Genomic DNA, 55,858 nt, shown 5'->3' on the forward strand with positions numbered 1-55,858 from the left:
TCGACGAGCTCTCGATGGGCCTCGCCCCGGTGATCGTCGCCGAGCTGTACGAGGTCGTGGGGGAGCTGGCGCGGTCCGGCGTCACGATGCTGATCGTCGAGCAGTTCGCCGAGACCGCCTCCGCCGTCGCCGACCAGGTCGTCGTGATGACGCACGGCGAGATCTCCGCGGACGACGACCTGGCCACCGTCTACTTCGGAGGGACGTCATGAGGTACGCGCTCGTCCTGCTGCTCCTCCTGCTGTCCCCGGCACCCGCGAAGGCGGACATCGGCGGGTTCACGCTGACCGCCCACGCCGCGCCGGTGTCCGTGCTGCTGCACACCGACCTGATCCCGGTGCCGGCCGAACCGCAGGGTGAAGTGCACCTGTCCTACACCCAGACGGAACTGGGCTCCGGCCCGATCGGCCGGTCGGTCGCCAGTTCGCTGTGGCCGGGCGCGGCCGTCGGCACCGGCCTGCCGCAGCTGCTCGGTTTCGCCTACCCGGTGCAGGCCAACGCGGCACACCCCGGTGGTCCGGCGGACGAGTCGAAGCCGGGCATGAAAGCCGCCGCCGGAGCCGCGAAGGCCGAGTCCTACGCGGGGGCGAAGCAGGAGGTGCCGTTCCTGCTCACCGCGGACGGGCTGTCGTCGAGCAGCGTCAGTTCGGCGGGCGCGTCCGAGGCCCGCTCGACCGCCGTCACGTCCGCGCAGACGATCTCACTGCTGGCGGGCCTGGTCGTGCTGTCGGGCGTGAAGTTCGAGTCCGTCGCCGTGAGCGACGGCAGCAAGGGGAGCGGCACGAGCACGTTCTCGATCGCCGAGTTCACCGTGCTGGGCCAGAAGTTCCCGGTCAAGGCCCCGGACGCGCCACCGGACGGGCTACTGAAGGCGTTGGAACCGCTGGGGGTCACCCTCACCTGGCCCACCGCCGCGACGAAGCTCGAAGGCACGGCGGCCACGTCCTCCAGCCGCGGCCTCACCCTGACCGTCGACGTGCTGGCGTTGCGCACCAGGCTCGGCCTCGGCGGCATCCTGGACGGCGTCCTGGCCCCGTTGCTGCCCAAGGAACTCGTGCCGCTGCTCAACCCGCTGCGCAAAATGGTGGTGGTCGTCGGCGACACCGAGGCCGTCGCAAACGCTTCCGCATCAACGTCGTCGACACCGCCGGACGCACCGGCGCCGGTCGTGCCAGTGCTGCCACCCGCCACCGACACCCCGCCACCGGCGCTGGGTTCGCCTCCGGCCGCGGGCGTGACCCCACCGTCGAAGCCGGTCACGCCGGTCGCCTCCGCCCGCACCGGGCCCCGTTCGCTGCTCGACTTCCCCGGAGTGCCGGCACTGCTGGTGCTCACCGGTCTCGGGGTCGCGGCGGCCGGAGCGTTCGGCATGAAGTCGTTCGGCACCTTCCTGCTGGGCGGCGCCCCCTGTCCCTCCGGGCACCCGACCGGTGTCCCCGACCTCCGCAACGGGTGAGCGATGACGATCCAGGACCGGCGCCGCGCACGGATGCGCAGCGGACTCGGGCTCGTGGGCACGATGCTGATGACCGCGGGCATCGCGGCGATCCTGTTCGCCTGGTGGGGCGTCGCGCACACCGGCTACACGTTCGAGCAGATCCCGTACGTCGTGTCGGGCGGGATCCTCGGCGTCGGGCTGATCGGGGTCGGCGGGTTCCTCTACTTCGGGTCGTGGCTGACGAAGCTCGTGGAGGAACAGCGGCAGACGACCTACGCGCTGTTGCAACTGCTGGAGGAGCGCGACCGCTCTAGCGTGCCGTGAGGGCGTAGGCGGGCAGCGGCACGTTGCCGCTCTTGCGCGAGGTCTGCCGCAGCAGTTCCTTGGCCAAGCCCTCCGGTGCTTCCCGCAACGCGATGGCGATCTCCCAGTCGGCGTCCTGCAACGCGCTGGTGTCCACGTCGGACACCCGCTCGACCACCCAGCCGGCCCGGCCGAGGGCGGCGAGCACCGTCGCACGGGTGAGCGGCGCGCGGATGTTGCCGTCGGTCTCACCCATGCGGTCCTGGGCGAGCACGGCCAGCAGGTGCGGAACCTGCCGGGGGTCTGCCGGTTCCGGGTCCCACTCGGCGAAGCAGAGCCGGGAGCCGAGCTCGCGAGCCTTCCCCAACGTCCGTTCGAGACGGTCGGCCGAGGCGAAGTACCAGGAGCAGTGGGCGAGCACGACGAGGTCGTAACCGGTTCCGACGTCGTCGGTGAGCACGTCCGTCTCGTAGCGCATGTCGATGCGCGAACCGAGCGGTCCGTCGAGCAGATGTCGCGCGGACTGGCCCACGGTGACCGGTGCGCCGTAGTCTCTTGGCGCGACATCGGTACCGACCACTGTCCCGTCCGGACCTGCGCGGTCCGCGAGCACAGCGGTCATGTCGCCTTGCCCGCACCCGATCTCCAGCACCCTGGCGCCCTCGGGGACCTGCCAGGTTTCGGCCAGTTCGAGACGGTATCCGGTCTGCGTGACCTGGATGTCCGAATCGTGTGCCGAAGCGGCCATGAGCGAGGCGATCTCTCGAGCGTTCATCGCGTCGCAGCGTAAGAGAGCGTTCTCATCACCGCATCTGATTAGCGGTGTTCACACCCTTGAACCATTGGTTTAGACCAGTTAACGTGCCCTCCATCACGTACCCCTGCACGTGAACGGAGCACCATGAAGAAATTTCGCTGGCAGATCCTGACCCTAGGTCTGGCGCTGGCCACCGTGGTCGGAGGCGTTGTCGCCGCGCCCGCGAGTGGCGCGTCGGGCGTGACGGCGGCGTTCACCAAGACCTCGGACTGGGGCAGCGGCTACGAGGCCAAGTACACGGTCTCCAACAGCGGCGGGTCCGCGCTCACGTCGTGGACCGTCGAGTTCACGCTGCCGGGCGGGCAGTCGATCGCGTCGCTGTGGGACGGCAGCTACGGGGCGAACGGTCAGAACATCACCGTCCGCAACACCTGGAACGGCAGCGTGCCCGTCGGCGGCTCGGTGAGCTTCGGCTTCACCGTCAAGGGCTCCGGCGGAACCCCGTCCGGTTGCAAGGTCAACGGCGGTTCGTGCGACGGCACCGGCAACCCGCCGACCACGACCACCACCACCACGACGTCGAACCCGCCGTTGCCCGGCACCGGCCGCGGCGCGCCCTACCTGTACCTGGGCTGGGGCAACCCGCAGAGCGCCACGCAGGTCATGAGCCAGACCGGCGTCAAGTGGTTCACCCTGGCGTTCGTCCTGTCCAGCGGTGGCTGCACCCCGTCGTGGGACGGCCAGCGCCCGCTGACCGGTGGCGCCGACCAGCAGGCGATCAACGCCATCCGCGCGGCCGGCGGTGACATCGTGCCGTCGTTCGGTGGCTGGAGCGGCAACAAGCTGGGCCCGAACTGCTCGACCCCCGAGGCACTGGCCGGCGCGTACCAGCAGGTCATCAACGCCTACGGGCTCAAGGCCATCGACATCGACATCGAGAACACCGACGAGTTCGAGAACACCGTCGTGGCCGACCGGATCATCACCGCCCTGCGGATCGTCAAGCAGAACAACCCGGGCATCCAGACGATCGTCACCTTCGGCACCTCGACCACCGGCCCGAACTTCTACGGCGCCCGGCTGATCGACCAGGCCAAGGCGCTGAACGCGAACATCGACGTGTTCACGATCATGCCGTTCGACTTCAACAGCTCCAACATCCGCCAGGACACGATCAACGCGGCCACGGGGCTGAAGAACAAGCTCAAGTCGACCTTCGGCTGGAGCGACGCCGAGGCGTTCAAGCACGTCGGCATCTCGGGCATGAACGGCCTGTCGGACCATCGCGAGCTGACCACGGCCGACGACTGGACCGCGATCCGCGACTGGTCGAAGTCCAACGGCCTCGGGCGACTGGCCTTCTGGTCGGTCAACCGCGACCGCGGTGGCTGCGACGGCCAGGTGTCCGCGAGCTGCTCCGGCATCCCGCAGTCCGAGCTGGAGTTCACGAAGATCACCGCCGGCTTCTAGCCGACTACGGGCCGTCAGCGCCATTTAATCGGTGGCGCTGGCGGCCTAGTCTTGTCCTATGCGACGACGACATTGATCTTCAACTGATCTGACCCGAACCGCGACGGCGTGGGCGTGGTGTTCGCACCTCATCCCGATCTACGCGCTGTACGCGTTGCTCTTCGCCGACAGCGGGCTGTCGGACGCCTCCATCTCGGTGCTGCTCGCGATCTGGTCGCTGACCTCGGTCGTGTTCGAGGTGCCGTCGGGCGCGCTCGCGGACCGCTTCTCGCGGCGGGGCTGCCTGGTCGCCTCCGGTGTGCTGCAGGCCTTCGGGTACGCGGCCTGGGTGCTGTTCCCGTCGTTCTGGGGATTCGCGGCCGGCTTCGTGCTGTGGGGCCTGGGCGGCACGCTGCAGTCCGGTGCCTTCGAGGCCCTGCTCTACGACGGGCTGGCGGCCAACGGCGACGAGAACCGGTACGGACGGCTCAACGCCCGCGTCGACACCATCGAGCTGATCGCCCAGGTTCCTGTCGCGGTCGTCGCCACGGCGTTGTTCTCGTTCGGTGGCTACGAGCTGGCCGGTTGGGCATCGGTCGCGATGTGCCTCGCGTCGTCGGTGATCGCGCTGCGGTTCCCGGAACCGGAACGCGACGACGAGGACGACGACGAACTCGGATACCTCGCGACGCTGAAGACCGGCCTGCGCGCGTCCGTGCCGATCAAACGCGCCGTGCTCGCGGTGGCTCTGGTGTACTCGATCGACGCGTTCGAGGAGTACTTCACGCTGCTGGCGCAGGACTGGAGCGTGCCGACGGTGTGGGTCCCGATGGCGACGATAGGCGTGCCGTTGACGGGTGCCGCCGGTGCCTCGCTCGCCGGCCGGTTGCCGTTCCGCGGCTGGGTGCTGTTCGCCTCGGGTGCGACGCTGATCGCGGCGGCACTGCTGGCCGTGCCGCTCGCGATCATCCTCTTGGGACTGTTCTACGGCCTGTACCGGTTCGTGCTGGTGCACGTGGAGACCGAGCTGCAGCACCGGATCGAGTCCGACGCCCGTGCCACGGTTACCTCCGTGGCCGCGATCGGTTCGGAGTTCGTGGCGTTCGCGGTCTACGGACTGTGGGTGCTGGGCTCGGCCTTCGCCATCGGCGTGATGGTCCTGGTGGTGGCGCTGGTGATCTGGCGCCGATAAGACGATTTCAGTGAGGAAGCGCGCGCATCGGGCGGCGTTCGTCGTTGGTCTCGCGGTAGTCCTCGATCGCGAGCGCCACGTCGAACGCCGTCCGCGTCTTCTCCAGCGCGGGCAGGTAGTGCACGCCGCGGGCCAGCGCGTCGAGGTCGACGCTGAAGTACACGCCCATCAACGGGTTCACGAACAGCTCGCTGCCCTCGGTGCGCCTGGTGAACTGCACGTTCCCGAACTCGCCCCTGAGCGAGGCCGCGATCTGGCCGTTCACGATGCTCGGCGACAACGGTGTCGCGTCCTGCGCCTGCTGGACGGCGGTCGTGTAGGCGCGGGCCTCAAAGCTGTCCGACGGGATCGACAGCGCGCCGAGGTACGCCCCCTGCCTGTCCAGCGCCGCCAGGTTCTCCAGCACGTGCGCGTGGCACACGCCGTGGTGCGCGTCGATGCCGAACCCCAGGCTGGTCACGACCTTCACCACGCCGTCGATGCCCGCGGCCGCGGCGAGGCTCGTCATGTCCTCGGTCGGCGTGCCGAGGTGCTGTTCGTCGCCGCGCAGCAGGATGTCCGTGCCGCCGTCGACGAGCACGACCGCGTCGACGGAGTGCTTCTCGATGATCGTGCGGTACGCCCGGCGCAACGGCCGCACGCCCGTGCGCGGGAACGCGTAGACGGTGTCGCCGAGGAACCGCGCGAGCTCGCGTTCGGGGAAGTACACGTCCTCGCCGGAGGTCTCCGGTGCGACGGCGGCGAGCCCGGGCTCGAGCCACGCGTCGAGGTCGAGGCGCTCCAGGTCGCTGAAGCTGAGGCTGGCGTAGTGCACCCGCTTGCCCTGCTCGCGCAGCGCGACGCCGAGCGGGATGCCCGCGAACACGTCGAAGCCGCCGCCCGCCCCGGCGATCAGGACGTTCCGTGCTTCGTGGAGCCTGGCGAAGAGCGGCGGTGTGGCAAGGCTGAACACACCGCCGACCATAGCTCTTCGACGTCCGCGGGACCGCTGACTTTCACCAGCAGGCGGTCGGGTGCGCAGGCCAGGCCCTCGTCCAGGTCCTCGGCGAGCACGCCGATCCTGGGGTGCGCCGCCTGGTCGCGGTACCGGCCGACGTGCTCGGTCCGGCCGGCGAACACGAACAGTCCGTCGTCGTGCTCCGCCGCCAGATCGGCGATCTCGGGCGAACGCGTGCAGGCGTGCCAGACGTAGGGCCTGCCCGGCCACGAGGATCTGAACGCGGCGTAGTGCTCGATCGTCAGCGGCACGCTGTACTCGATCTCCCGGCCGAACCAGCCGAACACCTTCGCGGTGTTGCCCCGCCCGAGCACCAGATCGGTCCTGCCGGGGGCGAGGAGGGCGAGCGTCGCGTACTCGGCGGCGAGCCGGGCGGGGTCGTTCGTGGTGATCAGCGTGGTGGCGGTGGAGAGCCGCAGGGTCGTCCTCGCCGCGATGTGCGCCAGGAGCGTGGCGGGAGAGGACGAGTTGTAGGGCGGGTTGTGGTGCTCGCCGACCGCGAAGACGTCGAAACCCGCTTCGTCGGCCGCGACCGCCAGCGCGACCATCCCGGCCGGTTCGAGGTCACCCGCCGTGAACACGCCGATCTGCACGGCGTCCAGTGTCCTCCAGGAACTCCGCGAAGGTGCGCAGGCCGGGGTGCAGAGCGCGCAGGGCCTCGATGTCGACGTCCGGTTCGGCGCCGCTGGTGAACACCTTCCGCAGCTCCGGATCGTCCACCTGGAACTGTTCGTACTCCAGGCCCATCAGCCCGGCGATCTCCACGGGCGTCAGCAGGTCCCCGGCGAGCGTCAGCGACGAGCCGATGAACCGGGCGGGATCGGCGAGGACCCGCGCGGCGATCGCGCCGATGTCGTCCACCGCGACCAGGTGGTAGCGGACCGACGGGTGCAGCAGGTGGGTGAGCTTGGGCAGGCCGGGCGCGTACAGGCCGTCCATGAACGTCGTCGGCCGCAGCACGGTCGCGGGCAGGCCGATGTCCGCGATGTGCCGCTCGACCTCCCACTTGCTGTCGAACGACGCGACGCCGGTCTCCTCGACGGCCTGCACCAGCGACGCGTACACGAGGTGCGCGACGCCGGCGGCCAGCGCGGCGTCGGCGACGTTGCGACCCCACCGGGTCTCCACGGCGGGGGAGTAGCCCCGCGGCGCTCGGGGGTCGTGCGGCGCGGGCTGCACGCTGAACACCGCGTCGGCACCGGAGAAGGCCCGCGCGAGCGACTCCGGCGAGTCCTGGTCGGCCACCGTGCCGCCGGGGACCCCGGGGTCGCGGGTCACCGCGCGGACGTCCCAGCCCGCCGCGACGAGGTGCCGGGCGACGGCACCGCCCTGCTTGCCGGTCGCTCCGAGCACCGCCGCGATCATTCTGCCCCCAGAAGGTTTTCTACAGGACTATCACGAATCCGGGGCGCGGTGCCGCCACCTGGCCGATTCCATCAGCCCGGGCGTAACGCCAGGATCTTCCGAACAGATCACACTGCACAAGCTGGACACCTGCGGAGGCCACCGTGCTAGTCGTACAGATCTTCCTGCCGCTGGCACTGGGCCTGGTGATGTTCGGACTCGGACTCACGCTCACCACCGACGACTTCGCCAGGGTCGCCAAGTACCCCAAGGCCGCGGTCATCGCGCTGGTCTGCCAGGTGATCATCCTGCCCGCGATCTGCCTCGGGCTCGTGCTCGCGTTCGGGCTCAAGGGCGTGCTCGCGGTCGGCATGATGCTGCTCGTCGCGTCGCCGGGCGGCACGTCGGCGAACCTCTTCAGCCACCTCGCCGGCGGGGACGTGGCCCTCAACATCACGCTCACCGCGATCAACTCGGTGCTCGCGGTGTTCACGCTGCCGTTGGTCGTCGGCCTGAGCATGGCGCACTTCATGGCGGACAACGCCGAGGTCGGGCTGCAGCCGGCGAAGTTCGTGCAGGTGTTCGCGATCGTCCTGGTGCCGGTGGTGATCGGCATGCTGGTGCGCCGCAGGTTCGAGGCCTGGGCGCTGCGCATGAACGACCCGGTGCGCATCGCGTCCGTCGTGGTGCTGGTGCTCGTCATCATCGCCGCGATCGCGCAGGCCTACCAGCAGCTGATCGACAACATCGCGACGCTCGGCCCGGTGGCGTTGCTGCTGAGCATCTTCAGCCTGCTGATCGGCTACTACGTGCCCAAGGCGTTCCACGTCGAACGCAAGCAGGCGATCGCCAGCGCGATGGAGATCGGCATCCACAACGCCACGATCGCGATCACGCTGGCGCTGACCGTGCTCAACGACGAGACGATGGCGATCCCGCCCGCCGTGTACGGCGTGCTGATGTACCTGCCGGCCGCGGTGGCGGCACGGTTGTTGGCGCGGAACAAAGCCGTGGTCTAAAGCGGTTGCGGCGCGGGCTAGGTTGATCGTGACATGCGTTCAACCACAACCCTTTTGATGGCGGCCGTACTCGTTGCCGCAACCGCCGTTCCCGCCCACGCCGCGGGAACCGTCCGCACTGACACCGGATTCGTGTCAGGAACCACCGCCGAGGCCCTGCGCACGTTCCAGGGCATCCCGTTCGCCGCCCCGCCGACCGGGGAGAACCGCTGGCGCGATCCGCAGCCCGCGAAGCCCTGGCAGGGCGTTCGGAAAGCAGACAGGCCCGGTCCTCGCTGCGAGTCCGGCGAAGACTGCCTGTACCTCAACGTCACAACGCCGGTGAAAGCAGCGAACCGCCCGGTCCTGGTGTGGATCCACGGCGGCAGCTTCACCAGCGGCGCCGGGTCCGACTACGGCGCAGACCAGTTGGCGCGCAACGGTTCCGTCGTCGTCACGATCAACTACCGCCTCGGCGCGTTCGGGTACTTCGGCTTCCCGGGACTCGCCGGATCGGGCGCGTTCGGCCTGCGCGACCAGCAGGCCGCGCTCGAATGGGTCCAGCGCAACATCCGGCAGTTCGGCGGCGACCCGCACAACGTCACGCTGTTCGGAGCGTCGGCGGGCGGCCTGTCGACGTGCGCGCAGCTGACCACGCCGAGGACGCGCGGCCTGTTCCACCGGGCGATCATCCAAAGTGGACCCTGCCAGTTCGCTCTCCCGGCCGGGGAGGACAACGTCCAGCACACCTGGGTCAAGCGCGAAGACGTCGAACGAGCCGGTGCCCAAACGTCGGGCTGCGCTGACGTCGCGTGCCTGCGCCGGCTCACGGTCGAGCAGGTCACCGCGTTGACACCGCAGTTCTCGTCGCCGGCCTACGGCACGGAAGCGTTGCCGGAGAACCCGATCACGGCGCTGCGGGAAGGCCGCTTCCACAAGATCCCGGTGCTCGCGGGCACCACACGCGACGAGTTCTCGGTGTTCGCCGCGATGTTCTACCCACCGCTCGACGCCGCCGGGTACGAACAGGCGTTGGCCGACGGCTTCGGCGCGGCCAAGGCGCAGCGGATCCTGGCCGCCTACCCGCCGCGCGGTGGTGATGAACGAGTGCCGCTCTCCGCGGCGCTCTCGGCGATGACCTCGGCCTGCCCCACCGCCGAGCTGCGTGCGCAGACGCGCGCGTTCGGCTACGAGTTCGCCGAACCCGAGCCGCCGATGATCTTCCCGGGCATGCCGGACTTCCCGTACGGCGCGTACCACGGCTCGGAGCTGCCGTTCCTGATGCGGTACGCCGGTGTCGAGCTCGCCGGGAAGCAGCAGCAGCTCTCCGACGAGATGGTGGGGGCGTGGACCCGGTTCGCGAGGACCGGACATCCCGGCTGGTCACGCCGGGACGTCCGGACCTTCGCGACCGAACAGGTCGCACCGGCGGACCACCGGTGCGACCTCTGGGCTAGTGTCCTGCGCCGGAAATTCGTCATCAAAGTATGAAGGTTGATGAGGGGAGCTTTCATCAACCTCAGGTTTGGGAAAGCTCCCCTCATCAACGTCGCGGGGCCTCAGCCACGCCGTCATCAACTGCACGCGGGGCGCTTTCGTGCGCTCCACGCGCACGAAAGCGCCCCGCGTGCGGCACAAACGGCAGGGACTTCAGCGGCGGACTTCCGGCGTAGGGCACTAGCTGACGGAACCCCGCGGCGCGCGTCCGTGCGACTTGCCGGGCGCGCGCACGCCGTTCACCGTCGAGGTGTCGAACGCGAACGTGATCACCGCGGTGGCGATCGCGTCGGCGTTGACGTCCAGGGCGGTCAGGTTCAGGTTCGACCTGGTGTCGCACGGCTGGTGGTAGCACGGGTCGAACGCGATGCCCGCGGTGCCGCCGTACTTCGCCGCCTGCTCGGCCGACTTCACGTCCTCGGCACCGGTGAACAGACCACCCGCCGGGATGTCGACCGCGATGAACGGCCCGTAGTCCGACCGTCCGGAGAAGTCCGTGTCCTCCGACGGCAGACCCCGGTCGGCGTAGAACTTCTCGAAGACGTCCTCGATCTGCGCCGACCCCGGCGGGATCGGCACGGGCGCCGTACCGCTCGAGTCGTCACCGTCGTAGACGCCGAAGAAGTGGTTCGGCGAGCCGACCATGTCGAAGTTCAGGTACAGCGCGATCTCGTCCTGCCCGGCCTGCGGCAGCGCGGCGACGTAGTGCTCGGACCCGAGCAGGCCCTCCTCCTCGGCACCCCACCAGGCGAAGCGGACCTTCGCGTTGGTCTTGACGCCCTTCAGGTGGATCGCGGTCTCCAGCAACGCCGCCGTGCCGCTGCCGTTGTCGTTGATGCCGGGCCCGTCCTGCACGCTGTCGAGGTGCGCGCCGGCCATGACGACGTTGTTCGCGTCGCCGTCACGGGACTCGGCGAACACGTTCCACGTCTTGCGCGTCTCCTCGGTGAAGTCGACCTTCACCCGGACCGTTGTGTTCGGCGAGAGCAGGACGAGCTCCGCGCCGACGGCGTAGGTCGCGAACACCACGGGGATCGCGAGGCCCGGGGTGGGGCCGACCGGTGTGGTCAGGCCGGTGCGGCCGGGCTGTCCCTCGTTGAACAGGACGACCGCGGCCGCACCCGCGGCCTGCGCGTTCAACGCCTTGACGTTGAACCCGCACGAGCCGCGCTGCAGCAGGGCGATGCGGCCGGGGGTGAACCCGGCGAAGTCGGCGGCCTCGCAGCCGCTGGTGCTCGTGTTCTCCACAGGGGCGGGCGGGACGACCACGTCGACGGGCTGGACGACGCCGGTGACGTCCCCCTCGAACGTCGGCGTGAACCCGTTGCGGGTGAACTCGCTGTCCCGCTGGAAGATCCGCGGGACCGGCGCGACGCGGTCGAGCCGTGAGTCGTCCTCCACGTACGGGAAGTCGAACTCCTGCACGCTCGGCAGGTAGCCGGCCGCGGTCAGCTGGGAGACCACGTAGTTCACCGACGCCTGGTATCCAGGACGTCCGGCCGCGCGGTCGCCGTGGGTGTCCGCGATGGACTGGAACGCGTCGAGATGCCGCAGGACGCCGTTCAGCGTGACGGCCTTGGTGAGCTTCGCAGGGGAGTTGTTGGTGGGATCGGCGAGTGCCCGTCCGGTCACGGCCAGTGGTAGAACCAGGGCCAGGACCGCGAACAGCGCCAAGCGCCGAGGACGTTGGACCATCGGTATGCCTCCATGCGTCTTCGCCGCCGAATGCACCCCCGACGATCCTTATCTGTCCGATGTGTCCCGTGTTACACCGATGGCTACTGGAGGTGGGTGTTTGTTCCGGTTGCTGGAGACCGCCGTCCGCGTCGAGCCGCTGGAGGGGGAGGGGCTCACCAACGTCCTGCACCTCGTCACGCTGGCCGACGGGCGCAAAGCCGTGCTGCGCCAACCCAAGGTGGCGCGCGACCTGCCGAAGTTCGTCATCCCCGGCGCACCGGAGGTCCTCGCGCACAACGGCCGCGGTGACGTGCTGGTCGAGTACGTCGAGGGCCGGACGCTGGCGGACGCGCTGCCGGTGTCCGAAGAGGTCTGGCGGCGCATCGGCGAGGCGTTCGCGAAGGTCCACGCGGTCGGGTTGCTGCACAACGACGTGAACCTGCACAACATCATCGTCAGCGAGGGAGCCGCCACGCTGATCGACTGGGACAACCCCGGCCTGGGCAACCCGCTCGACGAGCTGGCGGCGTTCGAGGAACACCTCTTCCTGCACGGAACCGTGCTGCCCCAGGCGTTCTGGATCGGCTACGGCTCCCGGCCCGGCCCGAACCTGCTGCGCGTGCACCGGATCGCCGGGTGCATCGGCTGGCTCGCGAGCGGGGACTGGCGGCAGTGGGAGGCCGACAGGACGCTGAAGCCGGAGAACCTGGCCAGGGTCCGGAACTGGCGGCGACTGCTCGCGAGCTGGCTCGCCGACCAGTTCCGGACCGACTTCCTAGCGGCTGAGGTTGCGGTACTTCAGCACCGAGAGCGGCCAGAAGATCGCCACGAACACCGCGGGCCACAGCACCGCCAGTAACAACGAGTTCTGCGCGGCCCACGAGTCACCGCCGACCCCGGGATTGCCGAACAGCTCACGCGCCGCCGCCACGGTCGACGACAGCGGGTTCCACTCCGCGACCACGCGCAGCCAGCCCGGCATCAGCTCCGGCGAGACGAACGTGTTCGCGAACATCGTCAGCGGGAACAGGAACATCCACGACGCCTGCGCCGCCTCCGGCTTGACCAGCAGGCCGATGTAGATGCCGACCCAGACCAGTGCGAACCGCAGCCACAGGAACAGCGCGAACGCCAGCAGGGCGTTGAGCGGCCCGTCGTGGAACGACCAGCCGATCGCCAGCCCGCACAGCGCGAGCACCAGCAGTTCGAGCGACGAGTTCACCAGGTCCGCGATGCTGCGTCCGGCCACCACGCCGGTCTGCGACATCGGGGAGGCGCGGAACCGGTCCGTGACGCCCCGGTCGGCGTCCATCGACACCATCATCAGCGTGGAGCCGACACCGAACGCGATGGTCTGGCCGAACATGCCCGGCAGCAGGAACTCGATGTAGTCACCGCCGCCGAAGACGTTCATCGCGCTGCCGAACACCAGCCCGAAGATCAGCACCGAGATGACCGGGTAGGCGAGGTTCGCGAACACCCTGACCGGTTCGCGCACCCAGTGGATCAGGTCCCGCTTGGCGACGATCCACGAGTCGACGACCGCGTACCTCATGCCTGCACCTCCGAGACGGCCTTGTGCCCGGTGATCGCGAGGAAGACGTCGTCCAGGGTCGGCCGCCGCAGCGCGATGTCCTCGGCCTCGACACCGCGTGCCGCCAGTGCCGACGTCACCCGCGTCAGCGCCGCCACCCGGTCGGCCACGGCCGCGCTCACCCGGAACGTGTCGGGGTCCACCTCGGCGTCGGGGCCGAGCACGTCCGCCACGAGCGGCAGTTCGTCGGCGTTGCGGACCACGACCTCGATCCGGTCGCCGCCGAGCTTGGACTTGAGCTGGTCCGGTGTGCCCTGGGCGGCGACGCGGCCGGTGTCCATCACGACGATCTGGTCGGCGAGCTGGTCGGCCTCGTCCAGGTACTGCGTGGTCAGCAGCACCGTCGTCCCCTCGCCGACGACCCGCTTCACCTCCCGCCAGACCTCGCCGCGGTTGCGCGGGTCGAGTCCGGTCGTCGGTTCGTCCAGGAACAGCACCGACGGCCTCATGACGAAGCTCGACGCCAGGTCCAAGCGCCGCCGCATGCCGCCCGAGTACTGCTTGGCCCGCTTGTCCGCCGCGTCGGTCAGCCCGAACTGCTCCAGCAGCTCGTCCGCCCGGACCTCGGCCCGGCGCTTGGAGAGGTGGTAGAGCCGCCCCCACATGACCAGGTTCTCCTTGCCGGTCAGCACGTCGTCGACCGTGGACTGCTGGCCGTTCAACGCCACCTGACGGCGCACCGCCGGCGCCTCGCGCACCACGTCGTGGCCCGCTACCTCGGCGCGGCCGCCGTCCAGGCGCAGCAACGTGGCCAGGATGCGCACCGCCGTGGTCTTGCCGGCGCCGTTCGGGCCGAGCAGCCCGCACACCGTTCCGGTGGGCACCGCCAGGTCGAACCCGTCGAGCGCCCAGTTCCTGTCGAACCTCTTGCGCAGGCCTTCCGCGAGCACCGCGTGTCCCACGACTCCACCCCCGTGACTTAACTGCTTACGTTGTACGCAGGGTGTACGTTGTACACGGTTCTAGGATTCACAGCAAGCAGGTTTGTGAAGGGGGCTGGGTGAAGAGCGATCGGGACCGGAGCGTGCGCCTGTTGTGGGAGCCGCCCGCCGAGCCGACCAGGGGACCGAAGGCCGCGCTGAGCCAGTCGCGGGTCGTCGAGGCCGCCATCAAGGTGGCCGACGCCGACGGCATCGACGCGCTCACGATGCGCCGGGTCGCCGAGACGCTGGGCAACACCGCGATGTCGCTCTACCGGCACGTGCCCGGCAAGTCCGAGCTGCTGGACCTGATGGTCGACGCGGTGTGGGGGGAGACCGAACCCACGCCCGAGGGCCCCTGGCGCGCCGGTCTGGAGTTCTTCGCCCGGCAGGTGTGGGCGATGTACCGCGCGCACCCGTGGATGCTGCAGCTGACGACCTCGCGCCGGATGCCCGGCCCGCACGCCATGACGCGCCAGGACGCGGCCTACGCCGCCGTCTCGGAGCTGGGGCTGGCGACCGAGGAGATGGTGGCCGTGGTGACGACGGTGGCCCACTTCGTCGACGGCGTCGGCCGCACGATGGCGGACCGCGTCCAGGCCGAGCGGGAGACCGGCGTGTCCGAGGAGGACTGGTGGGACGGCCGTGACGCGCTCTGGGAGCACTTCACGCCGGACCGGCTGCCGATGACGACCCGGATCTGGAACTCGGGCGGCTTCGACCGCCTCCTCGACGAGTTCGAGTTCGGCCTCGCGCGGGTCCTCGACGGCCTCGCGGTGTTCATCGAGTCCGACGAGCGACCGCTGTTTCGTACACAGACGTGCTTGTAGTCAATCATCCCACCTTGAGTCGTCCGATCGAGTGAAAAGGGCAGCTCAGCGCGGGGCAGAAGGGTAGTTGGGCGGTTACGTAATGCCATTGTTATGCGCAATCAGAATGAACTCGTTCGAACGCTGAACCGACCACTCCTATCTGCCCGTTTTCCTTCGTGACACCGTTTCGCCGCGGGGGTCGAATCGGGACGACGAGGAGGTCGTATGACAGCTGGCGCGCACGACGCGGTCACCCTTGGCTGCTACGCGCTCGGCGTTCTGGACGCGCACGAGAGTCTTGGCGTTGAGCAGCACCTTCGGGGCTGTCCGTCCTGCCGTGCGCAGGTCGCCGACTTCCATCGGATCCGAACAGCACTTGACGACGTGCCTCGTGAGGCATTTCTGCACGAGCTCGAGGACGACCTGCCCATGCCTTCGGACCTGCTGCTGCAGCGCACGCTGCGGCAGATCAGGCAGGAGTCGGTCATCCCGCAGCAGCGGGAGGCCGCTCCACGCCCGAGAGCCAGTCCGCAGCCGGTGGAGGACCTCCCCGAACCGCTGCACGCCAAGCCCCGGCGCTGGCCGGGTTACCTCGCCGCCGCGGCAGTAGCCGCGGTGGTCGCGTTCGGGGGTGCCGCGGCGCTCATGCAGAACCAGGCGCCGCAGACGTCGATCGCCGGACCTCGCACGGGCGAGGGCAAGGCGAGCGGCATCGAGCTGAAGGCGAACATCGAGCCTTCGTCGCAGGACCGGTACGAGGTCACGGCCAAGATCAACGGCCTGCCCGCCTTGCAGAAGTGCAAGCTGGTCGTGATCGCCAAGGACGGCACGAAGTCCGTGGCGACCACGTGGACCTCGTCCGAGAAGGGCAAGGCCGAGGGCGCGACGGTACGCGGCATGGTGAGCGTCCCGTCGGACCAGGTGCAGTCGATCGCGGTCGAGAACACCGAGGGCAAGCAGTTCGTGGTGGCGAACCTGTAGGGACGGAAACAGGCGAAGGGCCCGGATTCAGATGAATCCGGGCCCTTCGTCTTGTATTGGTGTAATTACACGGCTTGCAATGTCAGCCAGGCGCCGACGACGATGACCGTCGCGGCCGTGCCGACAGGTGCGTAATGCGACAGCAGGCGAGTGGCACGGCCGTCCAGGATTCTTTCGACGCGATCCCGCGCCTTCACGAGCAGCAGCCCCACCGCGGTGAGCGTGCCGGCCATGCCGATGCCGTAACCGAGGACCAGCAGGACGCCGAACCACGTGCGGCCCAGCGCCATCGCGCCGAGCAGGACCACCAGGGCGGACGGGGAGGGGACCAGGCCGTTGGCCGCGCCCATGCCGACGAGGCTCGCGCGGCTGTAGCCGTGGCCGTGCCCATGTCCGTGGCCATGACCGTGCCCGTGACCATGTCCGTGGCCATGCCCCGTCGAAACCCCGGCGAGTGCGGGTTCGCGGGTCGTCGACAGGGCCGAGCGCAGCAGCATCACGCCGATCATCGCGATCAGCACGCCGCTGACCAGCCCGAGCCAGCGCAGCACCTGTTCACCGGCCAGCGCGCTGGAGGCGCTGATGACCAAGCCGAGGACCAGCACACCACCGGTGTGCGTGGCCGTGACCGACGCGCCGACGATGAACGCGTCCTTCGGTGTGCCCTGTCGTCCGGCCAGGTAGGCGGCGATGAGCGTCTTGCCGTGACCGGGCAACGCGGCGTGCGAGGCGCCGAGCACCAACGACAGCAACAACGCCAGAAACCCGAGCCACGGCGTGAGGTCGTCGCTGCCCAGAATGTCGTTGAGCTTGGCCGCCGTGACGCTGAACGACTGGACGGGGGAGCCGGTGGCGATCTTCGGCTCGGACCCGCTGCCCGGTTCCGCGCTGAACGCGACGCCGCGGACGTCCATCGGGCTGCTGAGCAGGTCCTCCGGGTACGTCCGCAGCTCGTCGCTGACGCTCTCGGTCGGCACCTTCGAGTCGGTGAGCCGGATGCCGCTGCCGGCGGCGGTGATCTCACGCCAGCCGACCCGGTCGGTGTTCGACTCGTCGCGGAACTCGAGCCTGGCCGGCCGGTCCAGGTCCACCTTGGCGGTGAACTCGCAGACCAGCCGCGTGGTCAGGAGGTCGGCCTGGCCGACCGGGTGCTCCTTGGTGGAGCTGGAGAGCGTCCAGGTGATCCGGCGCCCGTCCACGGTGGAGCGGTCGGTGCGGGAGACCTCGCCGCACCACTGCTGCGCGTCGCGGGTCTTCAGGTTCTCCTGCAGCGTCGGGATCTCCGCCACGTCGACCACGGACCGCAGGTCGATCCGGTCCGGGTGCAGGTGCAGCCCGTGGTAGTGGTTGACGCTGAAGTTGCCCAGCGGGTGGGCGGACGCCTCGCCGTTGATGAAGAAGATGCCGGCGAGCAGCAACGCCGTCACCAGGACGGGCCGCACCACCCAGCTGGACAGGCTCACCGGCCGCCTCGAAGCTCCGCGAGCTTGCGACCCGCCTTCAGGGCCTGCAGCGGGGAGAAGTTCGCGTTCAGCCTGAGCGCCTGCACCAGTGCCTCCTGGGCTTCGGCGACGCGGCCGAGCGCGGCCAGGATCATGCCGCGGTGGTAGGAGAACGTGGCGTTCTGCCAGCCCAGCGCCACCGCGCGGTCGGAGTAGCTCAACGCCTCCGCGTCCCTTCCGTTGACGTGCAGTGCCCACGCCATGGCGTCGGCCACGAAGACGCTCTGCCGGCGGCCCCACTCGCTTTCCGCACGGCGCAGCGCCTGCATGCCATCACCCCGGTCTGCGGCGACGAGAGCCGCGGCCAGATCGTCGGAAGCACCCTGCGACTCCATCAGTCGTTGCTGTTCGGTGAGCACGGCCCACTGCTGGGCGGCCTCTTCGGTCCTCCCACCGGCTTCCAGCAGTTCCGCGTACTCCTGCAGGTACTGGGGCAGGGGAGCGCGCGCCACGAGCCTGCGGTACGACTCCAGCGCCACTGGGATCTCGCCCCGTGCCGCCGCGACCTTGGCCATGCCTTGAGTGAGAGTCATGTCGTCTCCTCTCGCCGCCAGTCCCTGCTCGTAGTGCTCAGCGGCTTCATCGAGCCGGTTGTGGTCGAACGCGAGTTCACCCAGCCGGTAACGGCAGAACGCGATCTCCTCGGGCGTCGTGGAGGCCTTCAGCGCACGCTGCATCGCGTCGCGGGCACCGTCGACGTCGCCGTGGAGTTCGAAGTGGAAGGAAGCACGGGCGAAGGACGCCGTGTTCGGTTTGAGGTCCAGCATCTTCTGCACCGCGTCCTGCGCGCCCGCGTCGTCGCCGAGCTGCGTCAACGCGTCCGCCAGCACGCCGTGCGCCTCCGCGGAGGCGGGCAGTGCGGCAACGGCTTTCAAAGCCCAGTCGCGGGCTGTGTGGAAGTCGTGGCGGGCGTTGGCCAGGGTGCCCATGCCGATGGCGGCAAGACCCGTGTCACCCGCGTTCTTCAGCGCGCCTTCGGCCTTCGCGTAGTAGGCCGGGTCGGCCGTCACCCTCGCCAGTTCCACATAGGACGAACCGAGCCGCGCCCAGGCGTCCTTGTCCTGCGGCAGCTCGTGCAGCCGCTGCTGCAGCTGGTGCACCACCTTGTGCATCTGGTTCTGCTGCGCCACGGCGGGGACCACGGGCTCAAGGGGCGCGCCCCCGGCCCTGCTGTCGGCAGGACCGGAGGCGGCGAGGTAGGCAAGCGCCGCGGTGACCAGGAGAACCACCGCGACGGCCTGCCGCTGCTGGTACTTCACTTCGAGTGCGACCCGTACTTGCGGATGTGCTGCTGACGCTTGCGCCACAGGAGGAAACCGGCGCCGAACACGGCCGCCGAGCCGACCGCGGTGGTCATGGCCATCGGGTCGATGTTCCCGATCTTGCCGACCGGGTTGACCGCGACCTCGGCCGTGGTGCCGGAGGCGTTGACGGCGGTGCCGTTGCGGGGCAGGCCCACGTACGGGAAGCTCGCCTCGAAAGGCTGGTCGTTCGCGTCGACCTTGTCACCCGTGGCCAGTGCGTCGACGAGCTTGCCGGACGCCGCGGCACCCTCCATCGCCTGGACGGCGATGTCCACCACGTCGTCGGTCAGGCGACGGCCGTTGGGGAAGCCCTGCGTGTCACCCGCGAGCAGGCCCAGGCGGTTCGGGTTGGCGTTCGGCTCGATCATCATGTTCAGCCGCAGCATCTCCGAGGGGCGGAACCGCCTCGCGTCCACGTCCTGGTTGTTGACCTGCGAGTTCAGGTCCGCGTTGATCTGCGCGCCGAGCTTCTTCGTGATGCCGGTCAGGAAGATCTCGGCCAGGTCGTCGCGCTGTCCCTGCGGCGCCGGGATCTTGTAGATCGCCTCGATCAGCTTGGGCAGCTCCGGGTTCACGACCCGGTCGACGAGCTCCTTCACGCCGGCGTCCTGGTCGGGGCGCAGGCCGTTGAACGCGTCCTTGAGGCCCGCGGGGGCCACGACCTCGTTCACCAGCGGGTTGCCCAGACGGGAGACCTGCACGAAGTCGCCGACCGCCTCCGCCTTGCCGGGCGAGAGCTTCATGGTGCGGCGCTGCGTGGTGCTCCAGATGCCGATGTTCGGGTTGCGGTGGGCGTCGTTGCGCAACGCCAGCGCCTGCTTGGGCAGCTGGATCGCGATGGTGTTGACGTTGTAGCCGCGCAGCGTGTCCTGGCCGACCTCGCTCAGGTTGCCGCCGTAGAGCAGGTCGAACACGCGCAGGTCGGCGAAGAACGCGTCCTCGGACGGGCCCACGTAGACCTTGCCGCCACCGGCGATCTGCGTGACCGCCTGGTCGCGCAGCTTCTTGAAGTCCGGCATCGACGCCGGGCCGTTCGGGGACGGCGCGACCGGGGCGTTGCTGACCAGCTTGACCTTCTGGCCGTTCTGGTAGATCGCCTCGAGGTTGTAACGCTGCCGGAACAGCAGGTTCTCGTCGTCGAGGGAGTCCACGACACCGTTGGCGTACAGGAACGTGTTGTTCTTGCGCCGGTCGTCGTCCTGGAAGGTGAACCGCAGGGTGACGTCGGGCTTGGCGTCGCCGTCGCTGTCGACGTTGAAGTCGTACTGCGCGTCCTCGGCCCACGGGAAGAAGTTGGGGCCACCGTTGGGTTCCTGGAACCCGGACCAGTTGCCGACCAGCGTCACGGTGTCCTTGTGGTCGGGACTCACGAACGCGTACAGGTCCGTGTTGTCCACGGCCGGGTCACCCGCGATGAGCGGAGCCTCGCGGTGGGACGACGCCGTGGCGTTGGTACCGCCGAACATGGCCGCGTTCAGCAGTGTGGCGGCCACCAGCGCGGCCGCAGCCACCTGGCCGCGCCGACCGCTGAGGGCGTGCGGTGATGACATTCGTGGGCAACCTTTCGGAGATGGTTCAGGCTTGTGCGTTCAGGCGCTGTGCATGAGCAGCGACGGTTCGCTGGAGTGGCTTGCGTGCACGGCGTGGCTCGTCCACCGCGCCTGGGTGAAGTCGCGAATGCCCTCGACGAGACGTTCCACGTCCTGTTCGGGCCGCACGACGAGCCGGGCGAACTTGCTGGTCATGCCGAGCTTGTTGCCGCATTCGCGGATGAAGACCTGGTGCTTGGCCAGCAGGTGGTCGCGCAGTTCGCGGCCGTCCATGCCTCCGCCGAGCTTCACGAACAGGAAGTTCGCCTGGGACGAGTACACGGTCAGGTCGGGGATGCGCGACAGCTCCATGCCCATGCGGTAGCGGTCGCGGCTGAGCAGCCGCAGGCTCTCGGCGTACTCGGCCTCGTGGTCGGCCAGCATGAACACGACGGTCTCCGCGAGGGAGTTGAGGTTCCACTTCGGCAGCGTCTTGCGCATCTTCCCGGCGAGTCCCGGGTTCGCGATCAGGTAGCCGAACCGGATGCCGTGCAGGCCGAAGTTCTTGCCGAGGCTCTTCAGCACGACCACGTTGGGCCGGATGGACGCCTCAGCGGCGACCGACGGGTTGCGCTCGACCTCCACGAAGTCGATGAACGACTCGTCGATCACGATCAGGTCGAGGTCGGACAGCTCGTCCATGAACCGGATGATCTCCCGGCGCGGCAGGTAGCCGCCGTCGGGATTGTTCGGGTTGCAGATGACCGCGACCTTGCTGCCCCGAGTGCGGATGAACTTGATGTACTCGTCGATGTCCAGTTCGAAGTTGTCGCTCTCCTGGAGCAGGAACATGTCGACGCGCTTGTTGCTCTCCATCGGCTGGTCGGTCCAGCGTCCGAAGGTCGGGATCGGGATCGCGACGCTCTCGTGGATCCACAGGTGGTCCATCCACGTGATCAGCTCGGTCGAGCCGTTCGACATCGCGAGCGTCGCCGGGTTCAGCCCCAGCACCTTGGAGAGCTGGTCCGCGATCTTGCTGGAGTCGCTCGGGTAGAACTTGAGCACCGACTCCAGGTTCTTCGACAGCTCCTCGAACATCTCCGGCGTCGGAAAGTACGGATTGCACGGGATGCAGAAGTCGACGAGCTCACCCGCACCCGTCCGCGACAGCTCGAAGTAGGACGGGCTGTGCGCGGTCTGCTGGAAGAGACCCGAGTCCACACCATGCCGCACGCGATCACTCCGTCCTTCGATCCGTTTCCGACACCGGGGCATACGTGCCGATGTTCATCCCGGTTCACGGGTCCGTTTCGGGAAGGTCTCGGAACGGTCTCGTACGCAACCTCGCGTACTCCGGATCCTCACGCCGGCGGACGCCGGTTCGCCCGGTGCCCGGGAGGGTGGGAACCACGTGATCGCCGGAGGGGTCGGGATGCTGGGGAAGCTGCTGCTCGCGGTGTCGTTGCTGATGCCGGTGGTGTCCGGTTCGTTGACTGTCCACACCGGTCAGATCGACGGCGCCGAATACCGGGTCGAGGTGCCATCTCCTTGGAACGGAACGCTTCTGCTCTACAGCCACGGCACCTATCCCGCCGGGTACACGCCGCCGATCGAGATGGCCTCACGGCCTGCCGCGCGTGCTGACCTCCTGAAGCGTGGCTACGCTCTCGCAGCCTCCCGGTACAGCGTTCCGCACGGCCACTCGGTGCCCGACGCGTTGCGCGACCAACCCGCGCTCGTGTCGTGGTTCTCGGGTGCCGTGGGACGTCCCCGGCGCGTGATCGCCTGGGGATCGTCACTGGGCGGGCTCACCTCCGTGGTGCTGGGGGAGCGCGGCCGGTTCGACGGCGTGCTGGCCCTGTGCGGGGCGCTCGGAGGGGCCGTCGAGCGGTCCAACCAGCTGCTCGACCTCGGGTTCGTCATCCGGACCCTGCTGCAACCGTCCCTGGAGGTCGTGCGGATCTCCGATGTGGCTTCGAACGAGACGCGGGCGGTCGCGGCCGTCGACGCGGCGCTGGGATCGGGCGACCGGACGCGCCCGGCTGGCGTTGGCCAACGCCGTAGCGGGTATCCCTGCCTGGTCACGGGTGCACGAACCCCGTCCGGTGGAAGTGGTGGAGGCGGTGACGCAGGCAGCCGTTCACGACCGAACGCTCGCCAGGTCGCTCGCGTGGGGCAGCGGCCGCGCCGACATCGAGGCGCGCGCCGGTGGCAACCCGAGCTGGAACACGGGTGTGGACTACCGCCGGCTGCTCGATCGGTCGTCCCAGAGGCAGCTGGTGCCGGCGGCCCACCGTGAAGCCGGAGTGGTCCTCGAAGACGACCTCGTCTCCCTGGCGGCCGCTCCACGGGTCTCCGCGGACGCCTCCGCCGTCCGCTGGCTCCGATCCTCCGGCGACCCCTCCGGCCGGCCCCGCTCACCCGTCGTGACGCTGCAGGCGCTCGGCGACTCCACCCCGGCCGAGCACTCCGGCGCCTACCGCGGACGTGACGTACGACAACTCTTCGTCAACCGCGCCGGGCACCGCATGCACACGGCGGCAGAGGAACTCGTCGCTCCGCGTGTCCTCGAAGACCGCATCTCGACCGGCTGCTGGCAGCACGCCGACCTGAACTCCCTGGCCGGTCAGCACGGCCCTGAGATGCGGGTACTCCAGGACTGGACCACGACTCCACCCCGTGAGGAGACCGTGGCGCCGGGCTTTGTGACGCACCACCCAGGGCGGTTTCCGCGACCGTGACGGGCGTCTTGCGAAATATTGTCGGTGGGTGCGGATACCCTGCTGGCAGTCCGCACACAATCAGGGAGCAATACCCGTGACCGCAGAGACCCTGTACGGGGCCGACGACCTCACCCACCTGGAAGGTCTGGAGGCCGTACGCAAACGGCCAGGCATGTACATCGGGTCCACCGACAGCCGGGGCATCAACCACCTCTTCAGCGAGATCGTCGACAACTCCACCGACGAGGGCGTCGCCGGGCACGCGACGAAGATCGTGGTGACCCTGCACGCCGACGGCAGCGTCCAGGTCGACGACGACGGCCGCGGCATCCCGACCGACGTGCACGCGAAGTCCGGTCTGTCCGGTGTGGAACTGGTGCTCACCAAGCTGCACGCCGGCGGCAAGTTCGGCGGCTCCGGCTACAAGACCTCCGGCGGCCTGCACGGCGTCGGCGCCTCCGCCGTCAACGCCCTCTCCCACCGCTACGACGTCACCGTGCGGCGCGGCGGCAAGGTCCACGAGATGTCGTTCGCCCACGGCGTTCCCGGCGTCTTCGACGGCCCCGGCCCCAAGGCCAAGTTCACCCGCCAGAACGGGCTGAACGTCGTCGGCAAGATGAAGCGCAACGAGTCGACCGGCACCTCGACCCGCTACTGGTACGACGCCCGTTACTTCGAGAACGGCGCCGCGCTCGACGTGGAGACCGTCCGCCAGAAGCTGCGCAACACGGCGTTCCTCGTCCCCGGCGTCACCTACGTCCTGCGGGCCGCCCTGGAAGACTCGATCTCCGAAGAGGTCTTCCAGTACCCCAACGGCCTCACCGACATGGTCGACTTCCTCGCCCCCTCGGGCGACCGAGCGGTCTCCGGCACGCTGGTGATCACCGGCACCGGCACCTACTTCGAGAACGCCGCCGACGAGAACGGCGTGATGCGGTCCAAAGTGGAGCGTCAGGCCGAGATCGAGGTGGCGCTGCGCTGGGGCACCGGCTACGAACGCATCGTCGAATGCTTCACCAACACGATCCGCAACGTGCACGGCGGCACACACCGCCGCGGCTTCGACCGCGCCGTCGTGAAGTCGGTGCAGGACGCCATCTCCAAGACCCGCGGCCTGCTCAAGCCGAAGGAGGAGATGCCGACCCTGGACGACGTGCTCGAAGGCATGACCGCCGTCATCCACGTCCGCATCCCCGAACCGCAGTTCACCTCGCAGACCAAGGACGAGCTCTCCACCGCCGGCATCACCAAGGTGCTGCAGGGCATCGTCGACCAGCAGATCCGCGCGTGGACCGAGGACCGCAAGACCAAGCTCGAAGCCAAGACCGTGCTGCAGAAGGTCGTCGACGCCTCGCGCGTCCGGCTCACGCAGAAGCAGCAGAAGGACGCGGCACGCCGCAAGACCGCGCTCGAGGGCGCGGCCATGCCGGCCAAGCTGGTCGACTGCCGCACCACGGGGGTGTCCCGTTCTGAGCTTTTCCTCGTGGAAGGCGACAGCGCCCTCGGCTCGGCCAGAATGGCGCGCGTCTCCGAGTACCAGGCGCTGCTCCCCTTGCGCGGCAAGATTCTCAACGTGCAGAAGGCCTCGCTGGCCGACACGCTGCGCAACGCCGAGATCGCGTCCATCGTCCAGGTCCTCGGCGCCGGCACCGGCCGCACCTTCGACCTCCCGCAGATGCGGTACGGCCGAGTGATCCTGATGGCGGACGCGGACGTCGACGGCAGCCACATCCGCACGTTGCTGATCACGTTGTTCGCCAAGTACATGCGCCCGGTGATCGAGGACGGCCGCCTCTACGCGGCCATGCCCCCGTTGCACAAGGTCATGACGCGGGGCCGCAACCCCGAAACGCACTTCACCTTCACCCAGCGCCAGATGGAGCAGAAGGTCGCGTCGCTGGAGAGGGCCGGCAAGCAGGTCGTCACGCCGGTGCCGCGGTTCAAGGGCCTGGGCGAGATGGACGCGGACGAGTTGTGGGACACCACGATGAATCCCTCCACCCGTTCGGTCCGCCGCATCACCATGGTCGACGTCGACGCCGCCGAGCAAGCCCTCGAACTGCTGATGGGCGAGAAGGTCGAACCGCGCCGGAACTGGCTCGTCGAGTCCGCCGCACGGGTCGACCAGTCGGCCATCGACCTCTAAGCCTTCAAGAGACAGACGGAGTCACGAAGTCATGGCACGCCGCAAGGGACCCACGACCAAGGTCGACCCAGCCGCGTTCGACCGGGCCGGCGCCAAGGTGCTCGACAACCCGCTGAAGACGGAGATCGAGGACTCGTACCTGGAGTACGCGTACTCGGTCATCCACTCGCGGGCACTTCCGGACGCGCGGGACGGCCTCAAGCCGGTGCACCGCCGCATCCTCTACTCGATGCACGACAACGGACAGCGGCCAACATCGCCGTACGTGAAGTCGTCTCGCGTGGTCGGCGACACGATGGGCCGCTACCACCCGCACGGAGACACAGCGATCTACGACGCGCTGGTCCGTCTCGCACAGGACTTCAGCCTGAACGAGCCGTTGATCGACGGGCATGGAAACTTCGGGTCACCAGACGATGGACCGGCCGCGAGCCGATACTGTCTCGTCGGCGACACCAGGATTCGGCTCGCCGATGGTTCGAGCGCGCGAATCGCTGACCTGGTCAATCTTCCTGCTGATTCCGAGGCCGATGCCGACTTCGAGGTGCTCGACAAGGACGGCAAGGCCGTCCAGGTCGACAAGGTCTTCAACTCCGGTGTGCACCCGACGCTTCGGATGACCACGAAGTCCGGATTTTCGGTCCGTGGCAGCGAAAACCACCTAGTCCTCTGCCTTGAGGCGCCAATGGGTGTGCCACTGTTCCAGTGGCGGCGCCTGGATGAGCTCAAGCCCGGCGCGGTCGTGGCCGTAGCCCGGAACGCCTGGTCTCAGATCACCCCCACCGCGCAGGAGTACGTCCTCGGAGTTCTCGCCGGGGCATGGGTGTCGGAGGGCTTTGCGTCCGAGACGCGGGCTGGGTTCAACAACACCGACGAGCACTTCTTCGGTGAGGTCCTGCACGCTTACGACCAGGTGGTCGGCGGCCAGCGCCACCTCAACGAGCGGGAGACGCGCCGGGACCGGAAGAAGATCTGGGAGCTCGACGTTCAGGAGTGTTCGGGTGGCATGGACGCCTTCCGGGCGAGTCCGTTGGCAGAACTCATCGGCCACCAGGCACGAGACAAGTTCGTGCCGGAGTGCGTCTGGCGCGGTGGCTGGGGCGTCAAGCGCGCCTTCCTGATGGCGGCGTTCGAAGGTGACGGCGGCTGCCGCGTCGCGAAGGACGGCTTCACGGTTCAGTACTCGTCTTACAGCGAGCGACTCACCGCTGAGATGCAGGAGCTGCTTGCGGAGTTCGGCGTCATCGCCGCGCATCGCCGCTACGTCCGTGTCAGCGGCGCGGTGGAACACCGACTGGTCGTCTCCGGGCTGCGCAACGTCACGGCCTTCGCCGAGCGCGTCGGCTTCCTCAAGACCAAGCAGGCGAAGCTGAAGGACCTGCTGAAGCATTCGCCGCTGCGACCGCACCGGCTCAGCCAGGACTCCGTGCCGTTCGTCGCTGACTACGTTCGGAGCGCGCTCGACTTCGACCGCCGGGGCAGCGGTCGCAAGTGGCTGACCCAGCACAACTTCGACAGGGTCGAGCGCTGGGAGACCGAGCGGCTGAGGATCATCGACCGGATCAAGGACCCGGAGATCCTCGCGACGATCCTGCCGATCATGGATTCCGGCTATCGATTCGAGCCGGTGACCACGGTCGAGGCTGCGGAACCGGCCGAGGTCTACTCGGTCCGGGTCGTTTCGGAGGACCACTCGTTCCTCGCGGGCGGGTTCGTCAACCACAACACCGAAGCGCGCATGTCCCACGCGGCGATGCAGCTGGTCGGTGAGCTGAACGAGGACACGGTCGACTTCCGGCCGAACTACGACGGTTCGCTGGAAGAGCCGACGGTGTTGCCGGCGGCGTTCCCGAACTTGCTGGTCAACGGCACGTCGGGCATCGCGGTCGGCATGGCCACGAACATGATTCCGCACAACCTCCGCGAGGTCGTGGGCGCGGCGCGGTGGCTGATCAACCACCCTGAAGCCGACCTCGACAAGCTGATGGAGTTCATTCCAGGCCCTGACCTGCCGACCGGAGGCATCCTGCTCGGCCTGGACGAGGTCCGGAAGGCCTACGAGACCGGGCGAGGCGTCGTGCGCATGCGCGCGAAGGTCGAGACCGGTCCGCTCGAAGGCTCCCGCGGGCGTCAGGCCATCACGGTCACCGAGCTCCCGTACGGCGTGGGGTCGGAGCGGATCGTCGAGAAGATCACCGACGAGGTCAACAAGTCCAAGCGCCTCACGGGCATCGCGGACGTCAAGGACCTGACCGACCGCGAGAACGGCATCCGGCTCGTCATCGAGTGCAAGGTCGGCGTCAACCCGCAGGCCCTGCTCGCGGACCTCTACCGGCTGACGCCGATGGAGCAGTCGTTCGGCATCAACAACCTGGTGCTGGTCGACGGCCAGCCTCAGACGCTGGGGCTCAAGCAGCTGCTGGAGGTGTTCCTCCAGCACCGCTACGAGGTCGTCACGCGGCGCACGAAGTTCCGCCGCCGCAAGCGCGAGGAACGCCTGCACCTGGTCGAGGGCCTGTTGCTGGCCCTGCTCGACATCGACAAGGTCATCAAGCTGATCCGGGGCAGTGAGAACGCGACTGCCGCCAAGGACGGCCTGATGAAGCAGTTCAAGCTGTCGGAGATCCAGGCCTCGTACATCCTCGACACGCCGCTGCGGCGCCTGACCAAGTTCGACAAGCTCGAGCTCGAGAACGAGCAGGACAAGCTGCGCAAGGAGATCGCGGAGCTCACCGCGATCCTGGACGACGAGGGCGTGCTCAGGAAGCTCGTCTCGACCGAGCTCGCGGCCGTGGCGAAGGACCTGGGCGGCGAGCGCCGCACGAGCCTCATCGACGGTGACCTCAAGGAGGTGCTGGCGGCGTCCAAGCCCGCCGGTCCGCTGGAGGTCGCGGACGATCCGTGCCAGGTGATCCTGAGCGCCGCCGGTCTCGTCGCGCGCACGGCGGCCGAGTCGGAGGAGGCGTCCGAGGGCAAGCGCCGGGCGGGCCGCGTGAAGCACGACGCTGTGCTGGCCGTGGTGCACTCCACGGCGCGAGGCCAGGTCGTCCTCATCACGAACCTGGGCCGCGCGTTCAAGACGGACGTGCTCCCACTACCCGTGCTGCCGGATCAAAGCGGCACGGTCTCGATGCGCGGCGGCATGGCGGCCTCCGAGCTGGTGCCGCTGAACAAGGGCGAGAAGGTCGTCGGCATCGCGCCGCTCGACCCGAAGGACTCACCGGGCATCGCGCTGGGCACGAAGCTGGGCACCGTGAAGATCTGCGTGCCGGAGTGGCCGGTCCGCTCGGACGAGTTCGAGGTCATCTCGCTCAAGGACGGCGACGAGATCGTCGGCTGCACCTGGCTCACCGACGGCAGCGAGACCCTCGCGTTCGTCAGCTCCGACTCGTCGCTCCTGCGCTACGACGCGAAGCTCGTGCGGCCGCAGGGCCTCAAGGGCGGCGGTATGGCGGGCATCAACCTGAGCGGTGACGCGTACGTGGTGTTCTTCGGCGCGATCCGCACGGACGACGACGAACACGGCGAGCCGATGGTCGTCACCTCGTCCGGCCAGAGCGTGAAGGTCACGCCGTTCAGCGAGTACCCGGCCAAGGGGCGTGCGACGGGCGGCGTGCGGTCGCAGCGCTTCCTCAAGGGCGAGACGCACCTGGTGCTCGCGTGGATCGGCGCGCGCCCGGCCGGTGCGGACGACAAGGGCACGCCGGTGGAGTTGCCTGCCATCGACCCGCGCCGCGACGGCTCAGGCCACGCGCACCCCGGTCCGAACATCATCGGGCACCTGATCGAACGGGACTAGCCGAGTCCGACGCCGGCGAGGAGGAGCTGCTCCTCGCCGGCGAGTCCACAGTTCAGTGTCTTCTGGACGAGCCTGGCAGGCCTCCGGACACCACGGAGGTGATCCGGAGTGGCTGGGCCCGGCCGGTACTGAGTCCTGGCTGCGCTGTTGCACCAACGGCATCTGCACGGCAGGTTCTGCAGGCGCTTCTTCTTCGCTGCCTTGGGTCGCTTCTTCTTGATGAACGCCAGCCGCAGGGCGAGTGTCGGTGACGACATGACGTCGAGGTCGTGCTGGATGGCGTCGTGCGTCGCAAGTAGTCGGGCGGCTCTGGCAATGTCGATGGACTCGGCCTCCCCGCCGGTCAGGCGCGGCTAGCATTCCGCCATGCCCCGCACCACTCCGCCGCGTCCGGTCGATCTGGCGCAGCACCTTCCCCGCATGGCATCCCTGGCCCGCACCGCTGTGCGGCTGCACCCGAGGCCAGGTGAACCGAGCGCGGCGGACAGCTCGTTCGGCGGTCCGTTGTGGTGGCCGGCGGGGGAACCGTGGCCTGCCTGCGCCGTGCACGCCGACTCCACAGTGGACGGTGCGAGCATCGTCGATGTGATGGCGCGGCGGCGGATTCTGGCGGAAGCGTGGGCCCGTCCGCGTGAGCGAGGGGTGAACCTGCTGACCGCGGAGGAGAAGGTGGTCGTCGACCGCGTGGACGACGGCACGCCGATCGTCCAGGACGGGCCGTTGCCGATGGTGCCGGTGGCCCAGTTGTACGCGCGGGACGTTCCTTGCCTGCCCCGCCCGGACGGCGCAGATCTGCTGCAGGTGCTGTGGTGCCCGTTCGACCACGAGGACGACGGCTACGTGCCGAGCACCGTGCTGCGCTGGCGGGTCGTGGCCGAGGTGACGGACCTGCTGATCGACCCTCCACTGCCGTCGGCGGTCGACGACAACTACCTGCCGCAGCCCTGTGTGCTGCACCCGGAGGAGGTCACGGAGTACCCGGCTCCGCATTGCCTGCCCGCCGGCCTGGCCCGGGAGGTCAGGGAGTGGGAGGACCGGGAGTCGGCGAGGTACCAGTACGACCTGTCCGTCGCCCCCGGCTGCAAGGCCGGTGGGTACGGGCCGTGGAGCTTCTCCGACCCGTCTCCCATGTCCTGTCCGGATTGTGGCGCGGACGTCGAGCCGCTGCTGACCATCGCCAGCTCCGAGTGGGACGGTGTGAAGAGCTGGCAGCCGCTCGAGGACGCCGAGGTCGTTCACCCGCCCTACCCGGCCGCGCACGAGCCGACGATGCTCAGCATCGGCCGCGGCTACAACCTGCAGCTCTACACGTGTGTCGCTTCCCCGGCGCACCGGCACGTCACGAACATGCAGTAGCGGGCAACGGCGACCGCACCTAGAGCCCGAAGCCGCCGGACACCTCGACGTTCTGCGCGGTGATCCACCGGCCGTCCTCACCGGCGAGCGCCGCGATCGCCACCGCCACGTCGCCGGGCTCACCGACACGGCCCAGCGCGGTCTTCTCGGCCAGCAAGGGGATGAACTCCGGGAACTTCTCGAAGGCGTCGCCGCCCAGCCTGGTGCGGGTGGCGCCGGGGGAGACGGAGTTGACGCGGATGCGGCGCGGGCTGAGCTCCTTGGCCAGGTAGCGCGTCAGCACGACCAGGGCACCCTTCATGCTGGCGTAGCCGGAGTAGCCGGGCTCGGGCTGGTCGGTGGAGCTGCTGGTCGTGTTGATCACCGCGCCGCCGTCCGCGAGGAGCGGGAGCAGGGTCTGGGTGAGGAAGAACGGGCCCTTGAGCAGGACCCGGTAGAGCTTGTCGAAGAGTTCTTCCGTCGTGTCGGGGAACAGGGCGGTCTGGGAGAAGCCCGCGTTGTTGACGAGCACGTCGAAGTCGTCCCGGCCCCAGCCGTGCAGCACTTCGCCCACCCGGTTCCGGAACGCCGCGAAGGTGTCGCTGCGGCCGACGTCCAGGTGCAGCGCGGTGGCCTTGCCGCCGTTCTGCTCGATGGCCGCCACGGCCTGCTTGGCGCCTGCCTCGTTGGAGCTGTAGGTGAGGATCACGGCGGCGCCCCGCCCGGCCAGTTCCACCGCGGTGCTCCAGCCGATGCCCGAGCTGCCACCGGTCACGATCGCTACCGACATGTTCCTACCGCCTTCTCTGGTCTGCCTGGTTTCTGATGAACCAAGCAGACCAGGTGAGGCAGTGCTGGTAGGAGATCAAAGCTGTCGGCTTCTTGCCTGATCCTCTCGGAAGGGCTACTCGATGTGGAGGCTCTGGATCTTCGCCTCCGCGACGATGCGGTCCGCCTCGTCACGGGCGACGTTGCGCAGTTCGGCCAGGGCCCGCATCGCCTCGGCGCGGCGGGCCGACATGGCGAGCCGGAAGTCCTCGCGGATCCCGTCGCGCTTCTCGGCCGCCTCCTCGTCGAGCCGGCGGGCCCGTTGTTCGGCCTCGCCCACGATCATCAACGCCTTGAGCTGGGCATCCCTGATGACGTCACGGCGTTCTTCCTCGGCCAGGGCGACCATCCGGGCGAGCCGTTCGGGCAGGCCCTTCAGGTCGATCGGGGTCAGGCAGATGCGGTGCAGGCCGTCCTGCAGGGCTGCGTTCTCCTCCTGGACCGTGACCAGTCTTGCGGCCAGGGCCTCCGCGCGAGCTTCCGAGGCGTCGCGGTCGGCTGTGACCAGGCGAAGTTCGGCTTCCAGCTCGGCGACGTAGTCGTCCACCTCGTCGCGGTCGTAACCGCGCCATCGGAGCCCGAACCACGTGCGCAGCGGTACGAGCTCAGTCCTGCTGTCGACACTCACTGCCGTCTCCTCTGCCTCCCGCGAGTCAGTCTTGACAAGGGGTACGTACGGGGCGCGACATCGGTTCTAACGGGTTCACCAGGCACAATGTGGACGTGACCAACAAACTGTGCCCCTGCGGTACCGGTCAGTCCTATGTGGACTGTTGCGGTGCGCTGCACTCCGGGGCCCGCAAAGCGGCCACCGCCGAGCAGCTGATGCGTTCTCGCTACAGCGCTTTCGCCGTGTCCGATGAGGACTACCTGCTGCGCACGTGGGCCGCGAGGCACCGTCCCTCGAGCGCCGGGATCGACTCGACCGACCGCTGGCTGAAGCTCGAAATCCTGTCGACCGAGAACGGCGGTCTGCTCCAGGCCGAGGGTGTGGTGGAGTTCCGGGCGCACTACGTCGGCGGTGTCGTGCACGAGCGGAGCAGGTTCATCAGGGAGAACGGCCAGTGGGTGTACGCGGAGGGCCTGGAATGAGCACGGTGACGGTCGCGAGCAGGTTCAACGGGCCTCCCGGCATGGGCAACGGCGGGTACTCGGCCGGTCTGCTCGCCGCGCACGTCGACGCACGGGCCGTGAGCGTCCGGTTGCGCAAGCCGGTGCCGCTGGACCGGGAGATGCAGGTCAGCGACGGGCAACTGCTCGACGGTGACGTCGTGATCGCCTCGGCCGAGCCCGCGGCGCTCGACCTGAAGGTTCCCGCCGCGCCGACGCTCGACGAGTCGCTGAAGGCGTCCGCGAAGGTGCCGTGGCGTGACAACCACCCGTTCCCGACGTGCTTCGGCTGCGGTCCCGGCCGCGAGGACGGCATCGCCGCGCTGCTCGGCCCGCTCGACGGCCGCAGCGAGTGGGCCGGCGTGTGGACGCCGACGGACGTCCTGCCGAACGACGGGACCAACGTGCTCCCGGAGATCGTCTGGGCCGCGCTCGACTGTCCGTCCGCGCAGCCCGTCGCACCGGACGGTGGCCCTGCCTTCGTGCTCGGCACCTTCGTCGCGCAGGTGGAACGGCCGGTCGAACTGGGCGTGGACCACGTGCTCCTGGCGTGGGAGCTTGGAAGGGACGGGCGCAAGGCCTACTCGGCGTCCGCCATCATTGGACCTGACGGAGTGTGCGGACGAGCACGGGCTGTGTGGGTATCGATCGGATGAGATCAAATAACCCGACTGGGTGACGGAAGTGCGGCGCGTCTTGATAGCGTGCACGACCGTTGCCCGATTAAGCCGAAAGGGCGAGTGACCGGGATGGCACGGAGGTGATCAGGCGCTTGATGGGCCGACGTGCCGCCGCCCATGGCGACCAGCAACCACAGACCCAGCAGAGTTCTGGCCAGAGCAGTTTCGGAGTTCAGACCATCACGAGCACCGACCAGGACCTGGATCTGTATCCCGTCGAGCAGCCCCCGGCAGCGACACCGCAGCCGGAGCCGGTACCCCAGAGGACGCCGTTCGCGGCGAACTCCGTGGGGTCGACGCTCGTCGTCTCCGCTCCCGAGGGCCCGAGCCAGGGCGCCGCGGGTCTTGCCCGCGCGCTTCCGGCCGACAACGGCCGCACCGTCGTCGTGGTCGACTTCCCGGGCGGGGACCAAAGCACTTTCTGGCCGCACGTCGTGACGGCGCTGCACGGCCGCGGGCCCATCCGGCTCGCGGTCTCGCACGCCGGCACGATGCGGCCGACCGCTCCCGCGCAGTGGCTCGCCGAGCAGCTGCAGGCCGAGGTCGTGGCGCCGGACGGCGTGCTGACCACGGTGCCCGGTGCCGCGTTCGTCGTCGGCACGCAGGGCTACGGCAGCTGGGTGAAGTTCCAGCCGAACGCGTCCCCGATGCCGTACGGCCGCCGTTTCCCGGTGCCGCAGTGGGAGGCGATGGACCCGAACTCGCCGTGGCCGACGGGTGAGATCGGCATTTCCGAGCCGATCCCGAGCGGACTGTGGCTGCGCGCGCAGCAGCCGCCGTTCGACCCGGCCGCCCAGGACTCGCGGCCGATCGTGGCGCTGCCGTGCCGCGACAACGTGCTGACGGTCGTCGTCGGCGGGCCCGGCCAGTCGTCGATCCCGATCGACGAGGTGTGCCGCCTGCTCACGGCGCTGCCCCAGGCGGCCCGGTCACGCGTGCGGCTCGTGCCGTACGGCATCGACGCCGCCATCGGCAGCCTCGTCGCCGACCAGATCGGCGAGCCGATCGCGATGTTCACCGGCCTGCCGGTGGGCAACCTGCGCGGGGGCGGACCCGCGGTGATCGCGGTCGACCCGCGCGGGCAGCAGACGTGGCGCCCGTTCGTCACCGAGGTGCTGTGCGTGCCGGACGAGGCCGTGCCCGTGGTCTCCGGCTACCGGGCGCCCGTGCAGGGCCTGAACGAGGTCTCGCCCGGGGTGTTCGCGCTCGGCGACGGCGTGGTGCTCGAAGTCGTGCCCTCAGGCCTGTGGGTGCGCGAGCAGGATGAGCCGTACAACGCCGGCGAGGTGCGCACTCTGCCGTTGGACCCGGAGTGGGCTCGTCTGACCGTGGGCACGCCAGGGCGCACGACGCCCGGTGCGGTCGCGGTGCACGGCGCTGCTCTCGTGGAACGCCTGGAACCCGAGGTGCGCAAGCTCCTGCGCCTGGTGTTCTGCGACTCCAAGGTGATCGCACCGCCGCCTCCGGTCAGCAGCCCGGTAGCGGCTCTGAGCTCGGCGGCGCACACGCTGTCGACGCGGGAGCCCGCGGACAACGGCACCGGCTTCTTCACCGCCGTCACGCCGGTCGAACCCGAACAGGACAGACCCGCGTACGCGAGCATGGGCGCGGGTCCGGCGATCGCGACCGTGACGTCGCACGCACTGGCGGACGACCCGGACGAGGCCGCGTTCCCGTCGGACGACCCGGACCACACCCCGGTGCGGTTCCGCGTCGACGGTCCGCTCCCGCTGCAGCCGCTGGCCCAGTGGGAGGCCCCGCCGGAGGACAACGGCGACCGCGAGACGATCGCCCCGGACCACAGCAGCTCCGACGCCGAACGCGACACGGTCCGCCGTGCTCTCGGCGAGCGCTACGGCGTGCACGCGGCGACGGTCGTCCGCCTGCTCTCCCAGCGTCCGGACGCGGAGGAGGACCCGGCCGCGTTCGAGGCCATGGTCACCGACCTCACGGCGTTGCTGGCGTGCGTGTCGCAGGACGAGGAGATGGTCGTCGAGACGCTCCGCATGGGACGCCTGGGCCGTCTGCGCCCGTACGTCGCGTGCATCGTCTCGGGTCTGAACCGCCTGCCCGTGCACAACGGCATCGCGGCGGTGTGGGGCGTGAGCGGTCCCACGGGCCCGCGGCGCTACCGCCACGGCGAGGTCCTGGTGGAGCACGGCCTGCTGGACGCCGTCGCGAACCCGTCCCAGCGCGTCGACGGCGTCACCGAGTACCTGATCTGGTCGGTCACCGGCCGGGTGGTCGAGGTGACCGACCGCGTCGCCGTGGCCACCGAGGAACGCGTGGTCTTCCCGCCCGGCACGCCCTTCCGGGTGCTCGCGGTGGCCGAGGCCGAGGGTGACCACCCGCAGCAGGTGCTGCTGCAGGAGATCGCCGGACCGGCCGCGGACCAGGAGATCGCGGGGATGCGCCCGAGCGTGCTCTCCCAGCTGGAACGGGCGGCGGCGAACCTGCGCGTGCTGCCGGTCTCGCACCAGGTGACGGCCTGAACCTCGGCATCCGTTACGCGGAACCGCCGGTCGGCCCGCTGCGCCTCCACCCACCGGTGGACTGCGACGGCGAGCCGACCGGCGCGTTCGGCGACCGGCACACGCTGAACGTCTGGTCCACAGTGGACTCCGGGGCGCCGGTGCTCCTCTGGGTCCACGGCGGCGCGAACACCGTCGGCTCGTCGGCACAACCCGAGTACGCGGGTGACGTCATCGCCTCGCACGGGATCGTGTTCGTCAGCTGCGACTACCGGCTCGCCGTTGACGGATATGGCGTCCTGGAAGGGGTTCCGCACAACCGCGGCCTGCTCGACGTCGTGTCCGCGTTGCGGTGGATCCAGCGCAACATCGCGCGCTACGGCGGAGATCCGGCGAACGTCACCGTGGCCGGTCAGTCGTCCGGTGCGCAGACCGTTGCGAGCCTGATGGTCATGCCGTCCGCCGCCGGCCTGTTCCACCGGGCGATCGCGCACAGCCTCGCCGGGCGGTTCTTCACGCCGCTCGAAGCCGTCGAGGTGCAGCGGCGCGCAGACCCGCAAGTCGTGCTGTACCAACCGGTCGTCGACGGCGACACGCTGCCGCGCAGTCCGTTGGAAGGCCCGTACGACGTGGACCTGATGGTCTGCCACACGGCCGATGAGGACGCGGAACTGTTCCAGCGCCCGACGATGCGGCTGGCGGACGAACACGGGCGCGCGTTCCGGTCGATCTACGCCCGGACGCCGGCGCACCACGGTGCGGACGTGCCGGACATGTTCCGCGGTGACATCGCGGCGGCCTGGGCGAGGTTCGCCCGGACGGGTGACCCCGGCTGGCCCCAGCACGAACTGAAACGCTGGGTCTAACTTTCGGTGGTGAGGCCGAGCGAGCCGTCCAGCCGCGGCACGCACGCCCCGTCGCGCTTGTCCGAGGCCAGGAACTCGGTGAGGCACCGCCCGATCTGCTCGTGACCACGCGCGTTGGGGTGGAACGACTCCTGCAACGCGTGCGATGCGCGCCTCTGGTCCTTCAGACCGTCGAAGTCGACCGTCAGCCGGGTGAACCACTCGGTCTCCGGCTCGTCCCCGCCCACGCACGCCTCGTGGCCCTCGCCGGCCCGGGCCAGGTCGAGAAAGCGCGCGTTGACCTTGCCCGCGGCGGCGCGCAGGCCGTTCGACAGCTCCGGCACGGCCTCCTCGACGACCCATTCCAGGTCGGCGGTGCGCAGCGGGCAACCGGACAGGTTCTGCAGCGACTGGGGCATCTTCGGTGACACGGGTGCCGCGTACGACTGCACGACCAGCTGGTAGGAGGAGTCGAGGTAGCCGGAGTCGCGCATGGTCTGGCGGATGGCCTTCAGCGTGTTCTCGACCTTCGGGACCATCCGCCGCACGCGCTTGGTCCACTCCGGTGCCACGGACGACGTGCAGTCGCTGCGCTTGCCCCACGCCTCGAAGCACTTGTTGAGGATCTCGGAGAAACGCGGGTCGTCGTTCGCGCCCACGGCCACGACGATGGCGACGACCTGGTTCGAGCCGGCGATCGTGCGCAGCCGGGGCAGCTGCTCGTTGCGCAGCTTGTCGGAGTTCGCGCCCGAGCACGCCAGGTTGATCTTCTGGTCGGCCTCGAACGAGGTCTTCACGAGCTCGGCCACGCGCGAGCGGTGGCACCAGTTGCCGCCGTCCTCGCCGTCGGTGCCCGCCTCGTAGGAGCCGGCGCCCTCGCCGGACATCGTGCTGTCGCCCAGCGCGACGACCGCTGTCCTGGTCTCCCTGTCCGCGTCGGAGGGCGGCGGGAACACGTGGTCGCTCACGACCAGCACCATCGTGAGCAGGCCGGTCACCGCGAAGAAGAGCACTTTGCGCATCGTGCGCCAGTTTACGTGGGTGGCCGAATGCGAGGGGGATATGTCGTTGCCGCCTCAGGCGGGGATGAGGAAAGTGGAGGTGTGGGGAATCTGAGGGAGATAGTCGTGGTCGGCTACGACCACACCGCGTTGCTGGACCTGGCGGGGCCGATAGAGGTGTTCCAGGCGGCGAACTACGGCGAGCAGCGCTACCAGGTCACCGTCGCCACGCTCGGGGGAGGACCGTTCACCGCCACCGCGGGCGTGCGCGTCGAGGCGGGCGCCGATCTGCTCACGCTGGACCGTCCGATCGACACGCTGCTCGTCGTCGGCGGCTGGGGGTACGGCGAGGCCGCGTCCGACGCGGTGCTCACGACGAACCTGCGGCGGCTGGCGTTGCGGTCCCGTCGCGTCGCGGGGGTCTGCACGGGCGCCGTGGTGCTGGCCGGGGCCGGGCTGCTGAAGGGCAAGAGGGCGACGACGCACTGGGCGTTCACCGGTGAGCTGGAGAGCCGCGGCGTCGAGGTGGAGCCGGACGCGATCTTCGTGTGCGACGGCCAGGTGGCCACGTCGGCAGGGGTGACGGCGGGCATCGACCTGGCGCTGGCCATGGTCGAGCAGGACCACGGGCCCGCAATGGCCCGCAGGATCGCGCAGTACCTGGTCGTCTTCCTGCAACGCTCGGGCGGCCAATCGCAGTTCAGCGTGCACACCCGTGCCAAGCCGGTGTCGGACGGCTCGCTGCGCGCGTTGCTCGACGACATCCACGCCGATCCGACGCGGGAGTGGACGGTGCCGGTCATGGCCCGCAAGGCCATGATGAGCGTGCGGCACTTCGCCAGGGTCTTCTCCCGCAGCGTGGGCGTCTCGCCCGCGCAGTACGTCGAACGAGCCCGCGTCGAGGCCGCCGCCGACCGGCTGGCCAGCAGCGGTGACTCGCTCGACCTCGTCGCCCGCCAGTCGGGGTTCGGCTCGTCCGAGACCCTGCGACGGGCCTTCCTGCGCGTGCTCGGCGTGTCGCCGGGCAGCTACCGCGCCCGTTTCCGGACCACTGGGGTTGCCTGATGGAAGCCACTTTCGTGCTCTACCCGAACATGACGGCGCTCGACTTCGTCGGCCCGTTCGAGGTGCTGGCCAGCGTGCCGGTGGTCTCCGCGCGGTTCGTCGCCGCGACGCTCGACCCCGTGAAGTCCGACAACGGGCTGGTCGTGACGCCGACCGACACGTTCGACTCGCTGAAGTCGACCGACATCGTGGTGGTGCCGGGCTCCGGGCACTGGAAGGCACTGCTGAAGGACTCCGGCGGCGTCGTCGAGTGGCTGCGGGAGGTGCACCCGACGACGAAGTGGACGACGTCGGTGTGCACCGGGTCGACGCTGCTCGCCGAGGCCGGGCTGGTCTCGAGGGCCACGACGCACTGGGCCGCGCGGGAGGACCTGGAGGTGCGGGGCGTCGAGGTGAGCACCGACCGGGTCGTGTTCGACGGCAAGGTCGTCAGCGGCGCCGGCGTGTCGGCGGGCATCGACATGGCGTTGCGGCTGGTCGAGGCCGAGTTCGGCGAGGTGGTCGCGCAGGCCGTGCAGGTCGGCATCGAGTACGACCCGCAGCCGCCGCGCGCCTACGACTCGATCCCGCCCGAGATCGCCCAGGGCCTCAAGGCCGCGTTCGAATCAAGTCAGGCCTGACTGGACGGCGAACACCACGAGCTGGGCGCGATCGCGTGCGCCCAGCTTCACCATCGCCCGCGACACGTGCGTGCGCACCGTCGCGGGCGAGATCACCAGCACCGCGGCGATCTCGTCGTTGGACGCGCCGGACGCCACGTGCCGCATGATCTCCCGCTCGCGTTCGGTCAGCCTGTCGAGGTGCGGCACGGGCCGCGCCGACGCCCCGGACGCGAACCGGTCGATCACCCGGCGCGTGACGGACGGCGAGAGCAGCGAACCGCCGTCGGCGACCACGTGCACCGCGCGCAGGAGGTCCGCCGGGTCGGAGTCCTTCACCAGGAACCCGGACGCGCCCGTGCGCAGCGCCTCGAACACGTACTCGTCGAGGTCGAACGTCGTGAGCATGATGATCCTGACCTCGGCGCACGCCGGGTCGGCGCTGATGCGGCGCAACACCTCCAGGCCGTCCATCAGCGGCATGCGGATGTCGAGGAACACCACGTCCGGCTTCGTCGCCTGGATCAGCGCCAGTGCCTCCTGCCCGTCGGCGGCCTCTCCGGCGAGCTGGACGCCGTCCTCGGTCTCGATCAACGTCCGCAGCCCCATCCGGACCAGCGGCTGGTCGTCGGCCACCACCACGCGAATCATGCGGGCAACGGTATCCGGGCGATCACCGAGAAGCCCTGCGCCGCGTCGGCTTCGAGCGTGCCGCCGAGCGCTTCGGCCCGCGAGCGCATGCCCGTGATGCCGTGGCCCTCGGTGAACGCGGCCGGCGTGCCGGTGTCGGTCACGTGGACGACCAGCTCGTCGCGCACGGTGTAGACCCTGACGGACGCGGTGACACCGGGGGAGGAGTGGCGCAGCACGTTGGTCAGCGACTCCTGCACGATCCGGTACACGGCCAGCTGGTAGGTGTCCGGCAGCTCGATCCCGGCGACCTCGACCGACACCTCCAGCCCTGCCTCGCGCATGCGTGCCGCGAGTGCCGGGACGTCGTCGAGCGTGATCACCGGTGCCAGCGGGGCCGAGCCGCGCAGGGTGTCCAGTTCGGACCGCAGGCCGTCCAGCGCCTCCTTGGACGTGTCGCGGATGGCTTCGAGTGACGCGCGCGCCTTCGCGGGATCCTTGTCCAGCACGTAGAGCGCGACGCCGGCCTGCATGGCGATCACCGACAGGCCGTGGCCGACGACGTCGTGGACCTCCTGGGCGAGCCGCAGCCGTTCGGAGATCGCGGTGCGCTCGCGAACGTCCACAGCGGACCGGCGGCGCAGCTTCATCAGCACACCCGCCGCACCGGGCAGCAGGATCCAGCCGGCCGACCAGGTGACCCACGACGTCAGCGAGTCGTTCCACCACGGCAGGATCGCCAGCGCGTACAGCAGGGCACTGGCGGCGGCGAGTTCGATGCGCGCGTACAGGGCCACCGCGTAGATCGCGGCGACACCGCTCACCAGGATCGGGCCGAACGGGTAGCCCAGCGCCAGGTAGACCACGATCGACGCGATTGTGACCGGCACCGTCCACATCGGACGCACGGTGCGGAACAGCAGGCCGCACGCCGCCACGACGATGAGCACGTACGCGAGGGCGTCGAGGGGTTCGCCGCCTTGGAGACGCGCGGCGAACCGCGTGCCCGCGAGGCCGAAGAACAGCAGCGCCGCCGTGAGCGCGCCGTCCTGCCATGTGATCCGCATGCCGCCGACCATACGACCGGGGACGTACGCAGATGTGCGTATCTTCATGACGCTCCGGAGCGGACGACCCAGGTCGTGCGCGGGACCACAGTCGAGCCCATGATCGTGACGACGGAGAAGCTGACGAAGCGCTACGGCGACCGCGCCGTGGTGGACGAGGTCAGTCTGTCCGTGCGGCGGGGCGAGGTCTACGGGTTCCTCGGTCCCAACGGCGCGGGCAAGACGACCACGATCCGCATGCTGCTCGGGCTCGTGAGGCCGACCAGCGGATCCGCCAGGGTCCTCGGCGAGAAGCCGGGCACCCCCAGGGCGTTGCTCAAGGTCGGGTCGCTGATCGAGGGCCCCGGCTTCTTCCCCTACCTGTCCGGCCGCGACAACCTGCGCGTGCACGCCGCCCGCCGGGGCGTGGACAGGACGCACGTCGAGGCCGCGCTGGAACAGGTCGACCTGGTGGGCGCCGCCGCCGAGAAGTTCCGCCGGTACTCGCTCGGCATGAAGCAACGGCTCGGCGTCGCCGCGGCCCTGCTCGGCCGGCCGGAACTGCTGATCCTCGACGAGCCGACCAACGGCCTCGACCCGGCGGGCATGGCCGACATGCGCGACCTGGTGCGGGCGCTGGCCGCGCAGGGCCAGACGGTGCTGCTGTCGAGCCACCTGCTCGGCGAGGTCGAGGAGATCTGCGACCGGGTTGGCGTGATCTCGAACGGCAAGCTCGTCGCCGAGAGCACGGTCGACCAGTTGCGCGGCGAGACGGTTCTGCTGGTCAAGGCAGACCCGCTCGAGAAGGCGCACGTGCTGATCGAGGGCAGCTCGGTGCACGGCGACGTGCTGCATGTGCGAGAGACGGACGCAGGGGCGTTGGTGCGCACGCTGGTGCACGCCGACGTGGACGTGCAGGAGGTCCGGCCGCTGCGCCGGACGCTGGAAGAGGTCTTCTTCGAGATGACGGGAGCGGCGTGATGGGCAGCGTGAAGGCGGAGCTGCTGAGGCTGTGGAAGTGGCCGGCGACCTGGGTGCTGATCGGCGTCTGGCTGGTGATGACGCTGACGTTCGGCTACTTGTTCAACTACCTCGCCCTGAACGGCGGCACCAACACCCGTTCGATGTCCCAGCAGCAACTGATCAGCGCGATGCAGCCGGAGAACGTCGGCGCGGCCGTCGTGCGCGGCCTGCCCATGTTCGGCGGTGCGATCGTCCTCGTGCTGGCGGCGCTGGCCGTCGGCAGCGGATATGGCTGGGGCACCTGGAAGACGACCCTGACGGCCGGCCCGCGCCGGGTTTCGGCGATGGCCGGCACGCTCGGGGCGCTGGGGATCGTCGTGGTGCTGCTGGTGGCCCTCACGTTCGTCGTGAACCTCAGCGCGGCGGTGACCGTGGCGTCACTGGAGGGCTGGGACTGGAGCCTGCCTGGCCTCGGCGTCTTCAAGGCTCTGGGCGCGTCACTGCTGATCGCCGCCATGTGGACGGGGTTCGGCGTGTTCCTCGGCGTCGTCACCAAGGGTCCCGCGCTGGCCGTCGGCCTCGGCCTGATGTGGGCGATCGTGACCGAGAACCTGTTGCGGGGCGTGGGGTCCCTGCTCGGGCCGGTCGAGTCGCTGACCGAGGTCCTGCCCGGCGGATCGGCCGGCAACCTCGCCGGCGCCGTCGGTGGATCCAGTGCCCCCGGCGTGCTGACGAACCTGAGCGGCACCACCGCGGCGTTGTTCCTCGCCGGGTACGTCGTGTTCTTCGTCGGCGCGGCGACGCTTCTGAAGGTGCGCCGCGACCTCGTATAGGGCCACGGCGGCCCACGTCAGGCCCAGCACGACCGCGACTCCGATGGGGTAGTCGCGGTCGTGCAGGCCGGGGTTCACCGGCCCGCTGTGCTCGCGCCAGAGCAGCGGCACCGCGAGGAGCGTGACGACACCGGACACGGTCAGGCCGATGCCGATGGACGGCCGTTTCACCACGAGCCCGGCGGCGCCGACGAGCGGGGCGATCAGGAAGTCGTGCAGGACCACGCCGCCGCCGAGCCAGAGCAGGAGCTCGACGGTGATCTGGGGCAGGAGCAGCCAGGCACCCCAGGCCCCCAGCCCCGCACCGATGACGCCGAGGACGACTCTCACAGGACCTCCAGCGACGTGACCCACTTCGTCTGCAGCACGCCCGGCCGGTTCGGCGCGATCAGCCGGCACGGGAACCCGTGGTCCAGGCTGAGCTCCTCGCCGTTGAGCCTCAGTGCCAGCAGCGTGAGCGGATCCTCGGCGAACTCCGACGGCAGTGTGGTCGCCCGGTACAGCCCGTCCTCCTCGAGCGACTCGACCCGCACATCGCCTCCGCTCACGAGCTCGGAGACGCGGACACCGGTCCAGGTCGCGTTCTGGCTCCAGCCCTCGACGCACGCGATCGGCAGGTCGACGGTGGTCTGCGGCATCGCCCGCAGTTCGGCCAGCGAGTAGCTCTTCGCGCCCGCCTTCAGCCGCCAGTCCCGCGGCACCACCACGTTCGCGGCCTGTGCCGTTCGGTTCACCGGCAGGTCGCCGTCGGATCGCCACGCCAGCACGGAGATCTTGCGCAGCCACGGCACAGTGACACCGGCCGTCGCCACTACGGCGACACCGGTCGTGAGCGCGGTGGTGCGCAGGAACGCCCTGCGGGACAGGATGGTCCGCTCTTCGGACACCGGTTCGAGGGTGCGGCGGATCAGCGGGATCTTGACGGCGACGTGGACCAGCAGGGCGCCGATCACGATCCACGCCACCGCGTAGTGGACGGTGGGGAAGTAGAACGACCACGGGTAGTTCTGCGCCGCGTTGAACAAGCCGGTGACCAGTTCGAAGAACGACGCCGCGATCAGCACGAAGATCGAGCCGCGCTCCAGGGCGTGCGGCACGGACTTCACCAGCGGCCGTTCGAACAGCTTCGGGTAGACGCTCCACAACTTGGCCAGCAGCAACGGGATCGAGGCGACGCCGGAGATCACGTGCACACCCTGGGTGACGCGGTAGAGGTCGACCGGACGGGTCGGCCACACCCAGTCGTGCTGCACGCCGTGGCTGATCAGGCCGGTGACGAAGCACAGCCCGAACGTGATGCCGAGCCACGTGCCGACCCGGCTCGTCACGCCCGTGTGGTGGGCGGGCGCTTTGAAGACGGGCGCTTTGAAGACGGGGAGTTTCACAGCCGCTCCCAGCACGCGAACCAGCGCCCGGCGCGTTCGGTCTGCCACAGCAGGAAGAGGCCGTCGGCGGTCAGGGACTCCGCGTCGCTCCAGGCCCACGGGAACCACTGGCCGCGGGTGTCCTCGGTGCGCACCCGGGCCTGGCCGGTCGTCAGGCCCGCACCCGGCGGCTCGACCTCGACGACGACGGTTCCGCTGGGCCGCAGCAGGTTCCGGACGCGGCGCAGGAGGGCGGCCGGGTCCCCGCCGATGCCGATGTTGCCGTCGGCCAGCAGGACGTGCTGCCAGTGACCCTCGCCCGGCAGCAGGTCGAACACGTCGCGGCGGATCGCGATGCCGCCGCGTTCGGTGGTGCGCCGGATCGCCTCCGGGGACACGTCGACGCCGAGCGCCCGGACCCGGCGGCCCAGCAGTGCGGCGACGAGACGGCCGGGGCCGCAGCCGACGTCGAGGGTGGGGCCGGTGCAGGCGTCGAGGAGGACGGAGTCGCCGCCGTCCGCGTCGGCGTGCCAGCGGGCGACGCTCAGTTCGCGCGAGGGGGTGCCGGGGAGGTCGAGCCAGCCGGGATGACCCTTCAGGGCCTGGTCGAACATCATCGGGCCACCGCCGCCGCCTGGGCCAGTTCCGCCGCGAACCGGCTGCCCGGCACCTGCAGGGCCACCGCGCGGGCGTCCGCCATGGTGTCCACATCGGACAGCACCGGCAGCGTCCGCACCTCCAGTCCGTGCAACGCCTCCAGCGTCAGCGCTCCCGTGTCCGCACGCGACATCGGCACATCCCGCAGCACCGCGGCCCGCAGCGGGTCCCGCAACCCGAGCGCCCACCAGCCGCCGTCCTCCGCGAACCCGAGCGCCGCCTCCCCGAAGTCGGCGCACGACTCCAGCAGCGACGGCGTGACCTGCGGGGTGTCCATTCCGATCTGCAGGACCGGCATCCGGAACCGCGCGATGTCGGCGTGCGCGTGCACGAGCCGCTCGGCGAACGAGGCACCGCGCTGCGGGATCACCACGCACTCGGCCAGAGCGTCGCGGACGTCCTCCCGCCGCACCACCCCGGCCAGCGCCACCACGGGCACGGCGCCGGAGGTGTCCAGCGCCGCCGAGATCGTGTCCAGCAACGAGGCCGCCGCCACGTCCGCCGCCTCCCCGGCCGACAGCGGCGGGCACAGCCGCGTCTTCACCTGGCCCGGCACCGGCGACTTCGCCATGATCAGCAGGCAGAACCTCATCGCAGCACCCCCGCCATGTCCCGTGCCGCCCGCAGCGTGCCGCGCACCGAGCCCGACACCTTCGACCGGGTGCCGGCCGCCCGGGGCCCGTAGGAAACGTCGACCTCGCGCACCCGCCAGCCCGCCTCCGCCGCGCGCACCAGCAGTTCCAGCGGATAGCCGAAGGCGCGATCCTGGACGTCCAGTGCCAGCAACGCCTCCCGCCGGCACACGCGCAGCGGTGCGATGTCGTGCACGTCCAAACCCCTGCGCCGCAACAGGGACGCGATCACGGCGTTACCGGCTCGTGCGTGCCACGGCCACACGCCCGCCTGTACGGGCCTTCGCCGGCCGACCACGAGGTCGGCATCGGCCAGGAGCGACGCCATCGCGGGCAGTTCGGCCAGGTCCAGTGACCCGTCCGCGTCGGCGAACGCCACCAGCTCCGAGGTGGCCGCGAGCAGACCGGTGTGCACGGCGGCGCCATAACCGCGCTTCGACTCGTGCACGACCAGGGCGCCGCACGCGGCGGCCACCTCGGGTGAGCCGTCGGACGACCCGTTGTCCACGACGATCGCGCGGTGTCCGGGAGGCAGGGAGGCGAGGACCGCGGGCAGTGCGGCGGCCTCGTCCAGGCAGGGCAACACGACATCCATGTGTCCAGCCTGGAGCATCGGAAAGTGTTGTGGTGCTTACGGAATTGTGACGCCTGGAAGAGTTCTTACGATTGTCTTGCGAGGCCCGCGAGCACCCGGCCGACCCCCTAGGTTGGGCGCGGTGCGTCTAGTCATCGCAGGGCTGCTCGTCGCTGCCGCCATCATCACCGGGGTCGTCGTCAACGTCAACGATCCCGGCATCCTGTTCGCCGCCGCGGCACCGCTCTTCGGCGACTGGCAGCCGCACCTGGGCCCCGGCACGCCCGTGGCGGTCCTGATCGCGTTCCTCGTGGTGGCCAAAGGTCCCGAGCTCACCGAGCACAGGTTCGCACTGCCGATCGCCTACGCGGCCTCGGTGGCGTTCACCTTCTCGCTGGCGATGGTCGACGGCTGGAACCGGTTCGTCACCAGGCTGACGACGGACGACGAGTACCTGCACGAGGTTCCCGGCGTCACCGACGTCCCGGCGATGCTGCGCGGGTTCGCCGCGCGCATCCCGGACTTCCAGCCCGACTCGTGGACCACGCACGTCTCCGGTCATCCACCAGGCGCTCTGCTGACGTTCGTCGCGCTCGACCGCATCGGCCTCGGCGGGGGAGCGGCGGCCTCGATCTTCTGCGTGCTCGTCGGATCGCTTGCCGTGGTGGCGATTCCCAAGGCCATCGGCACCAACGCGGTGCTGCCGTTCCTCGTCCTGTTCCCCGGCGCGGTGTGGGTCGGGGCGTCCGCGGACGGCATGTTCATGGGCGTGGCCGCCGTCGGCGTCTACCTGCTCACCCGGTGGCCGTTGCTGGGCGGCGTCGTGCTCGGCTGGTGCCTGTTCCTGTCCTACGGGCTGGTGTTGCTGGCCCCGCTCGCGATCGTCGCGGCCGGCCGGAAGATCGGCTGGGCCGTCGCGGGTGCGCTCGCGGTCGTGGCGGCGTTCGCGCTCAGCGGGTTCTGGTGGCTCGACGGCTACGAGCTCGTGAAACTCCGCTACTACCAGGGCATCGGCGACACCAGGCCGTACTGGTACTGGGCCTGGGCGAACCTCGCGGCACTCGCGCTGGTGATCGGCCCGGCCGGGATCAAGGGACTGCGCCGGGACAAGTGGGTCGTCGCGGCCGGCATCGCGATCCTGGCGGCGGACCTGTCCGGCCTGAGCAAGGCCGAGACCGAGCGGATCTGGCTGCCGTTCGCGGTCTGGCTGCTCGCCGGCACGGCGAAGCTGGACAGGCGGTGGCTCACCGCCCAGGTCGTCACGGCCCTGGCGGTGAACCACCTGGTGCTCACGAACTGGTGACCGGCTCCCGCTGCGAGGCGAAGGCGAACTCCCGCACGCCCTCCTCGAACCCGACCCGCGCCTCGAAACCCAGCACGTCCAACGCCTTCGCGGGTGACGCCACGACGTGCCGGACGTCGCCCGCCCGCGCCCCGCCCACGATCTCCGGGGTCGGTCCGTCGCACGCGCCGGCCAGCGCGAACGCGAGGTCACCGATCGTGCGCGGGGTGCCGGAGCAGACGTTCACGGCCTCGAAGCCAGGGCGCGGGGAGGCCAGCGCCAGCGCGTTGGCCCTGGCCACGTCGGTGACGTGCACGAAGTCGCGCCGCTGCCGCCCGTCCTCCATCACCCGCGGGGCGACGCCGTTCTGCAGCGCGGATCGGAAGATCGACGCGACCCCGGCGTACGGGGTGTCGCGCGGCATCCGCGGGCCGTAGACGTTGTGGTAGCGCAAGGCCCACACGCTGCCGCCGGTCTGCCGGGCCCACGCCAGCGCGAGGTGCTCCTGCGCCAGCTTGGTCGCCGCGTAGGTGCTGCGCGGCTCCAGCGGGGCGTCCTCGGGCACCAGTTCGGACACCACGAAGTCACCGCAGAAGCAGCGCGGCTCGTACATACCGGCGGCCACGTCCTCGGCAGTCCGTTCAGCTCTCACGATCCCGTGCGAGAGGCACCGGTAGCGCCCCTCGCCGTAGACGACCATCGACGAGGCCAGCACCAGCCGCGACACCCCGGCCCGGTGCATCTCGGCCAGCAGCACCGCCGTGCCCAGGTCGTTGTGGCGCGCGTAGGAAGGCGCGTCGAACGGATCCACGCCGTGCCCGACCATCGCCGCCTGGTGGCACACGGCGTCCACTGTGGACAGCAACGGCCCCAGTACGGCGGCGTCGGTCACGTCACCGACGACCAGTTCGTGCTCCAGCGAAGGAACGGTGCCGTGAGCTTGGGGCAGCAACGCGTCGAGCACCACGCATTCATGGCCTTGGGCGGTCAGCTCGTCCGCGACGTGCGACCCGATGAACCCGGCCCCGCCAGTGATCAGTACTCGCATGGACCGACCGTAGGACCGGATCGCCGGACGGCCCCATCACGTCATGACTTCGTAAGAGCCGGCAGCTCCACCACGAACCGCGCACCACGCGGGAAGCGGTCCTCGACCCACACGCGGCCGTGGTGGCGCTGCACGTGCTCACGAACCAGTGCGAGCCCGAGCCCGCTGCCGGAGTCGTCGCCCCGGCTGCCGGGCCTGCCCCGCGCGAACCGCTCGAAGATCTGCTCCCGCAACGCTTCCGGCACACCCGGCCCGTCGTCCTCGACCTCGACGCGTGCCCTGTCGCCCGTCCTGCTCACCGCCACGAAGATCGCGCCGCCCGCATGGCGTTCGGCGTTCTCCACGAGATTGGCCAGCACCCGGTCCAGCCGCCGCCGGTCGCCGAGCACCCGCACCGGGCCCGCCTCGACCGGCACCGCGTTCCAGCGGGTCGCGATCACGTTGCGCACCAATGCGCTCAGGTCGAGCTCCTCCGGCTCGTAGTCGTCGGTCTGGTCGGCGCGCGAGATCTCCAGCAGGTCCACGACCATCCGCGCGAACCTGTCGACCTCCGACGTCAGCAGCTCCAGCGCGGTCCCGGCGGTGCCCGGCAGGTGCTCCCCACGCCGGCGCAGCACCGCGCCCGCGTTCACCATCGTCGTCAGCGGCGACCGCAGCTCGTGCGAGACGTCCGAGGCGAACCGCGCGTCCCGCAGCGCCCTCTGCTCCAGCGCGTGCGCCGTCGAGTTGAACTTCGCCGCCAGCGCCGCGAGGTCGGGGTCGTCCTGGTCGGGCAGCCGGGCGTGCAGGTCACCGCCGGCGATCCGGCCCGCCGCGGAGTTCAGCTCCGCCAGCGGTCTCAGCGCCCGTTTCGACGCCCACGAACCCAGTGCCGCCCCGAGCAGCGCCGAGGCGATCGTGCCGGCGACCAGCACCGCGCTCAGGAACGCGAACGTCCGGTTCAGGTGCTGCAACCCGAACAGCTCGACGTAGACCGCGTCGCCCGCCACCGGCCGCGCGACGGCGAGCATCGGCAGGCCGTCCACGGTGATCCGCTGCGTGCCCGGCGGGTGCTCCACCAGTCCGGCCGGCAGCTGGGACGGCTCGACCACGCGGCCCGCCCGCACCAGGCCGTCGTGCCTCAGCACCAGGATCGAGGAGTCGGGCCCGGTCGTGAGGCCGGTCAGCAGTTCGCCGAGACCGGGCGAGGCCAGCGACCTCTCGACCAGCCGCACGTTGACCTCGGCCTGCCGCGTCGCGCTCGCCTCCCGCTGCCGCAGCATGTAGCCGGAGGCGAGGTTCCAGGTGGCGAACGCCAGCACGCTCGTGACGACCAGAAGGCCGAAGCCGAACGAGAGGGTGACCCGGCAGCGCAGCGTCAGTTTCACGAGCGGATCCGATAGCCGCTGCCGCGCACGGTGAGAAGCAGCTCCGGATCGTCCGGGTTCGCCTCGATCTTGCGGCGGAGGCGCCTTATGTGCACATCGAGCAACCTGGTGTCGCCGAAGTAGTCGTATCCCCAGACCTTTTGCAGCAGCTGTTCCCTGGTGACGATTCGGCCGCCCGCACCAGCGAGTTCCAGCAACAGCCGGAATTCCGTCCTGGTGAGATGAACGCGTTCACCCGCCCGGTGCACCAGCCCTTCCTGCGGACGGATTTCCAGTGCCCCTATCCGAACGAATTCGCGGCCCGGACCGCGCCGGCGCAACAACGCGCGGACGCGTGCGGCGAGAACGCTCGCCATCAACGGTTTCGTGACGTAGTCGTCCGCTCCCGCCTCCAGCCCGGCGATCACGTCACGGGCGTCGGTGCGCGCCGTCACCACGATGATCGGCAGGTCACCGCGTGTGCGGATGGTCCGCACGACCTCCAGGCCATCGACGCCCGGCAGCGTGAGGTCGACCAGCACCACGTCGAACGATTCGGTCTCCAAACGGTGTAACGCCTCTTCGCCCGAACCCGTCTCGTCCACTGAGAAACCCTCATCGGACAAGGCGAGGCCCAAGGCCTGCTGGATTCGCTCGTCGTCTTCGACCAGCAGGACCCTTACGCACACAACGACTCCACTGTGTGAGAGCCGCGGCGACGGCGTCTCACACAGTGGAGTGAAAGTCGATCAAACGCAAGAATACTTCGGTCTAGAATCCGGTCAGCGTGATTTTCGCCGAACGCGGGTTCGGTTCGTGAACAAGTGACTCGAACGCGCCGACGTCGTCGAACGCGAACCCGTAGGCCTTCCCGTCGACCATGTTCTGGTGCACGATCTTCGAGAAGTGGTTCGTGGTCGCGCGGGTGTAGAACTGGCTCGCGTCGTACGTCGGCTGGGTGTGGACGAAGCCGAACGTCGAGCGGTTGAGCCCGGCGCACAGCGAGCGCGAGATCGCGCCGACGTCGTTGTTCGGTGCCGCGAGCCGGCCGTCGCAGTTCAGGATGTCACGGGTGGACGGCTGCTGGAACGACGCGACCTGCTGGCCCGCCGTGTTGGTGAAGTTGAGTACCCCGCCGCTGACGCGGCCGGTGAACTTGCGGTTCGGCTCGTTCTGGTACGGCACGACGGTGAGCGGCGTGTTCTGGTAGGTCGACCAGGCGCTGCTGACGTAGTTCGCGAAGTACGAGCTGGAGAACAGGCCCGCGTCGAGGCCCTTGCTCGGGTTCAGCACGCGCAGCCGCGTGCCGTCGGAGCGGGTGTGGACGAGCCGCGCCCAGTCCCCGCCCAGCTGCTGGTGCTGGTCGAAGATGCGGTTGCGGCCGTTGGAGACGACCTGGCCGGTGCGCTTGGTCGCGCCCGCCTGGGACGTCGCCTCGACCGCGTGGGGAACCGAGAACATGTCCACCTGCGAGCTGTTCAGCCACAACCCGCCGCCGTTGTAGGTGAACTCGCTCCAGTCGAACAGGATGTCGCGGTTCGGGTCCCCCGCGGCCCACGGCGCCGGTTGGACCAGGCCGTTCGGCACCAGGGAGAACTTCAGCTTGTCCCGGAAGGACATGTAGATCCGGCCGCCGGCGAGGTTGAGCGGGATCTGCACGGTCCGGCTGGCGCCGTTCCCGGGGCCGGGGATCGAGACGTCCGGTGCGGGGGTCGGGGGGTTCCCGCCTCCGGACCAGGCGGTGAACTGGCCGTTCGCGTTCACGTACCCGAGCCGGCCGCCCATCTCGCCGAACACGTACAGGTGGGTCGCGTCACCGCGGCCCGAGTTGTTCGTGACGGTGAGCGGGAGCAGGTTCGGTGGAGCCGCCTGAACGGGCGCGGACATCGTTGTCAGCCCAACTAGGGCCGATGTCGCGAGCAGCAGGAGCTTGCGCATCGACTATCTCCTCACTGAGACAGGGTTGCGTGAGAGCGCTCTCATACCAGCGCGTCGCGGTTCATATGTCAAGAATGGTTCTCATGCGCGCACTGACGGTGGATCTTGCACGAGCCGGGTCGCTGGCCTTGACCGAACTGCCCGACCCGGTGCCCGGACCGGAGGACCTGCTGGTCGAGGGGCTGGCGGTCGGCATCTGCGGAACGGACCGCGAGATCGTGCGCGGCGAGTTCGGCGTTGGCGGAACTCTCGTGATCGGACACGAGTCCCTGGGGCGTGTCGTGAGCGGTCCGGGGTTCGAGCCGGGCTCGCTGGTGGCCGGGGTGGTCCGCAGGCCCGACCCGGTGCCGTGCGTGGCGTGTGCGCACGGAGAGTTCGACATGTGCCGGAACGGGCAGTACACCGAGCGCGGCATCACCGGTCTCGACGGCTACGGCTCCACGTTGTGGACGGTACCTGCCGCCTATGCCGTCGGCGTCAGCTCTTCGACGGGCGTTCTGGTCGAGCCCGCCTCCGTCGTGGTCAAGGCGTGGGAGCGGCTGGACCGGCTGGCGCTGTACCCGTTCGAGAGCGTGCTGGTGACCGGCGCCGGGCCGATCGGGCTGCTGGCGGCGTTGATCGGGGTGCAGCGCGGGCTGGACATGCACGTGTTCGACCTGGCGGACTCCGGGCCGAAACCGGACCTCGTGGAGTCGCTGGGAGCCACCTACCACCGGACGTTGCCGGACTGCCCGGTGGTGATCGAGGCGACCGGTGCGCCGTCGCTGGTCGCACGGCTGCTCGGGCGGGACCTGGTGTGCCTCACCGGCGTGCCGTCCGCCGAGGTGGTGCCCGCCGACATCGGGCAGATCAACCGGGACATGGTGCTGCGCAACGGGATCGTGTTCGGTACGGTCAACGCGAACCCGCGTCACTACCGGGAGGCCTCCGCCGTGCTGGACCGGGCGGACGACGCCTGGCTGTCGGCGATGATCACCCGGCGGGTGCCGCTGGAGTCGTTCGCGGAGGCGTTCGAGCCGCGGCCCGGTGACGTGAAGGTGGTGCTGGAGCTGTGATCGCGGCGAGCAGGAACGTTCCGGCGATGAGGTAACCGACACCCTCGAGGCCGGACAACGCGATGCCGGCCCTACTCCGCTCATGCCCCAGCCCGGACGCTCACAGTCGGCCAGGATCGTTCGGATGGGGCTGCACGGCGGTGACGTCGAACTTCATCCACGGGCTCAACGGGAGCGTGCCGAGCACGTGGGTGTGGAGGCCGGCCTCGTCCTCGGCCCGCCACAGGCCGATGCTGCGCAGTTCGCCGACCGGGCGCCACAGCCGGACGAGGTTGCCGCTCGTGGTGAGTTCCTTGGCCCGCACCGCTTCGGCCGCGCGACGCGACTCCACTTCGGACCGGGGCGTGCCGTCCGGGATCGTGGTGGTGATCTCGGCGATGAACTCTCTCATGACCTCATCGTGCGACCGGGGCGCGACGGATGCCGCGACCGGCTTTCTCCTGCGTGGGAGCCTGAGCCTCCTAAGATGCTGAGCGTGGAACTGCGTCAACTCCGGTACTTCCTCGCCGTCGCCGAGGAGCTGCACTTCGGGCGGGCGGCGGCCCGGCTGCTGATCGCGGGGCCATCGTTGTCGCAGCAGATCAAGGCGCTCGAACGGGACCTGGGCGTGCCGCTGTTCGCCCGTGACCGCCGCACCGTGGCGCTGACGTCCGCCGGTGCCGCGCTCGTCCCGGAGGTGCGGGCGCTGCTGGAACGGGCCGACGAGCTGCAACGGCACGCGCGGCAGCTGTCCGGGTCGCGGCCGGTGCGCATCGGGTACGTGAACTGGCTGCCGCCGGACCTGACCGCCCGCACGGCCGGGGTCGCGCAGCTCTACGTGGACGCGTGGGTCGTGCCGTCGCACCAGCAGGCGGCGCGGGTGGCGGACGGCAGCCTCGACCTGGCCGTGTGCTGGATCCGCAAGGCCGATGCCGCGCAGCTCGGGCTCAAGGCGCAGCTGCTCGGCGCCGACCGGCTCTACGCGGTGGCCGTGGGCACGGACACGAGCCCGGTCAGGGCGAAGGACATCGCGGTGCTGGTGGACGACGACGTGACGTCGTGGCAGTCCTGGAACGACTACGCCGAGGAGTTCGCCAGGGACACCGGCTGCCGCGTCCGGCGCATCCACAACGGCGCGATCACCGGACCGGCGTTCTTCGACCACGTGCGGGTGTGCACGACGCCGGTGCTGAACTCGCCGAAGGGGCAGACCACGCCGTTGCCGCCGGACCTCGTGGCGCGGCCCGTCGTCGACCCCGAGGTGCTGTGGACCTGGTCGCTGGTGCGCCGGGAGGACGAGGAGCGCGCGGACGTCGTCGCCGCGGCCGACGCGATCGTGCGGAACGTGGGCGACCTCGGTCTGGACCGCGCCTGGCTGCCCTCCGGCGACCCCTACCGCGCACTGGGAGGCTGACCCTCTCACGAAGGAGGAAAGGCGTCGCAATTCCGTGAAATGAAGCTGGTTCGCGGGTGGTTGTGGCTATCAGATCCGCTACTCCTCCTTCGAAAGCGAGCAGGAAAATGACCAGCAAGGTGGCAATCGTCACGGGAGCGTCGCAGGGAATTGGCGCGGCACTCGTTCCCGCTTATCGCAAGCTCGGCTATTCGGTTGTCGCGGTCTCGCGTTCCATCGAGAACTCGGACGACCCCGAGGTGCTCGCCATTCGCGCCGACCTCTCGAAGTCCGGTGAGGGCGCACGGGTCGTGCGGGAGACGCTGGCGCGGTTCGGCCGGGTCGACTCGCTCGTGAACAACGCCGGCATCTTCGTCGCCAAGCCGTTCACCGAGTACACCGACGAGGACTTCGCCGCCGTCACCGGCACCAATCTCGTCGGGTTCTTCGACATCACCCGCAGCGCCGTGAAGGCGATGGAGACGAACGGCGGCCACGTCGTGAACGTGTCCACCAGCCTCGTCGACCACGCGCTGTCGGCCGTGCCTTCGGCCCTCGCGTCGCTGACCAAGGGCGGTCTGAACGCCGTCACGAAGTCGCTGGCGATCGAGTACGCGGCGCGCGACATCCGCTTCAACACGGTCGCGCTCGGCATCATCAAGACGCCGATGCACGCCCCGGAGACCCACGAGGCGCTCGCCGGGTTGCACCCCGCCGGCCGGATCGGTGAGATCTCCGAGGTGGTCGACGCGATCACCTTCCTGGAACAGGCCGGGTTCGTCACGGGCGAGGTCCTGCACGTCGACGGCGGCCAGAGCGCGGGGCACTGACATGATCATCGAGAACGTGATGGACCGGTGGAAGGCCGCCGTGGACGCGCACGACCCCGAGGGCGTGGCCGCGAACTTCACCGAGGACGCCATTTTCCAGGGCCTTCGCCCGTACGGCGTGGGAAGAGCGGCGATCGCCGAGTACTACGATTCCCAGCCCATCGGGCTGAAAGCCGAGTACGAGGTTCTGGAAACGCGCCGGCTGGCCGATGACCTCGTTCTGGGTTATCTGAACGTCGATTTCTCGTTCACCGACCGGCCGACGCTCGACGTCCACCTCAGCGTGCTCGTGAAGGGAGACCTGATCGCGCATTACCAGGTCTCCCGACTCCGCTAGTGCCTGCGCGGCTCCCGGCCGAACGGCGACTTCGGTCGCTCGAGGTCGGGAGCCTCCGGGAGCGGCATGGTCACCGGCGCCTCCGCGGTGATCGTGATCTGCTCGCCGTGGTGCCGCGTGGTGAGCTCGGTGCCGTCCACGATCCGGTAGGTGGCCCCGGACTCGGAGACGTCCACCGAGATCCTCGTGCCCCGGAAGGACATCCGGAACGAGAAGCGGGTCAGCTCCTCCGGCAGCCGCGGCGCGAACGTGAGCTCGCCGCCGTGGTCCCGCATGCCGCCGAACCCGGCCACCAGTGCCGTCCACGCCCCCGCCAGCGAGGCCATGTGCAGGCCGTTGGTGACGTTCTCGTGCAGGTCGTGGAGATCGGTGAACGCGGCCTCGACGAGGTAGTCGTAGGCGAGTCCGAGGTGCCCGACCTCGGCGGCCAGCACCGCCTGCGTGCCCGCCGACAGCGACGAGTCCCGCACCGTCCTGGCCTCGTAGTAGGCGAAGTTGCGCGCCTTCTCCTCGTCGGTGAACGCGTCACCGCGCACGTGCATGGCGAGCACCAGGTCCGCCTGCTTGATCACCTGGCGCCGGTAGAGGTCGAAGTACGGGAAGTGCAGCAGCAGCGGGTACTTGTCCTGCGGGGTGTTCTCGAAGTCCCACTCCGCGTGCTTGGTGAAGTTGTCCGCCTGCGGGTGCACCTGCAGCATCTCGTCGTACGGGACCGACATCGCGTCCGCGGCCCTGCGCCAGGCCGCGATCTCCTCTTCCGTCGCGTCGCACGCGTTCCGCTCGGCGGCGTCGGCGGCGGCCCACAGGTTCTGCTGGGCGATCAGGTTGGTGTAGACGTTGTTGTCGACGATCGCCGAGTACTCGTCCGGGCCTGTCACGCCGTCGATGCGGAACCCGTCGTGCGGGTCGTGGTGACCCAGCGACAACCACAGCCGTGCGGTCTGCACGAGGATCTCGGTGGCTTCGTCGCGATCGAAGTCCTCGTCGCCGGTGGCGTTCAGGTACTGCTGGGTGGCGTACGCGACGTCGCCGGAGACGTGGAACGCCGCCGTGCC

54 protein-coding genes (2 of these 54 only partly in view) are annotated in these 55,858 nt (G+C 69.6%); 28 read left to right on the forward strand and 26 right to left on the reverse strand.

Features of this window, described 5'->3' with window-relative positions:
• The 3 genes in view from LX88_RS32460 to LX88_RS32470 are tightly spaced (at most 3 nt apart) and all read left to right on the forward strand, a layout consistent with a single transcriptional unit that may run on beyond the window.
• Positions 1–212, forward strand: partial view of an ABC transporter ATP-binding protein gene (locus LX88_RS32460; protein ID WP_258951593.1) — the final stretch only. It extends 442 nt beyond the left edge of the window; the window shows 212 of its 654 coding nt (coding positions 443–654); the start codon falls outside the window, past its left edge; it ends in the stop codon at positions 210–212.
• Positions 209–1,456 carry a choice-of-anchor P family protein gene (locus LX88_RS32465; protein WP_258951594.1) on the forward strand — a complete coding sequence of 416 codons (1,248 nt, stop codon included), beginning with the start codon at positions 209–211 and terminating at the stop codon, positions 1,454–1,456. The genes LX88_RS32460 and LX88_RS32465 overlap by 4 nt, the downstream gene beginning before the upstream one ends.
• Before the next feature lie 3 nt (positions 1,457–1,459).
• The gene (locus tag LX88_RS32470; RefSeq protein WP_258951595.1) at positions 1,460–1,762 is read left to right on the forward strand and encodes a hypothetical protein; all 303 of its coding nucleotides are present in this window, start codon (positions 1,460–1,462) and stop codon (positions 1,760–1,762) included.
• On the opposite strand, the gene LX88_RS32475 is transcribed toward LX88_RS32470, so the two are convergent.
• The gene (locus LX88_RS32475) at positions 1,749–2,516 is read right to left on the reverse strand and encodes a hypothetical protein (protein ID WP_258951596.1); all 768 of its coding nucleotides are present in this window, start codon (positions 2,514–2,516) and stop codon (positions 1,749–1,751) included. The genes LX88_RS32470 and LX88_RS32475 overlap by 14 nt on opposite strands.
• Positions 2,517–2,642: 126 nt before the next feature.
• Between LX88_RS32475 and LX88_RS32480 the strand changes: the two genes are divergently transcribed.
• Both LX88_RS32480 and LX88_RS32485 read left to right on the forward strand, forming a co-directional pair.
• Positions 2,643–3,968 (forward strand): cellulose binding domain-containing protein, encoded by a 1,326-nt coding sequence (locus LX88_RS32480; RefSeq protein ID WP_258951597.1) that lies wholly within the window; start codon positions 2,643–2,645, stop codon positions 3,966–3,968.
• A gap of 154 nt (positions 3,969–4,122) precedes the next feature.
• Positions 4,123–5,139 (forward strand): MFS transporter, encoded by a 1,017-nt coding sequence (locus LX88_RS32485; protein WP_258951598.1) that lies wholly within the window; start codon positions 4,123–4,125, stop codon positions 5,137–5,139.
• Between the two features lie 7 nt (positions 5,140–5,146).
• Here the strand turns inward: LX88_RS32485 and LX88_RS32490 are convergent, their stop codons facing one another.
• From LX88_RS32490 to LX88_RS32500, 3 genes are read right to left on the reverse strand one after another with little or no spacing between them, the layout of a single operon-like run.
• A complete protein-coding gene (locus tag LX88_RS32490; protein ID WP_258951599.1) occupies positions 5,147–6,091 on the reverse strand; it encodes a DUF1152 domain-containing protein in 945 nt (314 codons plus the stop codon).
• Positions 6,031–6,729 (reverse strand): LLM class flavin-dependent oxidoreductase, encoded by a 699-nt coding sequence (locus LX88_RS32495; protein ID WP_258951600.1) that lies wholly within the window; start codon positions 6,727–6,729, stop codon positions 6,031–6,033. The genes LX88_RS32490 and LX88_RS32495 overlap by 61 nt, the downstream gene beginning before the upstream one ends.
• Positions 6,701–7,489 carry an NmrA family NAD(P)-binding protein gene (locus LX88_RS32500; protein ID WP_258951601.1) on the reverse strand — a complete coding sequence of 263 codons (789 nt, stop codon included), beginning with the start codon at positions 7,487–7,489 and terminating at the stop codon, positions 6,701–6,703. Before LX88_RS32500 ends, LX88_RS32495 begins: the two co-directional genes overlap by 29 nt.
• 155 nt (positions 7,490–7,644) lie before the next feature.
• Between LX88_RS32500 and LX88_RS32505 the strand changes: the two genes are divergently transcribed.
• Entirely contained in the window at positions 7,645–8,499 is an 855-nt protein-coding gene (locus LX88_RS32505) for a bile acid:sodium symporter family protein (protein ID WP_258951602.1), read from the forward strand.
• Between the two features lie 57 nt (positions 8,500–8,556).
• Positions 8,557–9,969 (forward strand): carboxylesterase/lipase family protein, encoded by a 1,413-nt coding sequence (locus LX88_RS32510; RefSeq protein ID WP_258951603.1) that lies wholly within the window; start codon positions 8,557–8,559, stop codon positions 9,967–9,969.
• 186 nt (positions 9,970–10,155) lie between these two features.
• Here LX88_RS32510 and LX88_RS32515 read toward each other — a convergent pair whose 3' ends face one another.
• Positions 10,156–11,670 (reverse strand): M28 family metallopeptidase, encoded by a 1,515-nt coding sequence (locus LX88_RS32515; protein ID WP_258951604.1) that lies wholly within the window; start codon positions 11,668–11,670, stop codon positions 10,156–10,158.
• Positions 11,671–11,770: 100 nt separating this feature from the next.
• On the opposite strand from LX88_RS32515, the gene LX88_RS32520 reads away from it, so the two are divergent.
• A complete protein-coding gene (locus LX88_RS32520) occupies positions 11,771–12,511 on the forward strand; it encodes a lipopolysaccharide core heptose(II) kinase RfaY (protein ID WP_258951605.1) in 741 nt (246 codons plus the stop codon).
• Here LX88_RS32520 and LX88_RS32525 read toward each other — a convergent pair.
• Both LX88_RS32525 and LX88_RS32530 read right to left on the reverse strand, forming a co-directional pair.
• Positions 12,428–13,207: an ABC transporter permease gene (locus LX88_RS32525; RefSeq protein WP_258951606.1), complete on the reverse strand. Its 780-nt coding sequence runs from the start codon at positions 13,205–13,207 to the stop codon at positions 12,428–12,430. The two genes, LX88_RS32520 and LX88_RS32525, sit on opposite strands and share 84 nt — an antisense overlap.
• Positions 13,204–14,148, reverse strand: a complete 945-nt coding sequence (locus tag LX88_RS32530) for an ATP-binding cassette domain-containing protein (RefSeq protein WP_258951607.1) — start codon at positions 14,146–14,148, stop codon at positions 13,204–13,206. Before LX88_RS32530 ends, LX88_RS32525 begins: the two co-directional genes overlap by 4 nt.
• 98 nt (positions 14,149–14,246) lie before the next feature.
• Between LX88_RS32530 and LX88_RS32535 the strand changes: the two genes are divergently transcribed.
• Positions 14,247–14,996 carry a TetR/AcrR family transcriptional regulator gene (locus LX88_RS32535; protein ID WP_258951608.1) on the forward strand — a complete coding sequence of 250 codons (750 nt, stop codon included), beginning with the start codon at positions 14,247–14,249 and terminating at the stop codon, positions 14,994–14,996.
• Positions 14,997–15,203: 207 nt separating this feature from the next.
• The gene (locus LX88_RS32540) at positions 15,204–15,959 is read left to right on the forward strand and encodes an anti-sigma factor family protein (RefSeq protein WP_258951609.1); all 756 of its coding nucleotides are present in this window, start codon (positions 15,204–15,206) and stop codon (positions 15,957–15,959) included.
• 65 nt (positions 15,960–16,024) lie between these two features.
• Here the strand turns inward: LX88_RS32540 and LX88_RS32545 are convergent, their stop codons facing one another.
• From LX88_RS32545 to LX88_RS32560, 4 genes are read right to left on the reverse strand one after another with little or no spacing between them, the layout of a single operon-like run.
• Positions 16,025–17,422 (reverse strand): nickel/cobalt transporter, encoded by a 1,398-nt coding sequence (locus LX88_RS32545; RefSeq protein WP_258951610.1) that lies wholly within the window; start codon positions 17,420–17,422, stop codon positions 16,025–16,027.
• Positions 17,419–18,720 (reverse strand): tetratricopeptide repeat protein, encoded by a 1,302-nt coding sequence (locus LX88_RS32550; RefSeq protein ID WP_258951611.1) that lies wholly within the window; start codon positions 18,718–18,720, stop codon positions 17,419–17,421. The genes LX88_RS32545 and LX88_RS32550 overlap by 4 nt, the downstream gene beginning before the upstream one ends.
• The gene (locus LX88_RS32555) at positions 18,717–20,315 is read right to left on the reverse strand and encodes a DUF4331 domain-containing protein (protein WP_258951612.1); all 1,599 of its coding nucleotides are present in this window, start codon (positions 20,313–20,315) and stop codon (positions 18,717–18,719) included. The genes LX88_RS32550 and LX88_RS32555 overlap by 4 nt, the downstream gene beginning before the upstream one ends.
• Positions 20,316–20,354: 39 nt before the next feature.
• A complete protein-coding gene (locus tag LX88_RS32560; protein WP_258951613.1) occupies positions 20,355–21,527 on the reverse strand; it encodes a pyridoxal phosphate-dependent aminotransferase in 1,173 nt (390 codons plus the stop codon).
• 178 nt (positions 21,528–21,705) lie between these two features.
• Between LX88_RS32560 and LX88_RS32565 the strand changes: the two genes are divergently transcribed.
• The 5 genes from LX88_RS32565 to LX88_RS32585 all read left to right on the forward strand — a co-directional run bounded on the left by LX88_RS32565 (position 21,706) and on the right by LX88_RS32585 (position 30,318).
• Positions 21,706–22,593, forward strand: coding sequence for a hypothetical protein (locus LX88_RS32565; protein WP_258951614.1), 888 nt, complete (start codon positions 21,706–21,708; stop codon positions 22,591–22,593).
• Between the two features lie 7 nt (positions 22,594–22,600).
• Positions 22,601–23,035 carry a hypothetical protein gene (locus LX88_RS32570; RefSeq protein ID WP_258951615.1) on the forward strand — a complete coding sequence of 145 codons (435 nt, stop codon included), beginning with the start codon at positions 22,601–22,603 and terminating at the stop codon, positions 23,033–23,035.
• Between the two features lie 76 nt (positions 23,036–23,111).
• Positions 23,112–25,163, forward strand: coding sequence for a DNA gyrase/topoisomerase IV subunit B (locus tag LX88_RS32575; protein WP_258951616.1), 2,052 nt, complete (start codon positions 23,112–23,114; stop codon positions 25,161–25,163).
• Between the two features lie 31 nt (positions 25,164–25,194).
• Positions 25,195–28,962 carry a DNA gyrase subunit A gene (locus LX88_RS32580; protein ID WP_258951617.1) on the forward strand — a complete coding sequence of 1,256 codons (3,768 nt, stop codon included), beginning with the start codon at positions 25,195–25,197 and terminating at the stop codon, positions 28,960–28,962.
• 366 nt (positions 28,963–29,328) lie between these two features.
• Entirely contained in the window at positions 29,329–30,318 is a 990-nt protein-coding gene (locus LX88_RS32585; protein WP_258951618.1) for a hypothetical protein, read from the forward strand.
• A gap of 19 nt (positions 30,319–30,337) precedes the next feature.
• On the opposite strand, the gene LX88_RS32590 is transcribed toward LX88_RS32585, so the two are convergent.
• Complete coding sequence (locus tag LX88_RS32590; protein WP_258951619.1) at positions 30,338–31,087, reverse strand: SDR family NAD(P)-dependent oxidoreductase; 750 nt, start codon at positions 31,085–31,087, stop codon at positions 30,338–30,340.
• A 114-nt stretch (positions 31,088–31,201) separates the two neighbouring features.
• The gene (locus LX88_RS32595; protein WP_258951620.1) at positions 31,202–31,753 is read right to left on the reverse strand and encodes a DivIVA domain-containing protein; all 552 of its coding nucleotides are present in this window, start codon (positions 31,751–31,753) and stop codon (positions 31,202–31,204) included.
• A 95-nt stretch (positions 31,754–31,848) separates the two neighbouring features.
• On the opposite strand from LX88_RS32595, the gene LX88_RS32600 reads away from it, so the two are divergent.
• From LX88_RS32600 to LX88_RS32615, 4 genes are all read left to right on the forward strand, one after another.
• Positions 31,849–32,217, forward strand: coding sequence for a YchJ family protein (locus tag LX88_RS32600; RefSeq protein ID WP_090065252.1), 369 nt, complete (start codon positions 31,849–31,851; stop codon positions 32,215–32,217).
• On the forward strand, positions 32,214–32,891 hold the full coding sequence (locus LX88_RS32605) for a hypothetical protein (protein ID WP_258951621.1): 678 nt from the start codon (positions 32,214–32,216) through the stop codon (positions 32,889–32,891). Before LX88_RS32600 ends, LX88_RS32605 begins: the two co-directional genes overlap by 4 nt.
• Positions 32,892–33,010: 119 nt before the next feature.
• Positions 33,011–35,407: a hypothetical protein gene (locus LX88_RS32610; RefSeq protein ID WP_258951622.1), complete on the forward strand. Its 2,397-nt coding sequence runs from the start codon at positions 33,011–33,013 to the stop codon at positions 35,405–35,407.
• 56 nt (positions 35,408–35,463) lie between these two features.
• On the forward strand, positions 35,464–36,252 hold the full coding sequence (locus LX88_RS32615; RefSeq protein WP_258951623.1) for a carboxylesterase family protein: 789 nt from the start codon (positions 35,464–35,466) through the stop codon (positions 36,250–36,252).
• On the opposite strand, the gene LX88_RS32620 is transcribed toward LX88_RS32615, so the two are convergent.
• Entirely contained in the window at positions 36,249–37,253 is a 1,005-nt protein-coding gene (locus tag LX88_RS32620) for a GDSL-type esterase/lipase family protein (protein ID WP_258951624.1), read from the reverse strand. The two genes, LX88_RS32615 and LX88_RS32620, sit on opposite strands and share 4 nt — an antisense overlap.
• Before the next feature lie 81 nt (positions 37,254–37,334).
• Between LX88_RS32620 and LX88_RS32625 the strand changes: the two genes are divergently transcribed.
• Both LX88_RS32625 and LX88_RS32630 read left to right on the forward strand, forming a co-directional pair.
• Positions 37,335–38,297, forward strand: coding sequence for a GlxA family transcriptional regulator (locus tag LX88_RS32625; RefSeq protein WP_258951625.1), 963 nt, complete (start codon positions 37,335–37,337; stop codon positions 38,295–38,297).
• Complete coding sequence (locus tag LX88_RS32630; RefSeq protein WP_258951626.1) at positions 38,297–38,917, forward strand: DJ-1/PfpI family protein; 621 nt, start codon at positions 38,297–38,299, stop codon at positions 38,915–38,917. The genes LX88_RS32625 and LX88_RS32630 overlap by 1 nt, the downstream gene beginning before the upstream one ends.
• Here the strand turns inward: LX88_RS32630 and LX88_RS32635 are convergent.
• Both LX88_RS32635 and LX88_RS32640 read right to left on the reverse strand, forming a co-directional pair.
• Positions 38,903–39,547: a response regulator gene (locus tag LX88_RS32635; protein ID WP_258951627.1), complete on the reverse strand. Its 645-nt coding sequence runs from the start codon at positions 39,545–39,547 to the stop codon at positions 38,903–38,905. The two genes, LX88_RS32630 and LX88_RS32635, sit on opposite strands and share 15 nt — an antisense overlap.
• Complete coding sequence (locus LX88_RS32640; protein WP_258951628.1) at positions 39,544–40,593, reverse strand: sensor histidine kinase; 1,050 nt, start codon at positions 40,591–40,593, stop codon at positions 39,544–39,546. Before LX88_RS32640 ends, LX88_RS32635 begins: the two co-directional genes overlap by 4 nt.
• A gap of 99 nt (positions 40,594–40,692) precedes the next feature.
• On the opposite strand from LX88_RS32640, the gene LX88_RS32645 reads away from it, so the two are divergent.
• Positions 40,693–41,553 (forward strand): ABC transporter ATP-binding protein, encoded by an 861-nt coding sequence (locus tag LX88_RS32645; protein WP_258951629.1) that lies wholly within the window; start codon positions 40,693–40,695, stop codon positions 41,551–41,553.
• A complete protein-coding gene (locus tag LX88_RS32650; RefSeq protein WP_258951630.1) occupies positions 41,553–42,368 on the forward strand; it encodes a hypothetical protein in 816 nt (271 codons plus the stop codon). The genes LX88_RS32645 and LX88_RS32650 overlap by 1 nt, the downstream gene beginning before the upstream one ends.
• A 326-nt stretch (positions 42,369–42,694) precedes the next feature.
• On the opposite strand, the gene LX88_RS32655 is transcribed toward LX88_RS32650, so the two are convergent.
• Genes LX88_RS32655 through LX88_RS32670 form a run of 4 tightly spaced genes read right to left on the reverse strand, consistent with a single transcriptional unit; the run spans position 42,695 to position 45,616 of the window.
• Positions 42,695–43,753 carry a molybdopterin-dependent oxidoreductase gene (locus tag LX88_RS32655; RefSeq protein WP_258951631.1) on the reverse strand — a complete coding sequence of 353 codons (1,059 nt, stop codon included), beginning with the start codon at positions 43,751–43,753 and terminating at the stop codon, positions 42,695–42,697.
• Complete coding sequence (locus LX88_RS32660; protein ID WP_258951632.1) at positions 43,750–44,349, reverse strand: methyltransferase domain-containing protein; 600 nt, start codon at positions 44,347–44,349, stop codon at positions 43,750–43,752. Before LX88_RS32660 ends, LX88_RS32655 begins: the two co-directional genes overlap by 4 nt.
• Positions 44,346–44,981 (reverse strand): TIGR04282 family arsenosugar biosynthesis glycosyltransferase, encoded by a 636-nt coding sequence (locus LX88_RS32665; protein ID WP_258951633.1) that lies wholly within the window; start codon positions 44,979–44,981, stop codon positions 44,346–44,348. The genes LX88_RS32660 and LX88_RS32665 overlap by 4 nt, the downstream gene beginning before the upstream one ends.
• On the reverse strand, positions 44,978–45,616 hold the full coding sequence (locus LX88_RS32670; protein ID WP_258951634.1) for a glycosyltransferase family 2 protein: 639 nt from the start codon (positions 45,614–45,616) through the stop codon (positions 44,978–44,980). The genes LX88_RS32665 and LX88_RS32670 overlap by 4 nt, the downstream gene beginning before the upstream one ends.
• A gap of 121 nt (positions 45,617–45,737) precedes the next feature.
• Between LX88_RS32670 and LX88_RS32675 the strand changes: the two genes are divergently transcribed.
• A complete protein-coding gene (locus LX88_RS32675) occupies positions 45,738–46,898 on the forward strand; it encodes a hypothetical protein (protein WP_258951635.1) in 1,161 nt (386 codons plus the stop codon).
• Here the strand turns inward: LX88_RS32675 and LX88_RS32680 are convergent.
• From LX88_RS32680 to LX88_RS32695, 4 genes are all read right to left on the reverse strand, one after another.
• Positions 46,885–47,925 (reverse strand): NAD-dependent epimerase/dehydratase family protein, encoded by a 1,041-nt coding sequence (locus tag LX88_RS32680; RefSeq protein ID WP_258951636.1) that lies wholly within the window; start codon positions 47,923–47,925, stop codon positions 46,885–46,887. The genes LX88_RS32675 and LX88_RS32680 overlap by 14 nt on opposite strands.
• Before the next feature lie 41 nt (positions 47,926–47,966).
• Positions 47,967–49,292 carry a sensor histidine kinase gene (locus tag LX88_RS32685; RefSeq protein WP_258951637.1) on the reverse strand — a complete coding sequence of 442 codons (1,326 nt, stop codon included), beginning with the start codon at positions 49,290–49,292 and terminating at the stop codon, positions 47,967–47,969.
• Positions 49,289–49,960, reverse strand: coding sequence for a response regulator transcription factor (locus tag LX88_RS32690; protein WP_258951638.1), 672 nt, complete (start codon positions 49,958–49,960; stop codon positions 49,289–49,291). Before LX88_RS32690 ends, LX88_RS32685 begins: the two co-directional genes overlap by 4 nt.
• An 82-nt stretch (positions 49,961–50,042) precedes the next feature.
• Positions 50,043–51,209 (reverse strand): beta-1,3-glucanase family protein, encoded by a 1,167-nt coding sequence (locus tag LX88_RS32695; protein WP_090064943.1) that lies wholly within the window; start codon positions 51,207–51,209, stop codon positions 50,043–50,045.
• An 83-nt stretch (positions 51,210–51,292) separates the two neighbouring features.
• Here LX88_RS32695 and LX88_RS32700 point away from each other — a divergent pair, with 83 nt between their 5' ends.
• Complete coding sequence (locus tag LX88_RS32700) at positions 51,293–52,264, forward strand: alcohol dehydrogenase catalytic domain-containing protein (protein WP_258951639.1); 972 nt, start codon at positions 51,293–51,295, stop codon at positions 52,262–52,264.
• Positions 52,265–52,364: 100 nt separating this feature from the next.
• Here the strand turns inward: LX88_RS32700 and LX88_RS32705 are convergent, their stop codons facing one another.
• Entirely contained in the window at positions 52,365–52,655 is a 291-nt protein-coding gene (locus tag LX88_RS32705) for a muconolactone Delta-isomerase family protein (protein WP_258951640.1), read from the reverse strand.
• Positions 52,656–52,730: 75 nt separating this feature from the next.
• Here LX88_RS32705 and LX88_RS32710 point away from each other — a divergent pair, with 75 nt between their 5' ends.
• From LX88_RS32710 to LX88_RS32720, 3 genes are all read left to right on the forward strand, one after another.
• Entirely contained in the window at positions 52,731–53,657 is a 927-nt protein-coding gene (locus LX88_RS32710; protein WP_307791599.1) for a LysR family transcriptional regulator, read from the forward strand.
• 107 nt (positions 53,658–53,764) lie between these two features.
• Positions 53,765–54,466, forward strand: coding sequence for an SDR family NAD(P)-dependent oxidoreductase (locus tag LX88_RS32715; RefSeq protein WP_258951642.1), 702 nt, complete (start codon positions 53,765–53,767; stop codon positions 54,464–54,466).
• Between the two features lies 1 nt (position 54,467).
• On the forward strand, positions 54,468–54,803 hold the full coding sequence (locus LX88_RS32720; RefSeq protein ID WP_258951643.1) for an SgcJ/EcaC family oxidoreductase: 336 nt from the start codon (positions 54,468–54,470) through the stop codon (positions 54,801–54,803).
• On the opposite strand, the gene LX88_RS32725 is transcribed toward LX88_RS32720, so the two are convergent.
• Positions 54,800–55,858: the 3' portion of a glycoside hydrolase family 65 protein gene (locus LX88_RS32725; RefSeq protein ID WP_258951644.1), read on the reverse strand. It continues 1,257 nt past the right edge of the window; the window shows 1,059 of its 2,316 coding nt (coding positions 1,258–2,316); the start codon falls outside the window, past its right edge — the gene reads right to left on this strand; its stop codon occupies positions 54,800–54,802. The genes LX88_RS32720 and LX88_RS32725 overlap by 4 nt on opposite strands.

The sequence above is a fragment of the Lentzea californiensis genome (assembly GCF_024648825.1).
Lineage (GTDB): Bacteria > Actinomycetota > Actinomycetes > Mycobacteriales > Pseudonocardiaceae > Lentzea > Lentzea californiensis.

What these genes read in the sequence shown, in the direction of transcription:
- LX88_RS32700 (WP_258951639.1), top strand. Translation starts at nt 51,293, where the DNA reads ATGCGCGCACTGACGGTGGATCTTGCACGAGCCGGGTCGCTGGCCTTG.
- LX88_RS32705 (WP_258951640.1), bottom strand. Translation starts at nt 52,655, where the DNA reads ATGAGAGAGTTCATCGCCGAGATCACCACCACGATCCCGGACGGCACG.
- LX88_RS32510 (WP_258951603.1), top strand. Translation starts at nt 8,557, where the DNA reads ATGGCGGCCGTACTCGTTGCCGCAACCGCCGTTCCCGCCCACGCCGCG.
- LX88_RS32605 (WP_258951621.1), top strand. Translation starts at nt 32,214, where the DNA reads ATGAGCACGGTGACGGTCGCGAGCAGGTTCAACGGGCCTCCCGGCATG.
- LX88_RS32630 (WP_258951626.1), top strand. Translation starts at nt 38,297, where the DNA reads ATGGAAGCCACTTTCGTGCTCTACCCGAACATGACGGCGCTCGACTTC.
- LX88_RS32640 (WP_258951628.1), bottom strand. Translation starts at nt 40,593, where the DNA reads ATGCGGATCACATGGCAGGACGGCGCGCTCACGGCGGCGCTGCTGTTC.
- LX88_RS32540 (WP_258951609.1), top strand. Translation starts at nt 15,204, where the DNA reads ATGACAGCTGGCGCGCACGACGCGGTCACCCTTGGCTGCTACGCGCTC.
- LX88_RS32585 (WP_258951618.1), top strand. Translation starts at nt 29,329, where the DNA reads ATGCCCCGCACCACTCCGCCGCGTCCGGTCGATCTGGCGCAGCACCTT.
- LX88_RS32465 (WP_258951594.1), top strand. Translation starts at nt 209, where the DNA reads ATGAGGTACGCGCTCGTCCTGCTGCTCCTCCTGCTGTCCCCGGCACCC.
- LX88_RS32650 (WP_258951630.1), top strand. Translation starts at nt 41,553, where the DNA reads ATGGGCAGCGTGAAGGCGGAGCTGCTGAGGCTGTGGAAGTGGCCGGCG.
- LX88_RS32620 (WP_258951624.1), bottom strand. Translation starts at nt 37,253, where the DNA reads ATGCGCAAAGTGCTCTTCTTCGCGGTGACCGGCCTGCTCACGATGGTG.
- LX88_RS32590 (WP_258951619.1), bottom strand. Translation starts at nt 31,087, where the DNA reads ATGTCGGTAGCGATCGTGACCGGTGGCAGCTCGGGCATCGGCTGGAGC.
- LX88_RS32715 (WP_258951642.1), top strand. Translation starts at nt 53,765, where the DNA reads ATGACCAGCAAGGTGGCAATCGTCACGGGAGCGTCGCAGGGAATTGGC.
- LX88_RS32680 (WP_258951636.1), bottom strand. Translation starts at nt 47,925, where the DNA reads ATGCGAGTACTGATCACTGGCGGGGCCGGGTTCATCGGGTCGCACGTC.
- LX88_RS32475 (WP_258951596.1), bottom strand. Translation starts at nt 2,516, where the DNA reads ATGAACGCTCGAGAGATCGCCTCGCTCATGGCCGCTTCGGCACACGAT.
- LX88_RS32720 (WP_258951643.1), top strand. Translation starts at nt 54,468, where the DNA reads ATGATCATCGAGAACGTGATGGACCGGTGGAAGGCCGCCGTGGACGCG.
- LX88_RS32480 (WP_258951597.1), top strand. Translation starts at nt 2,643, where the DNA reads ATGAAGAAATTTCGCTGGCAGATCCTGACCCTAGGTCTGGCGCTGGCC.
- LX88_RS32660 (WP_258951632.1), bottom strand. Translation starts at nt 44,349, where the DNA reads ATGATGTTCGACCAGGCCCTGAAGGGTCATCCCGGCTGGCTCGACCTC.
- LX88_RS32515 (WP_258951604.1), bottom strand. Translation starts at nt 11,670, where the DNA reads ATGGTCCAACGTCCTCGGCGCTTGGCGCTGTTCGCGGTCCTGGCCCTG.
- LX88_RS32610 (WP_258951622.1), top strand. Translation starts at nt 33,011, where the DNA reads ATGGGCCGACGTGCCGCCGCCCATGGCGACCAGCAACCACAGACCCAG.
- LX88_RS32580 (WP_258951617.1), top strand. Translation starts at nt 25,195, where the DNA reads ATGGCACGCCGCAAGGGACCCACGACCAAGGTCGACCCAGCCGCGTTC.
- LX88_RS32525 (WP_258951606.1), bottom strand. Translation starts at nt 13,207, where the DNA reads ATGAGGTACGCGGTCGTCGACTCGTGGATCGTCGCCAAGCGGGACCTG.
- LX88_RS32665 (WP_258951633.1), bottom strand. Translation starts at nt 44,981, where the DNA reads ATGAGGTTCTGCCTGCTGATCATGGCGAAGTCGCCGGTGCCGGGCCAG.
- LX88_RS32710 (WP_307791599.1), top strand. Translation starts at nt 52,731, where the DNA reads ATGCTGAGCGTGGAACTGCGTCAACTCCGGTACTTCCTCGCCGTCGCC.
- LX88_RS32670 (WP_258951634.1), bottom strand. Translation starts at nt 45,616, where the DNA reads ATGGATGTCGTGTTGCCCTGCCTGGACGAGGCCGCCGCACTGCCCGCG.
- LX88_RS32635 (WP_258951627.1), bottom strand. Translation starts at nt 39,547, where the DNA reads ATGATTCGCGTGGTGGTGGCCGACGACCAGCCGCTGGTCCGGATGGGG.
- LX88_RS32695 (WP_090064943.1), bottom strand. Translation starts at nt 51,209, where the DNA reads ATGCGCAAGCTCCTGCTGCTCGCGACATCGGCCCTAGTTGGGCTGACA.
- LX88_RS32470 (WP_258951595.1), top strand. Translation starts at nt 1,460, where the DNA reads ATGACGATCCAGGACCGGCGCCGCGCACGGATGCGCAGCGGACTCGGG.
- LX88_RS32645 (WP_258951629.1), top strand. Translation starts at nt 40,693, where the DNA reads ATGATCGTGACGACGGAGAAGCTGACGAAGCGCTACGGCGACCGCGCC.
- LX88_RS32555 (WP_258951612.1), bottom strand. Translation starts at nt 20,315, where the DNA reads ATGTCATCACCGCACGCCCTCAGCGGTCGGCGCGGCCAGGTGGCTGCG.